Here is a 57,002-nt window from a genome sequence, read left to right on the forward strand (position 1 = left end):
GTGCCGTCTCACCCTCTCTCCTCTTTCTCCCCCCCCCCCCCCCCCCCCGGCTCCGTACGGCGAAGGCGCCTCAGAGCGGCAGCTTGAAGCCGACATGCGAGGCCGTGAAGCCCAGCCGCTCGTAGAAGCGGTGAGCGTCGGTGCGGGTGGCGTCCGAGGTCAGCTGGACCAACTGGCAGCCCTGGCGCCGTGATTCGTCGACTGCCCACTCGATGAGGAGGCTGCCGAGGCCACTGCCTCGTTCGTCGGCATGGACACGCACGCCTTCGATGGTCGAGCGGGTGGCTCCCTTGCGGGAGAGCCCGGGGATGACCGTGAGCTGGAGGGTGCCGATGACGTGGCCCTCGCGTACGGCGACCATCAGGTGCTGATTGGGGTCGGCGTTCAGACGCTCAAGCGCCGCCAGGTACGGGGTCAAGTCGTCCGGAGACTCGCGCTCGGCGCCCAGTGGATCGTCAGCGAGCATCGCGACGACGGCTGGGACGTCGTCTGCACCGGCCCGGCGTATCTCAAGATCTCCCATGGCGGCACCCTACGCGGGGACGTCGACCGGCGGCGGGGCCAGCGCCGCTACGTTCACCGATTCCACGACCCGGACCAGCGGGGCCAGCTCCGGGTTCCTCGCTGCCTCGTCGAGCGCCTCGCGCAGGGCGGTGTCGTTGGTGGGCCGGGCCTCTTCCAAGAGCTCGAGGCCTGTCTCGCTCACATTCGTGTAGATGCCGCGGCGGTCGGTCGGGCACAGGTAGCGCGAGAGGAGCCCACGGTCCTCGAGCCGTGTGACCAGGCGCGTGGTGGCGCTCTGGCTGAGGAGGACCGCGTCGGCGACCTGCTTCATCTGCAGATGACCGCCGTCACCGTCGTGCTGCCGGCTGAGCACGTCGAGCAGGGAGTACTCCCGCACGCTCAGGCCGTGCTTGGCCTGCAGGGCGCGCTCGATGTGCGCCTCGATCCTCCCGTGCAGCAGGGAGAGGGTGCACCACCCCTGAGCAAGGGCAGTGAGCGCGGGGTCCGTCGCTGTCATGGCGTTCTCCTCCGTCCCGTAGCGGCTGAAACCAGGATAGAGCACGGGTGCAATAGACCGCACTTGCATGTAACCCGCGTCTGCAACTATTGTGAACGCACGTAAAGAGCTCCTGCAATCTTCTGGGAAGGTGTCCCCACCCATGCCTCTCGCGCTTCTGGCCCTCGCGATCGGGGCCTTCGGAATCGGAACCACGGAATTCGTGATCATGGGCGTGCTGCCCCAGGTCGCCGGCGACTTCGGTGTCTCCATCCCCACGGCCGGGCTTCTCGTGACCGGCTATGCCCTGGGCGTGATGATCGGCGCTCCGATCATGACCGCGCTCGGTACGAAGGTGTCCCGCAAGCGGATGCTGATGCTGCTCATGGGGTTGTTCGTCCTCGGCAACCTCCTCTCCGCCGTCGCTCCGACCTTCGGGCTGATGCTGGTGGGCCGGGTGGTCGCCTCCCTCGCCCACGGAGCCTTCTTCGGCATCGGTTCGGTGGTCGCCGCCGAACTGGTCGCACCGGAGAAGAAGGCCGGCGCCATCGCCATGATGTTCAGCGGACTGACGATCGCCAACGTCGTCGGTGTCCCGCTGGGCACGATGATCGGGCAGTCCGCCGGCTGGCGCGTCACCTTCGCCGGAGTGGCCGCACTCGGGGTGATCGGATTCCTGGGCATCGCCAAGCTGGTGCCCGACATGCCGAAGCCCGAAGGCGTCCACCTCCGCCACGAGCTGGCCGCGTTCAAGAACATCCAGGTGCTGCTCGCCATGGCGATGACCGTTCTCGGCTTCGGCGGCGTCTTCGCGGCCATCACCTACATCGCGCCGATGATGACGCACGTCGCGGGATTCGCCGACGGCTCTGTGACCTGGCTGCTGGTCCTCTTCGGCCTCGGCATGGTGGGCGGGAACCTCATCGGCGGCAAGTTCGCCGACCGCGCACTGATGCCGATGCTGTACGTGTCCCTGGGCGGCCTGGCCGTCGTGCTGGCGCTCTTCACGGTGACCGCGCACAACAAGATCCTCGCGGCCGTCACGATCGCCCTGATCGGCGCCCTGGGCTTCGCGACCGTGCCTCCGCTGCAGAAGCGCGTCCTCGACCAGGCGCACGGCGCCCCCACGCTCGCGTCGGCCGTGAACATCGGCGCCTTCAACCTCGGCAACGCCCTTTCGGCCTGGCTCGGCGGAATGGTGATCGCCGCGGGCATGGGCTACACCGCCCCGAACTGGGTCGGCGCCGCTCTCGCCGCCGGAGCCCTGGTCCTGGCCGTGGTCTCGGCCGCCCTGGAGCGCCGCAGCAAGTCCGCCAGCACGGTCGCCACGGGTACCGCGCCCACCGAGCAGCCCGCTGCCGTCCAGTACTGATCCGGTCCGGATCGGGTGCAGGGCCATTTCCGTCCGGCACTGCCACCTCGTAATCCCCAGAGTCGAGCGCTCTCGGCACACCGCAGCGCTCAGTACCAACCCCCACAAGGAGAAATCCCCTCATGAGCACCACCACCGCCGTCGCGCCCCTCACCATCCAGGACGCAGAGCTCCTCGTCTCCGCGGCCAACCGTGCCGCCGAGGCCTCCGGAGTCACCGTCAGCGTCTCCGTTCTGGACGCGGGCGGGAACCTGCTCGCCTTCCGGCGTGACGACCGCGCCGTGCTGATCTCCGGCGAGACCAGCACCCGCAAGGCCTACACGGCGCTTCAGCTGAACTCCCCGACCGCCGATCTGGTCGAGGCGGTCCAGCCGGGTGGGCTCCTCCACACCCTGCCCACCGCGCTGGACCGGCCGCTGCTGTTCCTCGCGGGTGGAGTTCCGGTCCACCGTGACGGCCGGCTGATCGGCTCGATCGGTGTCGGGGGCGGAGCGCCGGACCAGGACCACGGGTTCGCCGTCGTCGCGGTGGAGTCCCTCGTCTGACCTCACCTAGTGCACCTGTGCACCTGTGTGGAAAGCGCCGGTCCCCGACAGTTGTGTCGGGGACCGGCGCTTTGCGTCAGGCGCTCAGCCCGCCGCCACCGTCAGCGGAGCGAAACGGCGCGTCCAGTCGCCCGGCAGCTCCGGGACTCCGTACGTCATGACCGCGTTGAAACCGACGGGCGCAAGGCCGCGCTCCTTCGCCCAGGCAAGGAGCTCGTCGTGCCGTACGTCGATGTCGGTGCGGAGCGGGCGGTCCGTGTGCGCGGCCAGCGAGGCGAGGAGGGCCTTGGCCGTCTCCGTGTCACGGGCGATGAGCGGACCCACCACATGGGTCTCCATGTTGGGCCAGGCGGCCGCGTAGCCGATGATGCGGCCGTTCTCCTCGGCGACGCGCAACTGGTCGGCGAAGGCGGGCAGGCGGGTGATCACATGGGTGCGATCGGAGCCGAAGACCTCTTCGTCCAGTCGGAGGATCGTGACGAGGTCCTCGGCGGTGGCCGGCCGGGTGGCGACCCCGGGTTGTGGCCCGCCCGGCCTGAAGTGGCCGCTCACCATCTCGGCCCGGCCGATGGCTTTGAAGCCCAGCTCCTCATAGAGCGGACGGCCGTACGGGGTGGCATGCAGCGTCAGCGGAGTCGTGCTCATCTCCGCGACGACATGCTGCATCAGCCGCCGCCCGACACCTTTGCGGGCATGACGCTCGGCGACCAGCACCATGCCGATCGCCGCCAGATCGGGGCGATCCTGCGGCCCGTACTCAGTGACGACGCAGGCGGTGACCAGGCCGCCCTGGGGGTCATCGATGCCGTAGCCGGTCCCTGCCGCGAGGAGCAGACCCCACTTGTGTTCTTCGCGGGGCCAGCCCCGGTTCTCGGAGAGGTCGGCGCAGGCCGTGACGTCGCGAAGCGTCAGGCGGCGGATGGGCAGAGCGGCGAGGGAAGGTGTTGGCACGCAGGTCAGGCTGTCTGACACGCCCCCATGGCGTCCACCGGTTTGCGTACAGACACACGCGCTTTTGGCCAACTCGTACACAACCGCACAGCGAGTGGACAGATGTTTCACGTGAAACAGGGCATGTGCAACGACTGGGACGTATGTGACGGCCGAAGCGGCGCCGCCGACGTGCAGATCGCGGACCGGCTCTGTGAAGAGTTCGGGTTGGGCTGTGCAGGCTGCGCCGCCCACGGCGGCTCACCGTCGGGTCGGCACCTCGCCGGTGCCCTGCCGATATCCGCCGCGGCAATAGCGGTCCGGCATCAGGCGGGCTCCGTCGGCCATCACTGAGGGGATCGGAGCCTATGGGACGCCTGTGAATTGGGCCGGCGCGCCCGGTAATTGAAGGAATTGGTGAGGAGGTCCCACCGATTCGCGGTGACGCAAGGGGGGACTTGTGTGTGAGCCGTCGGCCGGTATGGTCGACTCCGGTTTGCGCCGGGCGTGATGGACACACACTCCACGAGGGCACGAACGCAGGCCAAAGCAGCCTAACGGGACAGAGAGATCGAAGACCCGCATTCCCCGTTATGCGACCGGGGTGTTGACTCGGGGTGGGACGCTGCGGTGAGAGGAGTGCGGCCAATGTCACACTCTCGCCTTACTTGTCCGTACGGAGCCGGAATGCGGGTTGAATGTGCCCGCATTGGCCGATGGGACCGAACGGAGAAGTAACGCAAGCCGTCTGCGGGGGAAAGTACGCATTTTCCGACCGAGGAAGTGCGGGGACCGACCGAAAGATGTTCGAGGCGAGGCACACCATGGACGCTCCGACCACTACGCCGGCCGACAACGGCACTTCCGGCGGCAACGGCGGGGGCGGCTGGTTCGCGCCGCGCAAGCAGCCGGCGCCCGTCGGAGATGGTCACGAGGCGCCCGAGGGGACCCGCCTCGCAGCGCTGCGTCCCGTCGGCAGGCCAGTGACCGACGAGGACACCGCGGATCAGGAGCGAATACGCCAGGCGCCGGAGACGGCAGCGTCGGCCGCGCCCGGTGGAGAGGCCTCCGAGCCTTCGGCCGCGCCCGGCCGGCCCACCCCAAAGCATGCGTCCGCGCGCACCGACTCGACCCGGTCGAGCGAGTCTCCCTCGACCGAGGGCCGCCTCAAGAGCGGCTCTCCCCGGCCGGCCGGCGCCTCGCCGAGCCCGTCCACGCCGACCGGACCGGCCGCGGGAGCGTCACCCACGCCCGCCGCGCCGACCCTGGGGGCGTCAGCCCCGCCCACCGAACCGGCCCCGGCGCCTTCACCGTCGCCCGTCGCGCCGGCCTCGGCGCCGTCACCCACGCCCGCCGAACCGACCCCGCTGAACCCCGCCATGCCGGGTCCCGCCCACGCCCACCGGCCCGCGGCCACAGGCACTGAGCAGATACGGCGCGAGCCGGAGCCGACGCACGAGGCCGCTGCCGCAGGTGCCCGCTCGACGGTCGGGCATGCCGAGCCGGAGCCACACCGCGTCGACCCGGCGCCGGACGTGTCACCCCGGCCCGAACCGCACCCGAACGGTGCCCCGAGCCCAGCCCCGGAACCGCGGGTGCCGGCCCAGCGGCCCGCGTCGGCGGAGGACGCGTCCCCCGACGCCATCCTGATCCGCCGGACCATGGCCGAGGTCGGCCCGGTCGCCGACAAGGTCACCTCGTACTTCTACGCCCTGCTCTTCGTCCGCCACCCCGATCTGCGGTCGCTGTTTCCCGCCGCGATGGACACCCAACGGGACCGGCTGCTCAAGGCGCTGCTGACGGCGGCCGAGCACATCGACAACACCGACGTCCTCGTCGCGTATCTGCAGAACCTCGGCCGGGGCCACCGCAAGTACGGCACGCGGCCGGAGCACTACCCGGCCGTCGGTGAATGCCTCATCGGCTCGCTCAGCCACTACGCCGCCGCGATCTGGGACAAGGAGACCGAGGCCGCCTGGGTACGGGCGTACACGACGATCTCCCAGGTGATGATCGACGCGGCGGCGACCGACGAACTGCGGGCCCCTGCCTGGTGGTACGCGGAGGTCGTCGCGCACGATCTGCGGACCTCGGACATCGCGGTGCTCACGGTCCGTCCGGACCAGCCGTACCCCTTCCTCGCCGGGCAGTACGCCAGCCTGGAGACGCCCTGGTGGCCGCGGATCTGGCGGCACTACTCGTTCGCCTCGGCGCCGCGTTCCGACGGACTGCTGTCGTTCCATGTGAAGGCGGTCCCGGCCGGCTGGGTCTCCAACGCACTGGTGCACCGGGCCCGGCCCGGCGACATCATCAGGCTCGGGCCGCCGGCCGGCACGATGACCGTCGACCACACCACCGAGAGCGGACTGCTCTGCCTGGGCGGTGGCACGGGCATCGCCCCCATCAAGGCGCTGGTCGAGGATGTCGCCGAGCACGGCGAGCGGCGCCCGGTGGAGGTCTTCTACGGCGCGCGGACGGGACACGACCTGTACGACATCGACACGATGCTGCGGCTTCAGCAGAGCCATCCCTGGCTCTCGGTGCGGCCGGTCGTGGACCAGCAGGCGCACCTGCAGCTCCCGGACGCCGTCCGCGAGTACGGGCCGTGGAACGAGTACGACGCCTACCTCTCGGGGCCGCCCGGCATGATCCGCAGCGGTATGGACGCCCTGCGGGACGTCGGTATCCCGTCGGACCGCATCCGGCACGACTCGGTGGAGGAGCTCGTCGCGGCGGGGGACTGATCGCGGCCGCCGCCGGCAGCGGCGGACGGACGGTGCTCCGCTGGGCACGCCAGGGCCGAGCGCAGTGCTTGAGCACCTGCGTCGGCCGCAGAGCCTGGCCTGGATGCCTAGCCCGGCAGCACGGCCGTGCAGTGGCGCGCGGGATCAGCCCAGATCGGGCGCATGCATCGCCCGTACGCCCTCGATGTTGCCGTCGAGATAGTGCCGCAGGGACAGCGGCACGAGATGGACGGACGCGATGCCGACCCGGGTGAAGGGGATCCGGACGATCTCGTACTCGCCGCACGGCTCGTCCATCTCCGGACCGTGCCGTTGGGCGGTGTCCATGGATTCGAGGTGGCAGACGAAGAAGTGCTGCACCTTTACGCCGGTGGCGCCGCCGTCCTCCCCGATGTGCTCGACGGTGTCCACGAAGCAGGGCACCACGTCGATGATCTTGGCGCCGAGCTCCTCGTGCACCTCGCGGTGGAGCGCGTCGACGACGGTTGTGTCCTCCGGTTCGACCCCGCCGCCCGGGGTGAGCCAGTAGGGATCCATGCCGGGCTTGGTCCGCTTGATGAGGATCAGGTCGTTGCCATCGAGCAGGATGGCGCGAGCGGTGCGCTTGACCACGGGTCGGACGGTCATGGGAGGAATGTGGCCCGGCTGGTTCCACGTGAAACATCGCGAGGTCGGGAGACCCGTAGGAAGGGCCTCAGACCCACTCGGTCGCTGCGCGCAGCAGCCATTCGTGCGCCCGCGCGATATGCGGCATGGCCAGTGTGCCGGTGCGCACCACCAGGAAGTAGGTACGCAGCGGGGGCACCGCCGGATCGAGCAGCGCCACGACGTCGCCGGCCTCCAGGGCGGCGGAGCACAGATAACGCGGCAGCACCGCGAGACCCGCACCCGCGGCGGCACAGGCGAGGACGGCGCGCAGATCGGGTACGACGACCGTGCCCGAGCCGGCCGGGCGGGAGTCGAAGACGTAGGCCCAGTAGCGGGCGACGAGCGGCAGCGACTCGTGCACCTCGACGACGGGCAGGCCTTCCAGTGCGTGGGCGCCCCTGCGCCGGAGCTTTCCGGGGCCGATCTGGGCGGCCCAGCGTGGGGCCGCGACCAGGACGTGCTCCTCGTCGCAGAGAGCGCTGGCGGTGAGCAGGGCCCCTCGCGGGCGGGCCGTCGTAATGGCCAGATCGTGATGGCCGGCAGCGAGTCCCTCCAGCGCCTCCTCGGTGTTTCCGAAGGAGGCGCGCAGCGCGAAACCCTGTCCGTCGTCACCTATGAGCTCGGTGAGGGCGGGCAGTGCCCGTTCCGCGGTGAACTCCGGTGGGCCGGCCAGGTGCAGGGTGCGAACCGAGGAGTCCTCGTCGAGGCCGGTCTCGGTGATCTCCACCAGGGCGTCGAGATGGGGCGCGGCCTTGTGGGCGAGTTCGTCGCCGATCGTCGTCGGTGTCACCCCGCGGGCCTGGCGCAGGAAAAGAGGGCGCCCCAACTGGCGTTCCAGGGTGCGGATCTGGGCGGTCACGGCCGGCTGTGAAAGCCCGAGCAGCGCGGCGGCACGGGTGAAGGAACCGGCCCGGTGCACAGTGATGAACGTGCGCAGCAAGGCCAGGTCCATGGTGCCCCTCCCCTCCCGGCACCACCGGCCGAGCCCCAACTATAAATAAGTCGATAGGCCTCTGTCGCTACCGTGATTGGACACTGACACAGAGTCAACTAGCCTAGTGCGCGCGGTTCTTCGCGCGCAGAACCGCGGCGGTCCGAGCCACGAGGGGGGAGGCTCGGACCGCCGGTCTTCCGTGCGTCGACACGTGCAAACAGCGAGGCTGGACACCGCTGTGCTTCACTTCCCCAGAAAACCCCTAGATCTCCGCGCTGGGTGCCGTTCTCCGCCGTGTCAGAACGCCTGAAGGTAGACCCTCGCCTGATCGCCTTTGAGGGGCTGGACGTAGATCTCGATCCACTGAACTTTCCTGCGGCGGTCGTCGCTCACGCACGGTGGGCACACTCCTGCCCAGCGTGTTCCCTTCACGGTCTGTGGCTCGGCCAGCCCGAGGTGCTCGAATCGCTCTCCCTCCGGGGCGAAGTCCTTCTTCTTCGCCTTCAGTGGCTCCTCGGAGTGCAGGTCCTTCGCGATGTCTTCGGCGTTCTTCTCCCTGGTGACGAAGGAGAGGAGGTAGATGTCTTCCTGAGGGTTGATCTGGACAGCGCCTTTGACTCCTGTGGTGTCCTCGGGGACCGACACGTTCATGAACGCGGATGCCTCGGCTGCACCCGCCTCCTTGTCCCATTGCCAGTCACGTCCCTCAGCGACGCGGCGATCGCCGCCGTCCGAGCTGGAGCACGAGGCAAGGAGAAGGGCGGTTGCCAGTGCCGCGAAGAAGTGGGCACCACGTCGGATCATCACCGGTTCTCCTCGTCACCGCGGGACACGTCTCCACGGCTACCTTCACGGCCCTGGTCCGGCGGGGTCACAGCCGGGGGCGTGTCACTGTTCAGGTCGTACCTGTAGGCCGAGCTGCTGCCGCGCATGTCGAATTCCTGGGCGAGGCCCGTTTTGTGCAGACGGCCCATCTCGGAGTCCGGGATCTCCACGCCTCCGGGGAAGTTGGTGGACTTGCCGGCGTCCCAGTTGTAGCGGTCCCATACGTTGGCCTGGTAGTCGAGCGAGATCTTGGGTTTGCCGTTCTCCCCGGGGCTGACGGTGACCATCCCCGACACGTTCTGCTGGTGCGACCCAACCGCGTGGAACCACTCGTCACTCCCGAAGGTGCGACCGACCGCATGGCTCTCCACGGGCACGACGACTGTCTTGTTGCCGCCGGCCTTCTCGAACGCTTCGAGCCCCTGCTGACGCCACGTGTCCTGATTCTGGGCGATGTGGACCCCGACGTCGTCGCGAAATGTGGAGTCGTCCTGCAGGATACGGTCCACGTCCAGGTCCAGCGGTTCGCCGGTCTTGCCCAGGTAGTGCTCCATGTTGCGTGACGCCGCGTTTTCGCCGGTGAAGTCGCCGCCGGCCGCGATGGCCTGCGCTCGGGACAGGAACCACAGATCCTTGGCCGTGGGGTCCTCGGTGTCGAATGCTCCGGAGCCTGGGTCAGGCGAGTGCCACTTGTACAGCGGACTCATGACGCCTGCCTTGCGCAGTTCGTCCCCCTTCTCCTGGAGGAGGATTGCGCGGGTGACCGGATCAAGATCGTGCCACCACTCGCCGATCGCGCGCTTGCCCTTGGGGATGTGCTGCGCCTTCGCTGTCTCCTCCAGGGACGGGTACGGGTTCGCCCTCGCCTCCCGGTTGAAACCACCCACTGTGCCGTCCAGGAGATTCGAGTCCCGCGTCAGGGAGTCGAGGGCGAGCTTGAACCCCTCGTCGGCATTGTTCACTGCCTTCACGGCCGCGTCGATCTGTTCACCCCAGCTGCGCGCCGCCGTACGGGCACTCTCCTGGTACCTGGGGTCATGCACGTAGGCGACGTACGCACCGCGTTCGAGGTTGGAGGTATCGAAGGCGACGACACCGCGCTCCGACACCCGCATACCGGCCTTCACGGCATCGTCCCGGACGTCCTCGATCTCCTTCCGCAGCCTGGTGAACTCGGCGTGCGCGTCCCGAATCAGCTTGGCCACGACCTTCGCCTCGCTCCGCGCGCCCCGGTACTCCTTGAGCGTCACGTCGAAGCGTGCGGTACCCGCGTTCGCGCTCAGACCCACCCAGGTGCCCCCCAGGGAGACGCCGTGGACTTCCTTCTCGTAACTTCCCGCAAGCTTGTCGAAGTCCTTGGCCATGGCGTCCCAGTCATCGGCGGCCGTAGTCAGCTTCGACAAATCGGTGCCCATGATCTCGTAGTACGTTGCCACGGCTGAACTTCTTTCAGTGGACTCGTAGTTCGGAAGGTGAGGAGCTCAGGAGGCCAGGACAGTCAGAAAAAGTCCAGCGCGGAGGACTTCCGTACGCCCAGCCCCACCGTTGTGTCGGTGCCCTGCAAGAGGGTGTTCGTGGCCCGCAGCGCCGTCTTCTCCAACCCGAGGCGGTTCATCAGCGTCGTCAACGACTCGCCCCATGTCTTGCGTGCGGTCGTCAAAGCAGACCCAGTAAGCCAGCCCTCGCCGTCGTGCGCTCCGAACTCCTTGGCCGCGGCGCCGGTACTCTCGCGCGCCTGGGTCCCGGCCTTGTGGGTCTCCGGCTCCAGGTGTTTTTCGATCGCCTCGGCTGCCTTCTTCTTCCGCCCCGGAGTCGACACGAGGTCCTTGCCACCCGTCGTGCCCCCGCCACCGCCCCCATCGAGAGGGGCCACATGGTTCACGTGCATCTGAGTCTGCGTCGCCGTACCTGGCGACGTATCACCTTCGGTCACGATTCCTCCCCCGAGCGTGATCGCGATCCGGCAACCTTACGAGAAATTCGTCTGGGGCAGCAAAGGTTCGCTGCGACGGATGGGATCGCCGGTGGCTCAATAACACCCCGCCGCGACAACACACTTGGCTCGCTCCAGGGCGTCAACCTCAAGGTCACTCACCGCACCCTGGTCCGAGCCACGAGGGGGGAGGCTCGGACCGTCTGCTGTCTCTGCTTCGGGCCGATTCTTCGGGCAGGCGGATTGGCTGACTGGCCCGTTGCTCAGGAGTCGGTCAGTCGGTCGACTCGTCGAGGGCGCGTAGGACGTCCGGTACCAGGTCCTGGGGATCCTCGGCTCCGGCGGAGAGGCGGATGAAGCCCTCCGGCACCGCGTCGCCGCCCCAACGGCCGCGTCGCTCCGCGGTGGAGCGCACCCCGCCGAAGCTGGTCGCGTCGTCCACGAGGCGCAGCGCGTCGAGGAAACGTTCGGCACGCGCGCGCGTGGGCAGCGTGAAGGACACCACGCACCCGAAGCGGCGCATCTGCTGGGAGGCGATCTTGTGCGAGGGGTCGTCGGGCAGCCCGGGATAGCGCAGCCCGCTCACTTCCGGGCGGCCACGCAGCGCCTCGGCGATCGCGAGGGCATTGGCGTTCTGCCGCTCGGCACGCAGATGCAGCGTGGCGAGCGAGCGGTGTGCGAGCCACGCCTCCATGGGACCGGGGATCGCGCCCACGATCTTGCGCCAGCGCCGGACCGGCGCCATCAGATCGGCGTCGCGCGCGGTCACGTATCCGAGCAGGACGTCGCCGTGCCCGGTGAGCATCTTGGTGCCGCTGGCCACCGAGAAGTCGGCGCCCAGTTCCAGCGGACGCTGGCCGAGCGGGGTCGCCAGGGTGTTGTCGACGGCCACGAGGGTGCCCTGGGCGTGGGCCGCGGTGACGAGCCGCCGGACGTCGCACACGTCGAGACCGGGGTTGGACGGGGTCTCGATCCACAGCAGCTTCGCGCCGTCGAGTACGTCGAGTTGGGCGTCGCCACCGGTCGGCGCGGTGCGCACCTCGATGCCGTACGCGGTCAGCTGCTCGCGTACCAGAGGCAGGACCTGGTAGCCGTCGTTCGGCAGGACCACCACGTCGCCGGCGCGCAGCTGGGAGAAGAGGACCGCCGAGATGGCGGCCATACCGGAGGGGAAGGCCAACGTCAGGACGCCGTCCTGGCCGGGCGCCTCCAGCTCGCCGATCGCGCGTTCCAGCAGCGTCCAGGTCGGGTTCTCGTCGCGGCCGTAGGTGTACGGGCCCGTCGGGTCGCCCGGCAGATGGAAGTGCGCCGCGAAGACGGGACCCGGGAGGGTCGGCTCGTACTTGACCGGGTCCGGAAGTCCGGCCCGCACCGCGCGCGTGCCGTCGCCTGTCTCCGAACCGAACGCGGCGAAATCCCCGGATGTCATGCTGCCCGTCCCTCCACGTGCTCGAGTGTCGCGGCGAGCAGTCCGTCGCTCGCCGCCTCCACCATCTCAAGACACTCCTCGAAGCCGTCCATACGTCCGTAATACGGATCGGGAACGTCCAGGTCAGCGCCCGCGGCAGGGTCGTACGAGCGCAGCAGCCTGACCTTCTCCGCATCCGCCGGCGTGGGGGCGAGGCGGCGGAGGGCCCGCAGATGACCGGAGTCGAGAGCGATCACGAGGTCCAGCCGGGAGAACCAGGAGGCCTGGAACTGCCGGGCCGTGTGATCGCTCGTATAGCCGTTCGCCTCCAGGACGGCGATGGTGCGCGGGTCGGCGCCGTCGCCCTCGTGCCAGCCGCCGGTGCCCGCGCTGTCCACCTCGATCAGGCCGTCGAGTCCGGCCTCCCCGACGCGGGCCCGGAAGACGGACTCCGCCATCGGGGAGCGGCAGATGTTGCCCGTGCAGACGAAGCACACGCGATAGGGCATGCGGTCCTCAGTCCTTGCCGTCGGGCAGCACGACGTTCAGCGCCCAGGACACGACCGAGATGATCAGGCCGCCCAGTACGGCGGTCCAGAAGCCCTCCACGTGGAAGCTGAGGTCGAGCTTGTCGGACAGCCACGAGGTCAGCAGCAGCATCAGGGCGTTCACCACGAGGGTGATCAGGCCGAGCGTGAGAATGAACAGGGGGAAGGTCAGCACCTTCACGACCGGCTTGACCAGGAAGTTGACCAGTCCGAAGACCAGCGCGACCAGAATCAGCGTGCCGATCTTCTTGCCCGTGCTGTCACCGGTCAGAGTGATCTTGTCGAGCAGCCAGACCGCGACGGCCAGGGCCCCCGCGTTGGCGAGCGTCTTGACTACGAAATTCTTCATGTGTCTGATCGTGGCAGACGAGATCCATTCATGAGAACGGTCGTGATCACGGCCACCCGCGCACGAGAGCGAACGAGGGCGATGAAGGCATTCCGGCTGGACGAACTGGAGGCGGAACGCGCCGCCAACGACGGTGCCTACCTGCAGTTCCTGCGCGAGCGGAACATGTCGGCCGGCCTGTACGCGCTCGACGCGGGTGAGCAGGACCCCCAGAAGCCCCACCAGCAGGACGAGGTGTACTTCGTCGTCAGCGGCCGCGCCTCGATCACGGTCGGCCTGGAGACGACCCAGGTGGCGCGCGGCAGTGTCGTCTACGTGCCCGCGGGGGTCGGTCACAAGTTCCACCACATCACGGAGGACCTGCGGGTTCTGGTGGTGTTCTCTCCCCCCGAGAGCTGACCGCGGACTCAGGGTTCCCTAGGGGACCGGTCAGGGGAGGACAAGGGATGCGAGGCCCCCGTCGGCCCCCCTTCTCGCTCTAGCATCGAGTGCAGGACATCAGAGAACCCGGAAGAACCGCCCCGGCCTTGGGGCAACGGGCGGAGAGGTAAGGACAAGGGCGATGCGAGAGCTTTTCAACGGTATGCCGTGGTGGGTCAAGTGGGTCGCGGTGCCGGTCATCGCCCTGGTGGTGTTCGGCGGTCTGATAGCGAGCGTCGTCGGCTTCGTCATCGGCCTGCTCTTCAAGCTGCTGGTCTTCGTCGCCCTGGTCGGCGGACTCATCTACGTGGTGCGGAAGTTCACGTCGAGCTCCTCCTCGCGCAGCGACTGGTGACGTGCGAGCGGGTGAGCCGGTGAGGGAGCCGGGGTGAGCAACCGGTCGGGGGCCGACCGGTAACGGGCAGGTCGATCAGGGGAACCCGAGGTTCCCTCGGCCGGGGGAAGTTTTCCGGCAGGCCCGTCGGCGAGCGGTGAGGGGCGATTAAAGTCCGGACTTCGACGCGGGATTTCCCGCGGGCAGCGCACGCCCCCTCCCGTGTTCCCCCGCACGGGGGCCCTCCTCGCGCTCCGGGAGTGACCCTTGGCCACGGTTGACACCACACCCGCCGACCCCACACCCGCAAAGACACCCACCCTGCCCGTCCAGCCGCGTACGTCGCCGGAGGAAGCAGGCCTCTCGCGTACGTCGCCGGAACGAGCACGCCCTTCACGTGCGGCGCCCGGGGAGGCAAATCCCTCGCGTACGGCGTCCGAGGAAGCGAATTCCTTGCGTACGGCGCCGGAGGAAGCGCGCCGTCCGCGTACGGCGCCCGAGGAAGCACGCTGTCCGGATACGTCGGCCGGAGCGGCGCACACCTCGCCGCGGACCCGGCTCGCGGGGCCGCACGCGTCGCTCGCGGAACAGCCCCCCGCACCACCGGATCCGCACCCCACGACCCTCATCGGGTCCGTGCAGCGGGCGATGCGGCTGCTGGAGGCGGTCGCCGCACGCGAGGGCGGAGCACCCGCCAAGCAACTGGCGCGCGAGGCCGGGCTCGCGCTTCCCACGGCGTACCACCTGCTGCGCACCCTGACCCACGAGGGCTATCTCCACCGCGAGAAGGGGCTGTTCTTCCTCGGTGAGGCCGCTGAGCGGCTGAGCAGCAGCGGAGCACAGCAGAAACGTCGCAGCACGGTGAACGAGGCGCTCGCCAGATGGCGCGATTCGATCGGTGCCCCGGTGTACTACGCGGTCTACCGCGAGGGCGAGATCGAGGTCATGTCCGTCGCCGAGAGCCCGGGCAATCCGGCCGTGGAGGAGTGGGCGGACTTCCGGGAGACCGGTCACGCCCATGCGATCGGCCAGTGTCTGCTGTCCCAACTGGACGAGGACGCCCGGCGGGACCACCTCGACCGCTACCCGGTCCAGTCCCTCACGCCGTACACGGTGCGTGACGAGCGCACCCTGTTGCGGCGTCTGGAACGCATGGGGCGGATGGAACCAGTCGTGGAACGACAGGCATATGCGCTGGGAACCGTCTGCGCCGCGATCCCTCTCACCGCAGGGACAACGGCCGCGACCATGGCCATTTCCCTGCCCTTTCACCAGGCGGAGCGGCTGCTTCCCGCGGCACGGCAATTGCAGGCCGAGATCGGCAGGCTGCTAGGGACACTCACGATCTCTATCAGCATCTGAAAACTCACTCCTTGTAATCTGCCATGTACTTTCTGCAAGATGCCACCAGCGTCAGGGGGACGATTCCTGGCCAGTCGACGGCAAACTCCGGGGTAGGCGATGCGCGAGTCGGTGCAGGCAGAGGTCATGATGAGCTTTCTCGTGTCGGAGGAGCTCGCCTTCCGTATTCCGGTGGAGCTGCGATATGAGACTTGTGATCCTTTTGCCGTGCGGCTGACTTTTCATCTGCCCGGTGATGCTCCGGTGACCTGGACATTCGGGCGGGAGTTGCTGATCGACGGCGTGGGCCGGGCCTGCGGCGACGGGGATGTGCGGATCTCGCCGGCGGACCCGGAGGCATTCGGTGAGGTGCTGATCCGGCTTCAGGTGGGCGGCGACCACGCGCTGTTCCGGTCCGGCACGGCACCGCTCGTGGCATTCCTCGACCGCACGGACAAGCTGGTGCCGCTCGGGCAGGAGCGCTCTCTCGCCGACTTCGACACCCATCTCGACGAGGCGTTGGACCGCATCCTCGCGGAGGAGCAGAGCGCGGGCTGAGACGCGCCGCGCCCCTCAAGTGGCGTAACGCTTCCTCACCCAGAGGTGGCGTTCCAACGCTCGCGTTCAGAGGGGCCTGTGCCGCTCCCGCGAGGCGCTCCCGCGATGGGTCCTGTGCCGTTTCGGCGCGGGGGCCTGATCCGCTCCCGTCCAGGGGATCCGTACGGCTCCCGTTCAGGAGCCCGTGCACCCGGCGGCGTCAGTGCTTGCGGCGGCGGCCCTTGCCGCCGCGGGCCGGAGTCCGGGCACTCGCGGGCGCCGGAGCCCCCGTGCCGCTCGGGCGGTCCGCGGAGACCACCAGGGCCGCCAGCGCCGTGGTCACCGGTACGGACGCCACCAGGCCGATCGAGCCGACCAGCGTGCGCACGATCTCCTCGGCGACCAGCTCGCTGTTGGCGACCGTGCCGACGCTGCTCTGCGCGATCGAGAAGAGCAGCAGCAGGGGGAGGGCCGCACCCGCGTACGCCAGTACGAGGGTGTTGACGACGGAGGCGATGTGGTCGCGGCCGATCCGGATGCCCGCCCGGTACAGCCCGCGCCAGCCCATCGTCGGATTGGCCTCGTGCAGCTCCCAGACGGCCGACGTCTGCGTCACCGTCACATCGTCGAGCACACCGAGCGAGCCGATGATCACACCGGCGAGGAGCAGACCGCTCATGTCGATGGACGGATACAGGCCATGGATCAGGCCGGTGTTGTCGTCCACGTTGCCGGTCAGCGCGGCCCAGCCGATGAACGCGGAGCCCAGCAGGCCGATCAGCACCAGCGAGAGCAGCGTGCCGACCACCGCCACCGAGGTACGGGCCGACAGGCCGTGGCACATGTAGAGGGCGATCAGCATGATGGCGCTGGCGCCGATCACGGCCACCACCAGGGGGTTCGAGCCCTGCAGGATCGCCGGCAGGATGAAGAGCGTCAGGATCAGGAAGCTGACGGCGAGCGCGATCAGCGCCATGAGACCGCGCATCCGGCCCACCACCACGACGGCCAGCGCGAAGATCCCGGCGAGCACCGCCATGGGGATCTTGCGGTTCACATCGGTGACCGAGTACTGCAGGTTCTTGGGCGCGGAGGGCTCGTACGCGACCACGACCTTCTCGCTCTGGTGCAACTGGCGTGACTGGTCGGGCTGGACGATCTCCGTGAACGTACGGCCCTTGTCCTTGCCGGTGTCGATCCGGATCGTCGCCTTCTTGCAGTCGCCCGTCGCCTGTTGTTGTGCCGAGGAGCCCTCGGGCGTCGAGGTGTCACCGGTCGGGGTGTCCCCCGAGGCGTTCACGGACTTGCAGTCCACCTGGTCGACCCTGGTGACCGTGGCCTGCTGGGTCTGCCGGTCGAAACCGACGCCGGTGCGTTCGTGCGAGGGAGCGCCGCCCGGCCAGAACACGGCCAGGCCGACAACGACCGCGGCCGCGAAGGGGATCAGGACGGCGGCGATGACCTTGCGCAGGTGCTTGGAGACCGGGGCCGCGGGGCCATGGCTGTGCGAGTGGCCGTGTCCGTGACCGTCGCCGGGGCCGTGCGCGTCACCGGAGCCGGAGCCGGATCCGGGTCCGCCGCCGTTCCCGTGACCATTGTCACCGTCCGGCCCGTGCCCGTGCCCGTCGCCCGGACCCCGCCCGTGGCCGTCGCCCGGACCCCGTCCACGCGGCGGCTCGGACGGTGGGAACGGTGGCTGCTGCGTCGTGGTCACCGACCGATCATCGCAAGAACGGCAGGGGCCCTCTGTTCACCGCGCCAGATATGACGCTAGCGTGGAGGCACCTTTGCACACGCGGGAGCTCGGAGCACCGGGCTGAGAGGGCGCTGACCTTCGTCTCAGCGATGTTTCACATGAAACATCGGCAGACGGAACTCGCTGCGTCGACCGCCGAACCTGTTACCGGGTAATGCCGGCGTAGGGAGTAGGTCTCATGACCATCAAGGACGTACGCACGCCTGCCTCCAGCCAGACGGACGGAGCGAGTGCTCCGGCCGGCGACGGTGGGGCCCCCGCCTCCACCGAGAGCGGCGAGGCCGGGAAGTCCATCGGCTGGCACAAGGCATACGTCGAGGGCTCTCGCCCCGACCTGCGGGTGCCGGTCCGTCAGGTGCACCTCACCAACGGGCAGTCGGTCACGCTGTACGACACCTCGGGCCCGTACACCGATCCGACCGTCGACACCGACGTCCGCAGGGGGCTGGCACCGCTGCGCGAGAACTGGATCATCGCCCGCGGTGACACCGAGGAGTACGCGGGCCGTCCCGTGCGCCCCGAGGACGACGGAATCAAGCACACCTCACCGCGCGGGGGGCTCAGGAACCTCGACGCGGTCTTCCCGGGGCGGCCGCGGCAGCCGCGCCGGGGGCGTCCCGGGGAGGCCGTCACCCAGCTCGCGTACGCCCGCCGCGGGGAGATCACGCCCGAGATGGAGTTCGTGGCGGTCCGGGAGAACGTCGACCCCGAGGTCGTACGCGAGGAGATCGCCGCCGGCCGCGCGGTGCTGCCCGTGAACGTCAACCACCCGGAGATCGAGCCGATGATCATCGGCAAGCGCTTCCTGGTGAAGGTCAACGCCAACATCGGCAACTCGGCGGTCACCTCTTCCATCGAGGAGGAGGTGGACAAGATGACGTGGGCGACGAAGTGGGGCGCCGACACGGTCATGGACCTGTCCACCGGCCGCAACATCCACACCACCCGTGAGTGGGTGCTGCGCAACTCCCCCGTGCCCATCGGCACGGTGCCGCTCTACCAGGCGCTGGAGAAGGTCGACGGCCGTGCCGAGGAGCTGACCTGGGAGATCTACAAGGACACGGTCGTCGAGCAGGCCGAGCAGGGCGTGGACTACATGACGGTGCACGCGGGCGTGCGCCTTCCGTACGTGCCGCTCACCGCGAACCGCAAGACGGGCATCGTCTCGCGCGGCGGCTCGATCATGGCCGCGTGGTGCCTCGCGCACCACAAGGAGTCGTTCCTGTACGAGAACTTCGAGGAGCTCTGCGAGATCCTCGCCGCCTACGACGTCACGTACTCGCTCGGCGACGGGCTGCGGCCCGGGTCGATCGCGGACGCCAACGATGCCGCTCAGTTCGCGGAGTTGAGGACGCTCGGGGAACTCAACACGGTCGCGAAGCGTTTCAACGTACAGACCATGATCGAGGGCCCGGGCCATGTCCCGATGCACAAGATCAAGGAGAACATCGACCTTCAGCAGGAGATCTGCGAGGAGGCGCCGTTCTACACCCTCGGCCCGCTGACGACGGATGTCGCGCCGGCGTACGACCACATCACCTCCGGCATCGGCGCCGCGATGATCGCCTGGTGGGGCACGGCCATGCTCTGCTACGTCACGCCCAAGGAGCACCTGGGCCTGCCCAACCGTGACGACGTCAAGACCGGCGTCATCACATACAAGATCGCCGCACACGCGGCCGACCTCGCCAAGGGGCACCCCGGCGCTCAGGAATGGGACGACGCGCTGTCCGACGCCCGCTTCGAGTTCCGCTGGGAGGACCAGTTCAATCTGGCCCTCGACCCGGACACGGCACGGGAGTTCCACGACGAGACCCTCCCGGCCGAGCCCGCCAAGACGGCCCACTTCTGCTCGATGTGCGGGCCGAAGTTCTGCTCGATGAAGATCTCCCACGACATCCGCCGCGAACACGGCGGTTCCCAGGCGGAGATCGAGGAGGGCATGGCGCAGAAGTCCAAGGAGTTCGCGGCCGCGGGGAACCGGGTCTATCTGCCGCTGGCCGACTGACCGCTGGAACGGCGGTGTTCCTCGGGGTTGTCGACCGAGGAACACCGCCGCATTTCGGTGGCGCTGGGCATTCCTCAGGCGCTCGATCTGTTTTTTGAGCAGTTCGGTGGGGAAGAAGGCGGGACTGCCACCCACCTTCATCGTGTCGAACGTCGCGATGGTGGTACCGACTCGCACGACGACGTATCGATCGATCCGTGGGACTTTCCTGTCCGGCCCGCCCTTCTTGGACGGCGGGAGCGTGGCAGGGATGGTCACACGGAAGCGCACTGCTTCGTCGCCGATGTCCAAGGACTTCTCGGCAGCCATCTTCGCCTGGTACTTCCCGGTATAGCCCTCTCCGGTGAAGGACTTGCACGTCTTCAGCCCGTTGCGTACCTGATCGAAGGCCTGCTGAGCCCCCGTGCCCTCGTAAGCCGCAAGGGTGGAGCCCCTCGGATAGATATCGCCGTTCCAGTTGAAGACCTGGGTCACAAGGGAAGACGCGGCCGCCCAGCGCTTCGGCAGGCGGTTTCCGGTCTCGGTACGGCCTGTGACCGGTGCTGCTTCGGGGAGTGTCCCCGGCGTTCTCGGCCCGGCGCGCCACCCGATCCGAGAGGTCGGGAAGGTGTTCTTCGGCTCTCTCGGGTCGGCAGACTGGTGGGCATGACAGCCAGGTCGATGAGCAAGGGTGCCAACTTTCCCGTCCGTTCTGCCACGGTGCGTGCCGAGCTTTCCTGGTCCGCGGGACCCGGCGTGCCCGATGCCGATGCCTCGGCGCTGCTGCTGACCCCGGCCGGCCGCGTGCGTGACGACGGTGACTTCGTGTTCTACAACCAGCCCCACCATGCGTCCAACGCCGTAAGGCACCTCGGAAAGCGGACGGCTTCCGGAGTCACGACGGACACGATTGAGGTGGACCTGCGTTCAGTGGAGGCGGCCGTCGAGCGGGTCGTGCTGTGCGCGTCGGCCGACGGCGGGACGTTCGGTCAGATGTCCGGACTGACGATGCGCCTGCTCGACGCCGGGACGCAGGTCGAACTCGCGCGGTTCGACATGGCGGCCACGACGGAGACGGCGTTCATCGGCGGCGAGTTGTATCTGCGCGGCGACCAGTGGAAGTTCCGTGCCGTCGGGCAGGGGTACGCCTCCGGGCTCGCCGGACTGGCCACGGACTTCGGTATCAGCGTCGATGAGGATCAGCCCCAGACCTCGTCCGCCGTGCCGACGGCACCAGTGGGAGCACCTCTCCCGCCACCCCCGGCAGCACCTCCCGCTCGTCCCGTCGTGCCACCCGCCGCACCGCCCGTACCGCCTCCCGGTCCCCAGCGGGACACCGGCGAGGAGCGGCTGCCCGTGGACATGCGCAAGCGTCTGTCGCTGCGCAAGGAACAAGTGGCGGTCAGTCTGCGCAAGCACGGAGCGGTCGGCGTCACCGCGCGCGTCATCCTGGTCCTCGACGCTTCCGGCTCCATGTCCTTCCTGTACTCCAAGGGCGTCATGACCGACGTCGTGGAGCGCATGGCCGCCGTGGCGGCGCAGTTGGACGACGACGGAGAGATGCAGGCCTGGACCTTCGCCTCGCAGCCGGCCCGACTGCCTGATCTGCGGGTGGGCGAGCTCCCCGACTGGCTGGCTCTCCACGTCCGGGTCGGTGAACTGAGCCTCTTCCGCCGGAGCAAGAAGCCGAAGAAGGGTCTGCGACCGGGGCAGGTGGACATGCGGACGGTCGGCATCCAGAACGAGGAACAGAAGGTGATCGCCCAAGTCCGTGCGTACGTCGGTGAGAACCCGGCCGCCGCCCCCACGCTGGTGCTCTTCTTCTCCGACGGAGGCGTCTACCGCAACGCCGAGATCGAGCGCGAGCTCCGGGCAGCGGTGGACGAGCCGATCTTCTGGCAGTTCGTGGGCCTGGGGAGGTCCAACTACGGGGTGCTGGAGCGGTTCGACACCCTTCCGGGCCGCCGCGTCGACAACGTCGGGTTCTTCGCCGTGGACGACATCAGCACCGTCCCCGACCCGGAGCTGTACGACCGGCTGCTGTCCGAGTTCCCGGCCTGGATCACTGCCGCCCGTCAGGCGGGCATCTGGTGATGCGGCCGTGCTGGATGGCCCTTGTGTGACCTGAGTGATCTGTGTGCTGAGTGATCTGCGTAGGCCGTGAGCCAACTGGACGCTACGGCGGTGGCGGTGGCGGTGGCGGTGGTGGTGGCGGTGGTGGTGGCGGTGGCCCAAGCTGTCGGCCTGCGCTCCCCCGGGTGGGGGCGCAAGCCGAGACGCGACCCCGGTGACTCGACGGGCCGGCCGGGCGCGACCCCGGCCATCCGCCGGGCCGAGGCGCGACCCAGGCGACCCGCCGGCCCGAAGTGCGCCCCGGCGACCCGCCGGGTCGACGTACAAACCCGGCGATCCGCCGCGCCGAGCGCAACCCCGGCGCCTCGCCCGCGCCAGGTGCTACTCCGGCGCGTGCTCCGGCCCCCCGAAGTCCGGGCTGCTGAAGTCCGGGCTGCTGTAGCTCGGACGGGGGCCCGCCGCCGGGCCGCCGTCGGGGCTGCTGAAGCCCGGCCTGTTGTAGCCCAGGTGCGGCATGCGGCTGGGGGGCTCGGGCGCCTTGTGGGCCACCGCGGCCGTGCCCGGGTCCGCGAGCGCCTCCCGGAGGAACGGCAGGATGCCGCGCCCCAGCAGCGCGTCGTGCCAGATGTCTCTGGCCCGGGCCACCTCTTCGTACAGCTCGCCGCGGGCTTCGGCCTGGAGCGCCGAGCCGCCGTTGCGGAGCGCGGTCAGCAGCAGTCCGACCGCGGCGACCAGAATGGCGACGGCCGTGACCGCGCCGAAGACCCACCCGGTGGTCAGGAGGGTCGTGGCGAACGCCGGTTCGGGGTCGAGCATCTTGAGGATGTAGCCCACGAGCAGGAAGATCGCCGCCGCTGTCCCGGCGAGGACGGGAGCGAGCACCGCGACGACGGCGATGGCGCCGGCGCCTGCCGCCTCGGTGGCCTCCCCCATCGTGGTGGCGAGCCCCACCGCGGTCGCGCCCGGCTCGGCGGACCCGGCCTCCTCGGGGACGGGCAGGCTGGACGGTGCCGGCTGGCGCAGTTCCTCGCGGGCCTTCACATAGTGCTGATACTCGGTCGCCGCGGCCGCCGTGATGAGGGCCGTGGCGTTGAGCGCCATCGTGCGCAGTTGCTCGGGGTTGAGCCGCTTGCCGACAGCGGCGAGTTCCGGACGGTGAGGGGCGGAGCGCAGCGCCTCATCGAGGATCCGCTCGTAGTCCTGGCGGTCCTCGCTCAGCAGGTGCTGCGGAACGCTGTTCATGTGCATCCCCCGATGCTCCGTAGGGCGGGTAGCTCGCACGCTGACGAGCCGTCGGGCAGAAACGGAGGGGAGCCTGCTACGGATAAGCCGATGGTAGAGCCGGGACGGCACACGGTGACAGGGGGTTTCCAGAATTTGCCGCCTGCGCCGGGGCCGTCCTTCGGCGGGACGCCTGCCCGATGAACGCTCAGATACCCAAGGGAAGTTGCTGGACCAGTAGCTTTCCGGCCATGGTCACTCCGCCGTCCATGGCGATGGCGAGCCCGTCGGCGTAGACGTGCGGTCCCTCGACCACGGGGCCCGAGCTGTCCTCGCCGTCCTCCGAGCCGACCTCGCCCAGGAGGTACGGGATGGGGCTGTGACCGTGGACGATGCGCGTACCGCCGTAGACGTCGAGGAGGGAACGGACGGCCTCGGCGCCGCCGTCGTCACGGAAGGCGAAGCGCTTGGTGAACTTGCGGAAGAGGTCCCAGCACTCGTCGGCGTCATTGCGGGTGAGGGTCTCGCGGACCGTGTCGTTGACCGCTTCGATGGAGTCGCCGTAGTCCAGATAGGCGGTGGTGTCCGAGTGGACCAGGAGGTGGCCGTCGGCGATCTCCATGGCGTCCAGACGGGCCATCCACTGCAGGTGGTGGTCCTGAAGACGCTCCATGTCGGTCTTCTGGCCGCCGTTGAGCAGCCACGCGGCCTGGAAGGTGGCGGTGCCCGCGCCGGAGTTGACGGGGGTGTCGCCGAACCGTTTGGCGCCGAGCAGCAGCAGTTCGTGGTTGCCCATGAGGGCCTTGCAGTAGCCGCCGGCCGCGGCGGCCTCGGCGGACAGCCGCATCACGAGGTCGATGACGCCGATGCCGTCCGGGCCGCGGTCGGTGAAGTCGCCGAGGAACCACAACCGCGCGGTGCCCGCGGACCAGTTGGCCGCCGCGTCGAGGATGCCCTGCTCCTGGAGCGCGCCGACGAGCTGGTCGAGATAGCCGTGCACATCGCCGACGACGTACAGGGGGCCGGGGCCGCCCGTGGCCGACGGGTCGGGCACGGCCGACGGATCCACGGCGACCTGCAGCGTGTCGCCCCGGTTGATGACGGGCAGATCGCGCTGGGTCGGCGTGTAGTCCGCCGGTTCCGAGGCGGACGCCCCACCCTCTTCGGGGGGTGTGCTCTGCGCGTACGGACCGGTCTCGTGGACGTATGCGGGTACCCGGAAGTCGCGCAGCGTCGCCGTGCGCACCGCCTCGGGTCCCTGACCGGCCCCCTGAGTCATCGACCCCTCCACCATCGCGCCGCATCTGCACCGCATCGGACTGCCTGGTCGCAGCGGCCCGCGGTGTCGTCCGCCCATCATAGGAATGCGGATCGCGCCATGTGATGACCCAGGGGTGGTGAATCGGAGGAGGACCCCGGTTCACCGTGGTTTTCGCCCGAATTGGGCGGGGCTTTCCCCACCGGACACAGGCGCCGGCCGTCTGTGAATTACCCCTCTTCCGGTGACCGCGGTGGGCTGACGGTCGTGCGCGGCGGGCGTCGCTCGGACGAAGTGCGCACGATCAGCTCCGTCGGTATCACCTGCTCGACCGTCTGTTCCGACTCGACGCCCTCGATGGCGTCGATGAGGAGTTGCACCACGGCCGTGCCGATCCGGCGCGGTTTGAGGGAGAGCGTGGTGACGGGGGGCTCGGTGTTGGCGTAGACGGTCGACTCGCTGCAGCAGACGAGCAGGAGGTCGTCCGGTACGCGGAGGCCGTAGCGCCGGGCCGCCGCCAGCAGGTCGGTGCCGTTCGGGTCGAAGAGCCCGTAGACGGCGTCGGGGCGGTCGGGCCGGGCGAGCAGCCGGTCGGCGGCGACGGCTCCCGCGCACGGATCGTGCGCCGGGTAGGCCTCGTACACCGGATCCTGGCCGACCCGCTCGCACCAGCGCAGATACGCGGTGGTGGAGAGGTGGGTGTACGTGTCCGTGGTGGTGCCGGTGAGGAGGCCGATCCGGCGGGCGCCGGCGTCGGCCAGGTGTTCGAGGATGCCCAGGACCGCGGCCTCGTGGTCGTTGTCCACCCAGGCGGTCACCGGGAGCGAGCCGGCGGGGCGGCCGTCGGAGACGACCGGTAAGCCCTGGCGGACGAGCTCACTGACGACCGGGTCCTGGTCGGACGGATCGATGACCACGGTGCCGTCCAGGGCGACGTTCGACCACACGTCGTGGCGCGAGGTCGCGGGGAGGATGACCAGGGCGTAGCCCCGGGCGAGAGCGGCGGAGGTGGCGGCTCTGGCCATCTCCGCGAAGTAGGCGAACTCGGTGAAGGTGAAAGGTTCATCCCCGTACGTCGTCACTGTCAGGCCGATCAGCCCTGACTTGCCGGTACGGAGCGTTCGGGCCGCGGCGGACGGGCGGTAGCCCAGCCGGTCGGCGACCTCGCGGACATGGCGTCGGGTGGCGTCCGGGAGCCTGCCCTTGCCGTTGAGGGCGTCGGAGACGGTCGTGATGGAGACTCCGGCGGCGGCGGCGACGTCTCTGATGCCCGCTCGGCCCGGCCGACCGCCTCGGCGGGAGGTCTCCGCCCGGCTCACCTGGTGCTTCCCTGCTGCTGTCATGGCGAGCCGATAGTAGGGCTCTTCCGGTGGGGTAGTGCGGACGCATATTCACTCGTTGACAGGCACGTTTCTGCATGGTCGAAGACCGTCAACTGCCTTTGAAACGAAGTCAGTTGGGTATTTCGATGGCACTACGTGACTTGTCGACACGCATGAGCCTGCCAAGGCGGCCATGTTTCGAAGAGGTCTCAACTCACCTTCACGAGGGACGCGCGCTACGGCGTGAGCCACCGGCGCGCGCCAAAACGGACGGCGCGCCCCCCGTTTCGTACGCCTCGTGTGACTTCGTGCCGGGATGCCCCGTCGTATGCAGAGCGGCGGTCCACAGCCATTCGCAGCGGCGCCGAATCCTCATAAGGTAAGAAGCATTGGTAGCCGGTGGCTGAGATGAGCCGGTGGTGGTCACGAGGAGGACTGCGGTGAGCGAGATGAGCCCCAAGCTGCGAGCCGAGCTGGAGGGTATCCCCACCTACAAGCCCGGCAAGCCCGCCGCGGCCGAGGGTCCGGTGGCGTACAAGCTGTCCTCCAACGAGAACCCGTATCCGCCGCTGCCCGGCGTGATGGAGCGGGTGACCGCGGCCGCGGGGTACTTCAACCGCTACCCGGACATGGCCTGCACCGGCCTGATGAACGAGCTGGCGAACCGCTTCGGCGTGCCCGTCTCGCACCTGGCCACCGGCACCGGCTCGGTCGGGGTCGCGCAGCAGCTGGTGCAGTCCACCAGCGGTCCCGGTGACGAGATCATCTACGCCTGGCGTTCCTTCGAGGCGTACCCGATCATCTCGCAGGTCAGTGGGGCGACCTCGGTACAGGTGCCGCTGACGCCGGGCGATGTGCACGATCTCGACGCGATGGCGGACGCGATCACCGACCGGACCCGGCTGATCTTCGTGTGCAATCCCAACAACCCGACCGGCACCGTGGTGCGCCGGGCCGAGCTGGAGCGTTTCCTCGACCGGGTGCCGGGCGACGTGCTGGTGGTCCTCGACGAGGCCTACCGCGAGTTCATCCGCGACCCCGAGGTGCCGGACGGCGTCGAGATCTACCGCGAGCGGCCCAACGTCTGTGTGCTGCGCACCTTCTCGAAGGCGTACGGCCTCGCGGGCCTCAGGGTCGGCTTCGCGATCGCCCACGAGCCGGTGGCCGCGGCGCTGCGCAAGACGGCCGTCCCCTTCGGCGTCAGCCAGCTCGCGCAGGAAGCGGCGATCGCCTCGCTGCAAGCCGAGGACGAGCTGCTCGGCCGGGTCGGTTCGCTGGTGTGCGAGCGCCGGCGCGTGGTCGAGACGCTGCGCGACCAGGGCTGGACTGTGCCCGAGACGCAGGCCAACTTCGTATGGCTGCGGCTGGGGGAGCGCACGCTCGACTTCGCCGCGGCCTGTGAGCAGCACGGGGTCGTCGTACGGCCGTTCCCTGGCGAGGGCATGCGGGCGACGATCGGCGAGACGGAGGCGAACGACATCTTCCTGAAGGTGGCGGAGGGGTTCCGCAAGGAGCTCTGATCACCTGAGGGGCCCGGGTGTCCCCGGGCCGGTTCGGTCGCCGGCGGGAGGACACCCCGGCCCGGGAGTCCGCCACGGCTTCACCGTCTCGGCCACGGCTCCACCGTTTCCGCTCCGGTTCCACCGCTTCGGCTACGGCTCCAGCGCTTCGAGGCGTACGGGGTCGCCGTCGCGGACGGTTGCCAGGACACGCGGGTCGCCGTCCACGCGGCCCAGCACGTTGCAGGGGCTCGCGAGGCGGCACTCGTCGCCCTGCGAGACCGGTGTGGGTCCGTAGGGGAGGGCCAGGGCGTCGCCGTCGGTCCAGAAGGCCACCGTGCCCGGTTCCACGACCTGTTGGGCGCCGTCCTCGAGGGTGGCGGAGACGCCGGTGTCGAAGTAGACCTCCTCGCCCCAGGTGCGCGCCGTGGAGACGAGCGGCAGTGCCTTGGCGAGGATCCGGGCGGTCGGGGTGTCGTCGAGGGCCGCGGTGAGATGACCCGCGGGCCAGGAGATCCGTATCTGCATGCGGCGGATTCAACAAGATGTTGAAGTCCTTGCCAAGGGGGTCGACCGGCCACTTCGGGCCAGAAGCGGCCGGTTTCCGCTTAAGTACCCCCCACCCCGCACGGCTCGAACGGGCATGCGTCATAATTGCTTGTGAATGTGAACGCGTTCACAAGCGTGTCCCGTTTGCTCCCGTAATGGGTGTGACATATGGGACAAGCTGCCGCTGTAACCACGGCGATGTAAGGAGACTGACGACGTGGAGATGGCTCTGGCGCCGGAGACCTTGGCGCGCTGGCAGTTCGGAATCACCACCGTCTACCACTTCCTCTTCGTTCCCCTGACGATCTCGCTCGCCGCGCTCACCGCCGGCCTGCAGACGGCCTGGGTGCGTACGGAGAACGAGAAGTTCCTCAGGGCCACCAAGTTCTGGGGCAAGCTCTTCCTGATCAACATCGCGATGGGTGTCGTCACCGGAATCGTGCAGGAGTTCCAGTTCGGTATGAACTGGTCCGACTACTCGCGCTTCGTCGGTGACATCTTCGGGGCTCCGCTGGCCTTCGAGGCCCTGATCGCGTTCTTCTTCGAGTCGACCTTCATCGGGCTGTGGATCTTCGGCTGGGACAAGCTGCCGAAGAAGATCCACCTCGCCTGTATGTGGATGGTCTCGATCGGCACGATCCTGTCGGCGTACTTCATCCTCGCCGCCAACTCCTGGATGCAGCACCCTGTCGGCTACAAGATCAACAAGGCGAAGGGGCGGGCCGAGCTCACCGACTTCTGGCATGTGCTGACGCAGAACACCGCGCTCGCCCAGGCCTTCCACACGCTCACCGCGTCGTTCCTGACCGGCGGCGCCTTCATGGTCGGCATCGCGGCCTTCCATCTGGTCCGCAAGAACCACGTCCCCGTGATGAAGACCTCGCTGCGACTGGGGCTGGTCACCGTCACCATCGCCGGTCTGCTCACCGCGGTCAGCGGTGACACCCTCGGCAAGGTCATGTTCAAGCAGCAGCCGATGAAGATGGCCTCGGCCGAGGCGCTGTGGAACGGACAGGACTCCGCACCGTTCTCGGTCTTCGCCTACGGGGACGTGAGCAAGGGCCACAACTCCGTCGAGCTGTCGATCCCGGGGATACTGTCGTTCCTCGCCGACGACGACTTCAGTTCGTACGTTCCCGGCATCAACGACACCAACAAGGCCGAGCAGGCGAAGTACGGTCCTGGCGACTACCGGCCCATCATCCCCGTCACCTTCTGGGCGTTCCGCTGGATGATCGGCTTCGGCATGGCGTCCTTCGCCATCGGCCTGGTCGGACTCTGGCTGACCCGCAAGAAGTTCATGCTGCCGCAGCACCTGCGGGTCGGCGACGACGAAGTGCCGCATCTGGTCCTCTTCAAGAACAAGGCCCTCGGCCCGACGCTCACCAAGTGGTACTGGCTCATCGCGATCTGGACCCTGGCGTTCCCGCTGATCGCCAACTCCTGGGGCTGGATCTTCACGGAGATGGGCCGCCAGCCATGGGTCGTCTACGGCGTACTGCAGACCCGGGACGCGGTCTCCCCCACGGTCTCGCAGGGTGAGGTCCTCACCTCGATGCTCGTCTTCACGTCCCTCTACGCGATTCTCGCCGTCGTGGAGGTCAGGCTGCTCGCGAAGTACGTCAAGGCCGGACCGCCCGAGCTCACGGACTCCGACCTCAACCCGCCCACCAGGATCGGCGGCGACTCCCGTGACGCCGACAAGCCGATGGCCTTCTCCTACTAGGCCCAGGGAGCTGCTGAGTCATGGAACTTCACGACGTCTGGTTCGTACTCATCGCGGTCCTCTGGATCGGCTACTTCTTCCTGGAGGGCTTCGACTTCGGGGTCGGTGTGCTCACCAAGCTGCTGGCCCGCAACCGCATCGAGAAGCGGGTGCTGATCAACACGATCGGTCCCGTCTGGGACGGCAACGAGGTGTGGCTGCTCACCGCGGGCGGCGCCACCTTCGCCGCCTTCCCCGAGTGGTACGCCACGCTCTTCTCCGGCTTCTACCTGCCGCTGCTGATCATCCTGGTCTGCCTGATCGTGCGCGGGGTCGCCTTCGAGTACCGGGCGAAGCGGGACGAGGAGAACTGGCAGCGCAACTGGGAGAACGCGATCTTCTGGGCCTCGCTGATCCCGGCAGTCCTGTGGGGTGTGGCCTTCGGCAACATCGTGCGCGGGGTGAAGATCGACGAGAACTTCAACTACGTGGGCAACTTCTGGGACCTGCTCAACCCGTACGCGATTCTGGGCGGGCTGGTCACGCTGACCCTGTTCACCTTCCACGGGGCGGTCTTCGTCGGGTTGAAGACCGTCGGGGACATCCGGGTGCGGTCGGGGAAGCTGGCGCTCCAAGTCGGTCTGGCAGCCGCCGTGTTGGCGCTGCTCTTCCTGCTCTGGACGCAGGTGGAGAACGGTGACGGCGAGTCTCTGGTGGCGCTGGTGGTGGCCGTGGTCGCGCTGGTCGCGGCTCTGGTGGCGGTCAAGGCCGGCCGTGAGGGCTGGGCGTTCGCGCTCTCGGGGCTCACCATCGTGGCGGCTGTGGCGATGCTCTTCCTGTCGCTCTTCCCGAACGTCATGCCGTCCTCGCTCAATGGCGACTGGAACCTCACGGTCACCAACGCCTCGTCGAGCCCCTACACCCTGAAGATCATGACCTGGTGCGCAGGGATCGCCACGCCGATCGTCCTGCTCTACCAGTCGTGGACCTACTGGGTGTTCCGCAAGCGGATCGGTACGCAGCACATCGCGGAAGCCGTGCACTGAGTCCGTCGCATCGAGGGGCATGTTTCACGTGAAACATGCCCCATGACCGAAGGGTGCGTTTCCTCCGGATCGCGCCCATGGAATCGAGGGTGTGTTTCACGTGAAACCGATCGACCCGCGCCTGCTCCGGTACGCCCGCGCCACCCGCCTCTTCCTCGCGGTGGTCGTCGGCCTGGGGGTTGTCGGAGCGGCGCTGGTCATCGCGCAGGCGATGCTCATCGCCGAGGTGGTGGTGGGCGCGTTCCAGCACGGCCTGTCGGTCGGTGAACTGCGCACCCCTCTCGTGTTGTTGGCGGTCGTCGCCGTAGGGCGGGCGGTGGTCGCGTGGCTCACCGAGCTGGCCGCTCATCGGGCAAGCGCCGCCGTGAAGTCGGAGTTGCGGGGGCGCCTGCTGGAGCGCGCGGCGCAGCTCGGTCCGGGGTGGCTGAGTGGGCAGCGGACGGGTTCGCTGGTCGCCCTTGCCACTCGGGGCGTCGACGCCCTCGATGACTACTTCTCGCGCTATCTGCCCCAGTTGGGGCTCGCGGTGGTCGTGCCCGTGGCGGTGCTCGCGCGGATCGTCACCGAGGACTGGGTGTCGGCGGCGATCATCGTCGGCACCCTGCCGCTGATCCCGCTCTTCATGGTCCTGATCGGCTGGGTCACGCGGTCCCAGATGGACCGTCAGTGGCAGCTGCTCTCCCGGCTCTCGGGACACTTTCTCGATGTGGTCGCAGGGCTGCCGACGCTGAAGGTGTTCGGCCGGGCCAAGGTGCAGGCCGAGTCGATCCGGCGCATCACCGGTGAGTACCGCCAGGCGACCATGCGGACGCTGCGGATCGCCTTTCTGTCGTCCTTCGCGCTGGAGCTGCTCGCCACGATCTCGGTCGCGCTGGTCGCGGTGACCATCGGCATGCGGCTCGTGCACGGCGAGATGGATCTGTACGTGGGGCTGGTCATCCTCGTCCTCGCCCCCGAGGCATATCTGCCGCTGCGGCAGGTGGGGGCGCAGTACCACGCCGCCGCGGAGGGACTCGCCGCCGCCGAGGAGATCTTCACGGTGCTGGAGACTCCCATGCCGGTGTCCGGCTCACTCGCCCTGCCGGAGGGACGGATCAGCGTCGAGGAGGTGACCGTGCGGTACGACGGGCGGTCCTCGGACGCGGTGGCGGACGTGTCCTTCACGGTCGGGCGGGGCGAGACGGTGGCCCTGGTCGGCCCGAGCGGCGTGGGCAAGTCGACGCTCCTGAACGTCCTGCTCGGGTTCGTGGAGCCGACCGCGGGCCGGGTGCGGATCGGGGGAGTGGATCTCGCCGCGGCCGACCTGGTGCAGTGGCGCTCACGGATCGCCTGGGTGCCGCAGCGGCCCCATCTGTACGCCGGATCGATCGCCGAGAACGTACGACTGGCGCGGCCCGACGCGGACGACGCGGCGGTACGGAGGGCGCTCGCCGACGCTGGGGCGCTGGAGTTCGTCGATGCACTGCCCGACGGTGTCGGCACGGTTCTCGGCGAGGACGGGGCCGGGCTCTCGGCCGGTCAGCGGCAACGGCTCGCCCTGGCCCGGGCGTTCCTCGCGGACCGGCCGGTCCTGCTCCTCGACGAGCCGACAGCCGCGCTGGACGGTGCGACGGAGGCCGAGGTCGTGGACGCGGTCCGGCGGCTCGCGGTGGGGCGGACGGTGCTCCTGGTCGTCCACCGGCCCGCGTTGCTGGACGTGGCCGACCGGGTGGTGCGCCTTGAGCCCGGAGTGCCCGTCGTGGGCGCCTCTTCTGTCGCTTCCGCGGCCGGACACGTGCAGCGGCTCGAAGAAGTGGCGGACGAACCGGCGGCCCGGCGAGGGGAGCCGGCGCGGTCCGGGCAGGGGCGCGGGGGTGTGCTCGCGCGGGTCCGGGCCATGGGCCGGGCCTGGCGTGGCCGTCTCGCGATGGCGCTGCTCCTCGGGAGCCTCGCGCTCGGCTGCGCCGTCGGGCTGATGGCGACCTCCGGATGGCTGATCTCGCGAGCCTCGCAGCAGCCGCCGGTGCTGTATCTGATGGTCGCCGTGACGGCCACGCGGACGTTCGGGATCGGACGGGCCGTCTTCCGGTACGCGGAGCGGCTCGTGTCGCACGACGCCGTACTGCGCATGCTGGCCGACACCCGGGTCGCCGTGTACCGGCGTCTGGAGCGGCTGGCGCCCGCGGGGCTGCGCACGACCCGGCGCGGTGACCTCCTGTCGCGGCTCGTCGCCGACGTGGACGCGTTGCAGGACTACTGGCTGCGGTGGCTGCTGCCCGCCGGTGCCGCGCTCGTCGTGTCCGCCGTCTCCGTCGGCTTCACGGCGTGGCTGCTGCCCGAGGCCGGTGCCGTGCTGGCCGTCGGACTGCTCGCCGCCGGGGTGGGCGTCCCCCTCGTGACCGGCGCCGTGGCGCGTCGCGCGGAACGCAGGCTGGCTCCCGCACGCGGTGTGCTGGCGACGCGGGTGGCCGATCTGCTCACCGGGACGGCCGAGTCGACGGTCGCGGGGGCGCTGCCCGACCGTATCTCCGAGACGCGCCGCGCCGACACCGTCCTCACGCGCATCGCCTCGCGCGCCGCCACCGCCACCGCGCTCGGCGACGGGCTGACCGCGCTCGTGTCCGGGCTGACCGTCACCGCCACCGCACTCGTGGGAGCCCAGGCGGTCGCCGGCGGGCGGCTGGGCGGCGTGACGATGGCCGTCGTCGTCCTCACCCCGCTGGCCGCCTTCGAGGCCGTTCTGGGACTGCCGCTCGCCGTCCAGTACCGGCAGCGGGTGCGCAGGAGCGCGGAGCGCGTGTACGAGGTGCTGGACGCCCCCGAGCCCGTACGGGAACCGGAGCGGCCGCAGCCGGCGCCCGCGTCGCCGTTCCCGGTGCGGGTGGCCGGGCTCTCCGCCCGCCACACCGGGCAGCACCGGGACGCGCTCGCCGGGCTCGAACTGACCCTGGAACAGGGCCGCAGGGTGGCCGTGGTCGGGCCCTCCGGATCCGGCAAGACGACGCTGGCGCAGGTGCTGCTGCGGTTCCTGGACGCGGACGCCGGCACGTACACGCTGGGCGGCGTGGACGCGTACGCGATGGACGGTGACGACGTACGGCGGTTCGTCGGGCTGTGCGCCCAGGACGCGCACCTCTTCGACAGTTCCGTGCGCGAGAACCTGCTGCTGGCCCGGAAGGACGCCACGGAGGCCGAGCTGCGTGACGCGCTCGCGCGGGCCCGGCTGCTCGACTGGGCTGACGGGTTGCCCGACGGGCTCGATACGTTGATCGGCGAACACGGCGCGCGGCTGTCCGGCGGTCAGCGGCAGCGGCTCGCCCTCGCCCGTGCTCTGCTCGCCGACTTCCCCGTCCTCGTGCTGGACGAGCCCGCGGAGCATCTCGACCTGCCGACCGCCGACGCGCTCACCTCCGACCTGCTCACCGCCACCGCCGGCCGTACGACGCTGCTGATCACGCACCGCCTCGCCGGGCTGGACGCGGTGGACGAGGTGATCGTCCTGGCGGACGGGCGGGTGGTGCAGCGGGGCCCGTACGCGGAGCTGGTCGCCGTCGACGGCCCGCTGCGGGAGATGCGGGAACGCGAGGCCGAGGGGGAGGCGCTCGTGGGGGCGGTAGGAGCGGTGCCGGCGACGCGAGCGGTGGAGGTGGTGGGGCGCTAGGGGACTGCCGTCTGGGTGACCGGGCAGCTGAGCCGGTTCCGTCCGTTGGCGGAGGCCGAGATGGCGGGGCAGGGGTCCGAGGGGCGAGATCGACTTTCCGTAACAAAAGGGACTAACTACGCTCTAGGCATGTCAGCACCCCCCGCCTCCCCCGGGCCCGACCGCGCTCCGAACGCGACGGCACGGGTGCACCGGAGTCCCGGCCCGGGGATGTCCGCGGAACTGACCGCGCGGGTGCCGCAGTTGCTGGAGGCGGTGCGGTCCGTTGGATCCGGCCTGGAACTGCACTCCACGCTGGACCGGATCTGCGAGACCGCGGCCGAGCTGGCGGAGGCGCGCTACGCGGCGATCGGCGTCGTCGCCGCGGACGGTGAGGGGCTCGCCGACTTCGTCTACCAGGGGGTGGGCGGGCGGACAGCGGGGCTGATCGGCCGGCTGCCGGACGGGCACAAGGGGCTGCTCGGCGCCCTCATCCACGACCCGGTGGCCCTGCGGCTCGCAAATCTCGCGGACGACCCGCGCTCCTGCGGCTTCCCCGACCACCACCCCCCGATGCGCAGTTTCCTCGGCGTTCCGATTCGCGTGCAGGGGGAGATCTTCGGGAATCTGTACGTGACCGAGAAGCGGGGCGGCGGCACGTTCAGCGACTACGACCTCAACATGCTCCGAGTGCTCGCCATGGAGGCGGGCATCGCCGTCGGCAACGCCCGTCTGTACGAGGCCGCCAAGCAGCGTGAGCACTGGATCGACGGCTCGGTGGCCGTCACCACCGCGCTCCTCTCGGGCGGCGATGCCGAGGACGCCCTCCAAGTGGTGGCCGAACAGGCCCGGCGCCTCGCGGGGTCGGCGGCCGGGATCGTGCTGTTGCCCGCCGACGAGGGTGGCCTGGAGATCGTCGCCGTGGCCTCGCCGCAGCCGTCCCGGGCGCTCGGCGTCGTCATCCCGCCGGAGAGCGAGCTCATCGGTGAACTCCTGGACGGCGGAGCGGTGTTCGTCGAGGAGGCGGCCACCGACCCGCGCATGCTCACCGACCTCGCCCGCGCCTACGGGCCCGTCATGATGCTGCCCCTGCAGAGCGGCGGCCGGGTCCTCGGCGCGCTCGTCACGCCCCGCGAGCGCGGGGCCCGGCCGTTCACGGAGTCCGAGCGCACCCTGGCCACCCAGTTCGCCTCACAGGCCGCGCTGGCACTGATGATGGCCGAGGCGCAGCGCGACCGGGAGCGGCTCGCCGTCTATGAGGACCGTGACCGGATCGCCCGTGACCTGCACGATCTCGTCATCCAGCGGCTGTTCGCGACCGGGATGATGCTGGAGAGCGCCCAGCGGCGGTCGCTCGCGCCGGAAGTGCAGCAGGGCGTCGGCAAGGCGGTCGACGAACTCGACGTCACCATCCAGGAGATCCGTACCGCCATCTTCGCCCTGCAACAGGGGCCGTCCGAGGTGCCGTCCGGGCTGCGCACCCGCGTCCTGCGTGAGATCAACATGGCCGCCGTACCGCTCGGGTTCAAGCCCGCGCACGACTTCGTCGGACCCGTGGACACGGCGGTCGGCGAGCTGACCGGCAAGAACCTGATCGCCGCCCTGCGCGAGGCCCTCTCGAACGCCTTCCGTCACGCCGGGGCCTGCCGCATCGAGGTCGTCGTCGACGCGACGGTCGTCCTGTCGGACGGCAGCGAGGGCGTACGGCTCACCGTCGCGGACGACGGTGTGGGCATCCCCGACGGCGGCCGGCGCAGCGGACTGAAGAACCTCAAGCGGCGTGCCGAGTCACTGGGCGGCGACAGTTGGTACGGGCCGGGCATCGGCGAGGACGGCGGCGGTACGACGGTGGTGTGGCAGGCGCCCTGCTGATCGGACGCGGGCCCCGCGCGGCGACGCGGCCTCGTGCGCTGACGTGACTTCGTGCGCTGACGTGACCTCGTGTGCCCCACCCGACCTCGGGCGGGCGCTCGGCCGGCCTGACGTGCCCGGCACGACCTCCAAGTTGGCCCGCTCGTGAACGTCGCACATAGCAGGCACCTGCGGATCCGCGGTCAACACGCCCGGAGCAGGCCCCTGTTCGGCCGAGCCGGGTGGTCCATTCGTGGCGACCGATCCCCCAGGCGTACGACCAGAACAGGACCGCGGGCACCGGGGCGGGACACGATCGCAGGCATGCGCCCACTTCGCCGCCGTCCCCTGCTCGTGTCGGCGCCGCTGTGCGCACTCGCGGTCCTCGCGGCCGGGCCCACGACCGCCGACGGCGAATCCGGGGACGTACCCGGCATCAGCGCACAGGTGGCGCGGCTGTACGAGGACGTCTCCGTGGCGACGCGACAGTACGAGGACGGCCGGCGGGAGGCCGTCGCCCAGCGCGCCCGGGCCCAGCGGGCCGAGGAGCTCCTCGCCCGGGAACGGCAGGAGATCGGGGTGCTGCACGGGGACCTCGGCCGGATCGCGCGGGCCCAGTACCGCCAGGGAGGCGGGCTCCCGTACACCGCACAGATGCTGCTCGCGGACAGTCCCGAGGAGCTGATGCGGGGCCAACGTGCCGTCTGGCAGGCGGATCTCGCGGTCAACAACGCCGTGTCCAAGAGCCGGCGTGCGGAGGCCAGGCTCGCCGCGGACGAGGCCAAGGCCGCGGCGGAGTGGCAGGCGCTGGAGAAGCGCAACGGGGAACTCGCCGAGGTGAAACAGACGATCGAGGCGAAACTCGACGAGGCGCGGTCCACGCTCCAGGGGCAGGCCGATGCCTCGGTGGCGGCGGGATCCTGCCGCGGCGCCGTGCAGCTCGACCAGCCCGGAACGCGCTCCACGCGGGCATGGGTCGCCCCGGTGGAGTCGTACGAGCTCTCCGCGAGCTTCGGCAGCGGCGGCGAACGCTGGGCGAACCGGCACACGGGGCAGGACTTCGCGGTGCCCATCGGGACGCCGGTGCGGTCGGTCGCGGCGGGGCGTGTGGTGCGGGTGTCGTGCGGCGGACCGTTCGGCATCGAGATCGTGGTCAAGCACGTGAACGGCTACTGCACGCAGTACGCGCATCTCGCGGCGGTCACCGTCGATCAGGGGGAGCAGGTCTCGCCCGGGCAGTGGATCGGGCAGTCGGGCACGAGCGGCAACTCGACGGGCCCGCACCTGCACTTCGAGGTGCGGGTCACGCCGGACATGGGCACGGCTGTCGACCCGGTGCCGTGGCTGGCCGAGCACGGGGTCGAGCTGTGACTCCGGCACGACGGCGCTGACCGCTGCGACGACTACGACCGCTGGGACGGCCTGGGCCTGCTGGAACCCCCGGTTCGGCCGGACCCGCTAGAAGGGCTAGAACCGCTCCGCCAGGATCCGTTCGATCACGACCGCCACCCCGTCCTCGTTGTTGGCGACCGTTCGGCCGGAGGCCGCGGCGATCACGGCGGGGTGGGCGTTGCCCATGGCGTACGACTGGCCCGCCCAGGTGAGCATCTCGACGTCGTTCGGCATGTCCCCGAAGGCGACGACCTCCTCGTGGGAGATGCCGCGCTCGGCGCAGCACAGCGCGAGTGTGCTCGCCTTGGAGACGCCGGGGCCGCTGATCTCCAGCAGGGCGCTCGGGCTGGACCGGGTGACGTTGGCCCGGTCGCCGATGGCCTGCCGGGCCACGGTGAGGAAGTCGTCCGGGGCGAGCTCGTGGTGGTACGCGAGCACCTTGAGCACCGGCTGGTCGGCGTCGAGGCCGTCCTCCGCGAGCAGGTCCTCGGCCGGCGCGACGATCTCCGGGGGCTCCATGTGCAGCGACGGGTAGCCCGGTTCGAGGTGGAGGCCGTAGGTGCGCTCGACGGCGCAGACGGTGCCGGGGGCGGCGGACCGCAGCAGCTGGATGACGTCGAGCGCGGTCCGGGGCTCCAGTTCGCGGATCTTGACGAAGCGGTGGGCGCCGGGGCCGCCGTGCAGGTCGACCACGGCGGCTCCGTTGCCGCAGATCGCCAGGCCGTGACCGTGGACGTGGTCGCTGACCACATCCATCCAGCGGGCCGGGCGACCGGTGACGAAGAAGACTTCGATGCCCGCCTGCTCGGCGGCGGCGAGAGCGGCGATCGTGCGCTTCGACACCGTCTTGTCGTCGCGCAGCAGAGTGCCGTCGAGATCCGTGGCGATCAGCCGGGTAGGAACGGTGGAGGCCGGGGTCTCGGGCCGTCGAGTCGCTGAGGTCACGTCGGCCATTCTCCCGCATATGCGCGCACGTGTGTGCGGCGGTCCGCACGGGTGAGTGATTACCGTCCCCACCAGCGCCGTTACGCCTCGCTGTCGGCGGCTGCCGGCCGGCTCACGCCAACTGGGCCGGCGCCTCCATGGCGATCTGCTCGAAGATCTTCTCGTCGGTCGCGAAGTCCGAGTCCGGGATGGGCCAGTGGATCACGATATCGGTGATCCCCAGGGCCGCGTGCCGGCCGGCGAAGTCGACGAAGGCGTCGAGGGACTCCAGCGGACGGGCACGGTCCGGGGTGAACCCGGTGAGCAGGATCTTGTCCAGGTCGGCCACGTCCCGGCCGGCCTCCGCACAGGCCGTGCCCAGCTTCTCGAGCTGTCCGCGAATGGCTTGAACCGACTGTTCAGAAGTGCCGTTCTCGTACAGCTTCGGGTCGCCGGTCGTCACCCACGCCTGGCCGTGGCGGGCGGCGAGCTTCAGCCCGCGCGGACCGGTCGCTGCCACGGCGAAGGGCAGCCGGGGCCGCTGCACGCAGCCGGGGATGTTGCGGGCCTCGTGCGCCGAGTAGAAGGAGCCGTCGTACGTGACGCCCTCCGTGCCGTCCTCGGTGAGGAGGCGGTCGAGCAGCGGAACGAACTCGCCGAAGCGGTCGGCCCGCTCGCGCGGCGTCCACGGCTCCTGGCCCAGCGCCGTGGCGTCGAAGCCGGTGCCGCCCGCGCCGATGCCGAGCGTGATCCGGCCGTTCGAGATGTCGTCGAGGGAGATCAGTTCCTTGGCGAGGGTCACCGGGTGCCGGAAGTTCGGCGAGGTCACCAGTGTGCCGAGACGGAGGCGGTCGGTGACGGCGGCCGCGGCGGTCAGCGTCGGTACGGCGCCGAACCACGGGCCGTCCCGGAAGGTCCGCCACGACAGGTGGTCGTACGTGAACGCGGTGTGGAACCCGAGCTGCTCTGCGCGCTGCCAGGCGGAACGGCCACCCTCGTGCCAGCGGCGGTACGGCAGGATCACGGTGCTCAGACGCAAACTCATGCCATCGAGCCTAAACGCAGGACGGAACGGTCGGCGCACGCGGCCGCGCAGCCATGGGCTGCGGAATGGTCGGCGCACGTAGCTGCTCAGCGCCGGGCTGGAACGGTCGGCGCACGCGGTTGCCCAGCCACGGGCTGGAACGGTCGGCGCACGCGCCCGCCCAGCCACGGGCAACGGAACCGTCAGCGCACGCGCCCGCTCAGCCATGGGCTGAGGAGGATCATCGGGACGTACTCCTTGTGCGTCCGGTCGCCGGGCAGCGGAACGACCAGGCGGTAGCCGGGCGGGAAGCGGCGCGCCTTCACATACGCGAGGCCGCCGAAGACGGACCGCAGAAAGGCGGGGACGTCGTCGCGGGGGATGTCGGGGCACTCGATGCCCTCGACGGTGATCAGCGCGTCGTCGTCCGGGTAGAGCCGCACGCTGACCCGGGGCAGTCCACCGAACTCCGCGAAGGCCTCGTGCGGCAGCGAGCCGTCCGGGTCGGTGGTCACGCCCACCCCCGCCGCGCTGCGACGGGACGTCTGGTCGGCGCCGACGTCGTGGCTGACCTCGATCTCGAGGGCGTACTCGTCGGCTATCGCGCGGAGGGCGGTGACGGCGGCCTCGGTGCTGGGCAGGTGCTCCATGACGTTGATCATGCACCGGGCGGGATCCGCCGGGCACCCCCGCCCCCGCGCACGCGGCCACACGCGGCCCCGTCGCACGCGGCCACACGCGGTCCCCTCGCACGCGGTCAATGCGGACCGGGAAACCGCGGGCGCCCAGTCAGTGCGGGCCAGGAAACCGCAGATACCCAGGGGGTACGGCGGCCGTGAGCCACACCCCGTTCGCGCTGACGCGGAAGACGTGGCCGTCGCGGTGCATGGCGGCCGCGTCGACGGAGAGGACGACCGGGCGGCCGCGGCGGGCGCCCACGCGGGTGGCGGTCTCGCGGTCGGCCGAGAGGTGCACGTCGTGCCGGTTCATGGCACGGAGGCCTTCGGCGCGGATCGCGTCCAGGCTGTGGGACACGGTGCCGTGGTACAGGTACGCGGGCGGGGTCGCCGGGGGCAGTCCGAGGTCGACGTCGACCGAGTGGCCCTGGCTGGCGCGGATCCGGGTGCCCTCGATCGCGAAGCGCCGTTTGTCGTTGGTGGCGACCACGTGGTCCAGTTCGGCGCGGCTGAACCGGAAGCCGTGCGCGGCGGCTGCGGCGATCAGCGTGTCGATCTCGACCCAGCCGCCCTCCCCGAGCGTGAGCCCGATCCGCTCCGGCTGATGCCGCAGATGTTTCGAGAGGTACTTCGACACCTTCACGGTGCGTCTTTCATCGATCGGTTCTTCCATCCCGCCAGGGTGCCTGGCGAGACGCTGATCACGCATTTGATTTTGGTCCGGAGGTTTGATCCACAACCAAGTCCGGTTATCCACAGGGGAATTGGCGATTCTGTGGACAAGTGGCGTACGATTTAGGTGGTTTCGTCAAGTTCGGCTGTCTCGCGGTGATTTACTGCCAGTTGATCCAACGTCCTTTTCTGTACCTCCCGTTCGGCGGCGGCAGCGATGAAGGCGGCCGCCTGGTCGGTGCCAACCAGCCCTTCCACGGCCCGCAGTGTGGCTGCCGGAATCGTCACATCGAACGACTCCCACGGGTGCTCCGGCGACTGCTCCGCCCCCAGGTGCTGACGCAGGTGCCGGGTGGCGAACAGGCGCATCGCACGGGCCAGTTCGGCGTCCACCGTCTGCTGTGCGAGCGGGCGCAGCCGGCGTACGAGTGAGGCCGCTTCAGCCGCGTCCGCGTCGGTCGGCGGGTGCTCGCCCAGATAGCGCGCGAAGACGTGCTCGGTCGTGAACTCCAGGAAGCGCGAGGCGATGTGCTCCACCTGCCCCCTCAACTCCCGCAGATGCGAGGAGATCGCGGACAGCGGAACCCCGGCGCCGTGCAACTCCACTGCCACAGCCAGCTCTTGGGGGCTCGGCACGACGTACAGGTCGTCCTGGCCCGGGACGCGCTCGAGTACCCCCAGCTCGACGGCGTCGGCCACCGCCGCGTCGTCCGGGCCGCCGCCGAACCGCTCGGCCAGCTCCGCCCGCGAGATCCGCGTGGCCTCCTCGTCCGTCCAGGGCCCGTCGACCTCGGCGACCAGCCCGAGCACACCGCCGAGACCCCGACCCGCGTCCCAGGCCTCCAGGAGCTCCTTGATCGACGCCAGGGTGTAGCCGCGGTCCAGCAGGCCGGCGATCCGGCGCAGCCGGGCCAGATGTGTGTCCGAGTACACGTTCGCCCGGCCCTGCCGCTCCGGGCGGGGGAGCAGCCCGCGGTCCTGATAGGCGCGGATCGTCCGGACCGTGGCACCGCTGTGGTGCGCCAGGTCCTCGATCCGGTACGCGATACCGGCCGGCTCGCCGTCCACTTTCCCTGCCCTCCGCTGTCGTTCGCTCGCCTGCTCTTCCCACCGCCCTACGCGATGGCCGCCCGCCCGATCGCCCCGGCCGCCGACCGCGCGGCGGGCGACCGTGCCAGATACTCCACGGCCGCGCGCAGCGACCCTTCTCGCGAGGGGTGGTACGACCGGCGCAGATAGCGGGGTATCGCCGACCCGAGCTCCCGCCAGCTGGGCAACAGGCCGCTGCGCACCGCTCTGTTGTGGGCGGCGAGCGAGTAGCGCGGCCGGCCCGGGAGCTGGGGGTCGTGGCGGATGAGGTAGGCCGCGCCCCAGGCCCACAGATAGAGCATCACCGGTGCCGTGACCGCCATGCCGGCCACCCGGCGCGCGTACCGGGGCAGGCCCTCGCCGCCGCAGTGCTGGTACATGTCGAAGGCGACCGCGCGGTGCTCGACCTCCTCCGCGCCGTGCCAGCGCAGCAGGTCGAGCATGACCTCGTCGGCCCCGGCGCGGTCCAGGCCCTCGGCAGCCAGCACCCAGTTGCCGAGCACCGCCGTGAACTGCTCGATCGCCGCCACCACCGACAGCCGGAAGCGCAGCCACTCCGCCCGCGGGACCGGCGCCCCAAGCGGCGGCTGCTCACCGAGCAGCTTCTCGAAGAGGAAGTCGACGTATTTGGTGAAGCCGGCGGTGTCGAGGTGCTGGGCCGCCAGATGGTCCAGCACGTACGCGTGCTGCACGCTGTGTGTGGCCTCCTGGCCCATGAACCCCTTGACGTCCTTGAGGAGTTCGGGGTCGTCGACCAGCCGGAGGCCCTCCCTGAAGACCTTCACGAACCACCGCTCCCCCGCCGGCAGCAGCAGATGCAGCACATTGATGACATGGGTCGCGGTGGGCTCGTCCGGAATCCAGTGCAGCGGGGTGCGCTCCCAGTCGAAGGCCACCCGGCGCGGACTGATCGCGTAGTGCTCCTGGGAGCCCGCGGGCTGCTGGTCGCTCACAGCGGCGGCTCCAGTCGGGCGATCGCGCGCAGCGCCTTCGGTGTGAAGCGGGACATGAGGTGGGCGCCGCGTGCCTCGGGTGTCACGGGGACGACGGCCTGGTTGCGGACCACCGCGCGCAGGATCGCGTCGGCGACCTTCTCCGGCGGATAGTTGCGCAGCCCGTACAGACGCGCCGACTTCTTCTGGCGCCGCTTCTCCTCGGTCGCGTCGACCCCCGCGAAGCGCGCGGTGGCGGTGATGTTCGTGTTGACGAAGCCGGGGCAGATCGCCGAGACACCGATGCCCTGTCCGGCGAGCTCCGCGCGCAGGCACTCGCTGAGCATCAGCACCGCGGCCTTGGATGTGCTGTAGGCGGGCAGCGCCTTCGAGGGCTGGTACGCGGCGGCCGACGCGGTGTTGACGATGTGGCCGCCCTGTCCGCGTTCGGCCATCTGCTTCCCGAAGAGCCGGCAGCCGTGGATCACGCCCCACAGATTGACGTCGAGGACCTTCTTCCAGTCCTCCGCCGTCGTGTCGAAGAAGGAGCCCGACAGGCCGATCCCCGCGTTGTTCACCAACACGTCCACCACCCCGTACTCGGTGGCGACCTTCTCGGCGAGCTTCTCCATGGCCTGCTCGTCGGAGACGTCGACCGTCTCCGCCCAGGCCTCGGGGGAGCCGATCAGCCGGGACATCTCCGCCGTACGGGCGGCACCCTCCGCGTCCCGGTCGACGGCCACCACGCGCGCGCCGGCCTCGGCGAACGCGAAGGCGGTGGCCCGTCCGATGCCGCTGCCCGCGCCGGTGACGAGCACGAGCTGCCCGCCGAACCGGTCGGCGTACTTGCCGGTGGCCCCCGTGCCGAGCGCGGGCACGCCGCCTCCGCGGCCCTCGTTCGCCGTCACGAACTCGGTGATCCAGGAGGCCAGTTGGTCAGGGCGCGTGCGCGGGATCCAGTGCTTGGCCGGGAGCGTGCGGCGCACCAGCTGCGGCGCCCACGTCTCCAGCCCGTCGTACAGCCGCTCGGAGAGAAACGCGTCCCCCAGCGGCGTGATGAGCTGCACGGGCGCGTGTGCGTACGCGTCGGCGCGGGGCCTGCTCAGCCGCGCCCGCACGTTGTCCCGGTACAGCCAGGCGCCGTGCGCCGCGTCCGAGGGCAGCGACGGGGTCGGATAGCCGTCCGCCGGCACCTTCTCGACGCGCTGCAGGATCTTCGGCCAGCGCTTGCCGAGCGGTCCGCGCCAGGCGAGCTCGGGCAGGACGGGGGTATGCAGCAGGTACACGTACCAGGACTTGGCGCCCTGGCCGAGTAGCTGGCCCACCCTGCGCGGGGTGGGCCGCTTCACGCGCTGCTTGATCCAGTGCCCGAAGTGGTCAAGCGACGGCCCCGACATCGACGTGAAGGACGCGATGCGGCCCTCCGTGCGCTCGACCGTGACGAACTCCCAGGACTGCACCGAACCCCAGTCGTGTCCCACCAGGTGCACCGGCTCGTCGGGGCTGACCGCTTCCACGACGGCCAGGAAGTCGTCCGTCAGCTTCTCCAGCGTGAACCCGCCACGCAGCGGCTGCGGCGCCGACGACCTGCCGTGTCCGCGCACGTCGTAGAGCACCACGTGGAAGCGCTCGGCGAGCCGCACCGCGACCTCGGACCACACCTCCTTGGAGTCCGGATAGCCGTGCACGAGCACCACCGTGGGCCGGCTCTCGTCGCCCAGCTCGGCGACGCACAGCTCGACCCCGCCCGTCCGCACCCAGCGCTCCCGCGCCCCTGCCAGCCCCGCCATCACACGCCCTCCGCCCAGCGCCGCACATGCGGCAGATCGTCGTCCAGCCAGAACGCGCTCTGTTCGGGGTCCTTGGAGTCGGTGACGACCAGGATCTCCTCGAACTTCGCGCCCGTGCCCCGGAACCCGAGGTGCGGCTCGACCGCCCACAGCCCCGGCCGGGGCGGGTGGTCGGAGAATTTGTACGGCGACCACAGCGGCGACCAGCCGTCGCGGTGCCCGTGGAGCGCATCGCTCGCCAGCCCCTTCAGGGACTGCGTGCCGAACCCGAACAGATGCGGCGACCAAGGGCGTTCCTTCACCCGGCCCACCTTGTGGGCGATCACACCGAACGGGTAAGCGCGATGCCGGTTCGCGTAGCCCTGGCGGACCATGAGGCGGTCCACGTCCTCGTAGATCTCGCGCAGCGGGCGGCGCTCACGCACCTCGCGCAGGATCAGCTCGCGGTGCGCCTCCAGGTCGGCGAGCAGCTTGTCCTGGAGAGGATTCAGGCCCAGGGAGCCCGAGTAGCCGATGTCCGCGGTGAAGCCCTTGTAGACCGGGGCCATGTCGAGGATGAACGGCATGCCCGCTTCCAGGCGCCGGTTGGTGGGGAAGAACTGCAGCGGTATCCGGAAGTTCACGAACGCCGTGCGGTCGCCGAACCAGGCGAAGGGCAGATGGAACCAGTCCCGCACCCCGCGCTCGCCCAGCCACTCGCGCTGCATGCGCGCCGCCTCGCGCTCGGTCACGCCCGGCTTCAGCTGCGCCGCGACCGCCTCCGCACACTCGTACGCGAGGCGCTGCACCTCCCTGAAGCCCCGCAACTCCGCGGAGAGTCCGGCCGCCCCCGGTGAGTCCACTGATGAGGCCACTGCTGAGCTCATGCCACCGTCCGTCCCACGCCGATCGCCGTACGCGCTCGTAACTTGACACTGATGAATGTGACAATTGTTAGAGGCTGCGTCAATAGGCGGGCGGGAAGCCTGTGGACAAGGTGCGGCCTGTGGACAACCGGTGGCGGGGGGGGGGGGGGGGGGGTTGGGGGGGGGGGGGGGGGGGGGGCGCGGGGAGGGGGTTGGGGGGTGGGGGGGGGGTGAAGGGGGGTTGGGGGGGGTGCTGGCGGGAGGGGGGGAGGGGGGCGGGGGGGAGGGGCGGGGTCTAGAAAAGCTTTCTGTCTCCCCCCCCCCCCCCCCCCCGCCACCGTGAGTGCGCCGACCGCCGCCTGGTTGTTCGACTTCAGGGGGACCCCTACGGGCCCGTACGACTGGAGTCTGAGGCCGATACACCTCCACGGGCTGACGACCCGTGTGGCGTGCGCCACTACCTTCGAGAACGTGACTGTGATCGCGACCGAAAGCCTGAGCAAGCGGTTCCCACGGGTGACCGCGCTTGACCGGCTCTCCGTGGACGTCGGGCCCGGTGTGACCGGACTCGTCGGAGCCAATGGAGCCGGCAAGTCCACACTGATCAAGATCCTGCTGGGTCTGTCCCCCGCCACCGAGGGCCGTGCCGAAGTGCTCGGACTCGACGTCGCCACCAAGGGCGGCGAGATCCGCGAGCGGGTCGGATACATGCCCGAGCACGACTGCCTGCCGCCCGACGTCTCGGCCACCGAGTTCGTCGTCCACATGGCGCGCATGTCCGGCCTGCCGCCCACCGCGGCCCGCGAGCGCACCGCGGACACGCTGCGCCACGTCGGGCTGTACGAGGAGCGCTACCGCCCCATCGGCGGCTACTCGACCGGCATGAAGCAGCGCGTGAAGCTCGCGCAGGCCCTTGTCCACGACCCCCAGCTGGTCTTCCTGGACGAGCCGACCAACGGCCTCGACCCGGTCGGCCGTGACGAGATGCTGGGCCTGATCCGCCGTATCCACACCGACTTCGGGATCTCGGTGCTCGTCACCTCGCACCTCCTGGGCGAGCTGGAGCGCACCTGTGACCACGTCGTGGTCGTCGACGGCGGCAAGCTGCTGCGCTCCAGCTCCACCACCGACTTCACCCAGACCACCACGACCCTCGCCATCGAGGTCACCGACACCGAAGAGCACCCGGACGGCACCCGCGCGGTCCGCGAGGTGCTGCACGCGCGCGGGGTCGAGACCCACGACGGCAGTGGACTGCCCGGCGCGGGACACGTCCTGCTGCTGACCGCCGAGGGCGAGGAGACGTACGACGTCGTACGCGACATCGTCGCCGACCTCGGCCTGGGCCTGGTCCGCATGGAGCAGCGCAGGCACCACATCGCCGAGGTCTTCCACGACGAACCGACGCACGCGCAGCCGGACCCGCACACCCAGAGCGCACGGAAGGAGGCGATCGGCCATGGCCATTGAGCAGTCCCTCACCCAGCGCGGTGAGCAGACCCGGATCCACAACATCGGCTACCGCAACTACGACGGCCCCCGCCTCGGCCGCGCCTACGCCCGCCGCTCGCTGTACTCGCAGTCCCTGCGCGGCGCCTACGGCCTCGGGCGCTCGGTGAAGTCCAAGGTGCTGCCGATGCTGCTCTTCGTGGTGATGTGCGTGCCCGCGGCCATCATGGTCGCGGTCGCCGTCGCCACCAAGGCGAAGGACCTGCCCCTCGACTACACGCGCTACGCGATCGTCATGCAGGCCGTCATCGGTCTCTACGTCGCCTCCCAGGCGCCGCAGTCCGTCTCGCGCGACCTGCGCTTCAAGACCGTACCGCTGTACTTCTCGCGCCCCATCGAGACCACCGACTACGTCCGCGCCAAGTACGCGGCCCTCGCCTCGGCGATGTTCGTCCTGACGGCCGCGCCACTGCTGGTGCTCTACGTGGGCGCCCTGCTCGCCAAGCTCGACTTCTCCGACCAGACGAAGGGATTCGCCCAGGGGCTGGTATCCGTGGCACTGCTCTCCCTGCTCTTCGCCGGCATCGGCCTGGTCATCTCGGCGGTCACACCGCGGCGCGGCTTCGGCATCGCAGCCGTCATCGCCGTCCTGACCATCTCCTACGGCGCCGTCTCCACCCTCCAGGCCATCGCGGACTCGCAGTCCAGCACCTCGGCCGTCCCCTGGCTCGGGCTCTTCTCGCCCGTGACGCTCATCGACGGCGTACAGACCGCCTTCCTCGGCGCGAGTTCCTCCTTCCCCGCAGGGGAAGGACCCACGTCCGCGCAGGGCGTCGTCTACCTCGTCGTCGTCCTGGGCCTCATCGCCGGCTGCTACGGCCTGCTGATCCGCCGCTACCGAAAGGTCGGGCTGTGACCACGCTGAACATCGACCACGTCTCACGCTGGTTCGGCAACGTGGTGGCGGTCAACGACATCACCATGACGATCGGCCCGGGCGTCACCGGCCTGCTCGGCCCGAACGGCGCGGGGAAGTCCACCCTCATCAACATGATGGGCGGCTTCCTCGCCCCCTCCACCGGCACCGTCACCCTCGACGGCCAGCAGGTCTGGCGCAACGAACAGATCTACCGGCACATCGGCATCGTCCCCGAGCGCGAGGCGATGTACGACTTCCTCACCGGCCGCGAATTCGTCGTCGCCAACGCCGAGTTGCACGGTCTGGGCAAGAAGGCCGCCCAGAAGGCACTCGCCACGGTCGAGATGGAGTACGCGCAGGACCGGAAGATCTCCACGTACTCCAAGGGCATGCGGCAGCGCGTGAAGATGGCGTCCGCGCTCGTCCACGAGCCGTCGCTGCTGCTGCTCGACGAGCCCTTCAACGGCATGGACCCGCGCCAGCGCATGCAGCTCATGGACCTGCTGCGGCGCATGGGCGACGAGGGCCGCACGGTGCTCTTCTCGTCCCACATCCTCGAAGAGGTCGAGCAACTCGCCGCGCACATCGAGGTGATCGTCGCCGGCCGGCACGCGGCGAGCGGCGACTTCCGGCGCATCCGGCGGCTGATGACCGACCGCCCGCACCGCTATCTCGTCCGCTCCAGCGACGACCGCGTGCTGGCGGCCGCACTGATCGCCGACCCGTCGACAGCCGGCATCGAGGTGGACCTGGCGGAGGGCGCACTGCGCATCCAGGCGGTCGACTTCGGCCGGTTCACCGCCCTGCTGCCGCGGGTCGCCCGCGACCACGGCATCCGGCTGCTCACGGTCTCGCCGTCGGACGAGTCCCTCGAGTCCGTCTTCTCGTATCTCGTCGCGGCGTAGGAGGCCCAAGATGTACGACCCCACAGTCGCCCGGCTCACCTATCGAGCCCTGCTCGGCCGCCGCCGGGCCCTCATCCTGGGCGCCCTGCCCCTGCTGCTGATCGTGATCGCCGGCGTCGTGCGCGCCCTGACCGGCGCCGACGACCAGGTCGCGGCCGACGTGCTCGGCGGCTTCGCGCTCGCCACGATGGTGCCGATCATCGGCGTGATCGCCGGCACCGGAGCCATCGGGCCCGAGATCGACGACGGTTCCGTGGTCTATCTGCTCGCCAAGCCGCTGAAGCGGCCGACGATCATCTTCACCAAGCTGATCGTCGCCGTCGCCGTCACCATGGCGTTCTCCGCGATCCCGACCTTCATCGCGGGCCTGATCCTCAACGGCAACGGCCAGCAGATCGCCGTCGCCTACACCGTGGCCGCCCTGGTCGCCTCGATCGCGTACGCGGCACTCTTCCTGCTCCTGGGGACGGTGACCCGGCACGCGGTGGTCCTCGGCCTCGTCTACGCCCTCGTCTGGGAGGCCCTCTTCGGGTCCCTCGTCGCCGGGGCGCGCACGCTCAGCGTCCAGCAGTGGTCGCTCGCCGTGGCCCACAAGGTCACCGGCGGGGACCTCGTCACCTCGGACGTGGGACTGACCACCGCGACGGTGCTGCTGGTCACGGTCACCGTGCTCGCCACCTGGTACGCGGGACAGAAGCTCCGGACGCTGAAGCTGGCCGGCGAGGAGTGAGCGGGGCCTCCACGCGCGCGTGCCACCGTCACCGTGCACGCACGCGTGGAGCCCCTTTTTTCTTGACATCGGCTTCACCTGTGTCGGAGCACACTGGCAAAGGGGCTGCACGGCCGGGAGGAACGGGGATGGCAGTCGAGGAACCGCACAACGACGGTCGCGAGGGATCCGGGGACGTCTGGGACGACCTCGTCCTGGACGAGGACTTCATACGGTCCGCCGATCAGGAGGAGCCGTCCGCCCGCGCCCGGATGCTCGCCGCCCGCTGGCGCGACGGCGGACCCGATCCGCAGCCCTGGCGCTCGGACGAGCCGCCCGCCGGCTGGTTCTTCAGCAAGGCCCGTCGACGCAGGTGGCGCCGCCGGTAGGCAGCTCTGCCCGTGGCTGTGCCCGATCGTTTAATCAGTGGCGTCCAAGTCGGCCCGTGGGCACAGTGGTTGTGTACACACCGCCGGTTCGAGTCGGCGCCAGATTCCGGGAGAGGAGCGCGACGATGCCCTTCAGTAGCAGTCCGTCGAGTTCCCGGCAGGGCAGCCCGCGGCGGTTTCCGGAGTAGTCACCCCTCCGTGAAGCCCGCCCGTACGGGGAGTTGCCCGGGGCGGCCGCTTCGAGCGCGCGTTCTTCGCGCGGGCCGCCCACCCGGAGGATTGGCCGAGAGGCAAGGCACCGGCTTGCTAAGCCGTGGTCGGGGTCAGCCCCGCGCGCGTTCGATCCGCGCATCCTCCGCAAGAACCAGGACGACGTACCACCGCTTCGACCGCATGCCCCGGTGACGGGAACGCGCCTTCACGGCACACACCATTCACCACACGCGCTGTCAGCGCAGGAAACCGCCAGCCCAGCCCCGCGACCACGCGCCTTCACGGCAAGGCGCCTTCACGGCACGCGCCTCCACGGCATACGCCGTCACCGCACGCGACCGACGACCCAGCAACCGCCGGCCCAGCCCCGCGACCGCTAGCCCAGCAACCGCTCCAGGACCACCGCGATCCCGTCCTCCTCGTTGGAGGTCGTCACCTCGTCGGACACGGCCTTGAGGTCGGGGTGGGCGTTGGCCATGGCCACGCCGTGGGCGGCCCAGGCGAACATGGGGACGTCGTTCGGCATGTCGCCGAAGGCGATCGTGTCGGCGGCCTTCATACCCAGACGGCGGGCCGCCAGGGACAGTCCCGTGGCCTTCGACAGGCCGAGGGGGAGGAGCTCCACGATGCCCGCGCCCGCCATCGTGACGCCGACCAGACCGCCCGCGGCCTGCGCCGCCACCTGGGCGAGCTCGTCGTCGGAGAGGGTCGGGTGCTGGACGTACACCTTGTTCAGCGGAGCCGACCAGAGATCGTCGGCGTCCTTGATCGGGAGATAGGGGAGCGGGCCCTCGTGCACCCGGTAACCGGGGCCGACCAGCACCTCGCCGTCCAGACCGTCGCGGCTCGCCGCCAGGAGCAGCGGACCGACCTCGGCCTCGATCTTGGCGAGCGCCAGACCCGCCAGCTGCCGGTCCAGGGTCACCGAGGTGAGCAGCCGGTGCTCCCCCGCGTCGTACACCTGCGCGCCCTGTCCGCACACCGCGAGCCCGTCGTATCCGAGGTCATCGAGTATGTGCCGGGTCCAGGGCACCGCCCGTCCGGTGACGACGATGTGTGCGGCGCCCGCCGCGGTGACCGCGGCGAGCGCCTCACGGGTGCGCTGCGAGACCGTGTCGTCGGGACGCAGCAGCGTCCCGTCGAGATCGGTCGCGACGAGCTTGTAGGGGAACGAGCCGGTCGACCCAGGAGCGCCGGTCACTTGGCGACCGGCTCCAGGACCTCGCGGCCGCCCAGGTACGGCCGCAGCATCTCGGGCACCCGCACGGATCCGTCGGCCAGCTGGTGGTTCTCCAGGATCGCGACGATCGTGCGCGGTACGGCGCACAGCGTGCCGTTAAGCGTCGCGAGCGGCTGGACCTTCTTGCCGTCGCGCATGCGGACCGACAGTCGGCGGGCCTGGAAACCCTCGCAGTTGGAGGCGGACGTCAGCTCGCGGTACTTGCCCTGGGTCGGGATCCACGCCTCGCAGTCGAACTTGCGGGTCGCGGAGGCGCCGAGGTCGCCCGAGGCCACGTCGATCACCTGGAAGGGCAGCTCAAGACCGGTCAGCCACTGCTTCTCCCAGTCCAGGAGCCGCCGGTGCTCGTTCTCCGCGTCCTCGGGAGCGACGTACGAGAACATCTCGACCTTGTCGAACTGGTGCACGCGGAAGATGCCGCGGGTGTCCTTGCCGTACGTGCCGGCCTCGCGGCGGAAGCACGGCGAGAAGCCGGCGTACCGCAGCGGGAGCTTGTCCGCGTCGATGATCTCGTCCATGTGGTACGCCGCGAGGGCGACCTCGGAGGTGCCGACCAGGTAGTAGTCGTCCTTCTCCAGGTGGTACACGTTCTCCGCGGCCTGGCCGAGGAAGCCGGTGCCCTCCATGGCGCGCGGGCGGACCAGCGCCGGCGTGAGCATGGGGATGAAACCGGCCTCGGTGGCCTGGGCGATCGCCGCGTTGACGAGGGCGAGCTCCAGCAGGGCGCCGACGCCCGTCAGGTAGTAGAAGCGCGAGCCGGACACCTTGGCGCCCCGCTCGACGTCGATCGCGCCGAGCGCCTCGCCGAGCTCCAGGTGGTCCTTGGGCTCGAAGCCCTCGGCGCCGAAGTCGCGGATCGTGCCGTGCGTCTCCAGGACGACGAAGTCCTCCTCGCCGCCGACGGGCACGTCGGGGTGCACGAGGTTGCCGAGCTGGAGCAGCAGCCGCTTGGTCTCCTCGTCCGCCTCGTGCTGCTCGGCGTCGGCCGTCTTGACGTCGGCGGCCAGCTGACCCGCCTCCTTCAGCAGCTCGGCCTTCTCGTCGCCGGAGGCCTTGGGGATGAGCTTGCCGAGCGCCTTCTGCTCGGAACGCAGCTCGTCGAAGCGGACGCCGGACGACCTGCGCCGTTCGTCGGCAGAGAGGAGGGCGTCGACGAGCGCGACGTCCTCTCCACGGGCGCGCTGAGACGCGCGCACACGGTCGGGGTCCTCACGGAGCAGGCGAAGGTCAATCACCCCTCAAGGCTACCGGTGCCCGCTCAGGCCTCACGACTCGATATTCCGGCCCGCTCCATATGTTCTGATATGGGCGAAATGACGGAATGAATGACCGTCGGTTTCAAGGTCTTGCCCCGTGATCGCTATTGATCACCAATAGACCGTCAATGATCGTCAATAAAAGGGGCGGTACTCGCTGAAAGGGGGCAGGGTGGCGCTGTGGCGTTGACTGGAATCCCTTGCGGGGAGCGGGACTTGGGGAGGTGGTTGTCCACAGGGATCCGCCTCTCCGGAAAGTTATCCACAGGCTGTGTGGAAGATCTGTGGATGCCGGAAGTGATCGTTCCGAAAGCCGCATGACGGACGAAGAATTCCCGTGGCAAACCATCCCTACACCCACTTTCGAGTGGAAATGGTTCGCTCCAAAGGATTGATCAAGGGAAAAGGGTGGACGAGGGGTGACCTGCGGGGCTGTGGACGAAGTTGGGGCCTGTAGGGCGATTTGTCGATGATGTAGTGCTTCGTTGTCGACTTGTCCCCAGGTCGAGAAGCTGCCCTGTGGATAACTCTGTGGACGACGCAAATCTGCTGGTAGGACCGGCCGCGATGAGTCGCACCCGAGCGCCCGTGGACGGCGGGATCGGTGGCGCCCGAGCGCCCGCTGAGGCCCGGATCCGTGGCGCCGACCGCACGCGGAATCCTGGGTCGTTGTGGTGGCCGCGTTTGGCCGCGTTCGTCGGGCCGGTCGGGCGGTCGTGCCGGTCGGGCCGGTCGGGCTCGACCGCGGACGGGAGCCTAGAAACGGCCGTCCTGGCAGCGGGCCAGCCAGTCGGACGCCGCGGAGAACTCGCCGTCGGACGTGCCGGCCCGGGGCGGGCGTACGTCCTGGAGGTCGACTTCCGCGCGCGGGTACGAACCGAGGAAGCGCACCTGGGGGCAGACCCGCTTCAGCCCCATGAGCGCCTCGCCGACTCGGCGGTCCGAGATGTGGCCCTCGGCGTCGATGGCGAAGCAGTAGTTGCCGATGCCCTCACCGGTGGGCCGGGACTGGAGCAGCATCAGGTTGACGCCGCGCACCGCGAACTCCTGGAGCAGTTCCAGCAGGGCGCCGGGGTGGTCGTCGCCCTGCCAGATCACGACGGACGTCTTGTCCGCGCCCGTGGGCGCCGCGGGGCGGGCCGGCCTGCCCACCAGGACGAAGCGGGTCTGCGCGTTCTCCGCGTCGTGGATCCCCGTCTCCAGCGGCACCAGACCGTACGTGGCCGCCGCGAACTCGCCCGCGAAGGCGGCGTCGTACCGGCCCTCCTGGACGAGTCGCGCACCGTCCGCGTTCGAGGCCGCGGACTCCCAGAGCACGTCCTCAGCGAGGTTCGCCTTCATCCAGTTGCGCACCTGCGGCTGGGCGGCGGGGTGCGCGGTCACGGTCTTGATCTCCGACAGCTTCGTGCCCGGCCTGACCAGCAGCGCGAAGGTGATCGAGAGCAGTACCTCGCGGTAGATCATCAGCGGGGTGCCCGCGACCAGCTCGTCGAGGGTGGTGGTGATGCCGCCCTCCACCGAGTTCTCGATCGGGACGAACGCGGCCTCGGCCTCGCCGTTGCGGACGGCGTCGAGCGCGGCGGGCACCGACACCATCGGGACGAGCTCCCGCGTGGCAGCCTCCGGAAGCGTGCGCAGGGCGACTTCGGTGAAGGTGCCTTCGGGACCGAGATACGCGTAACTGGCTGGCATGACCTCACCCTAATGGGCCTTGCGCGACCCGGCTCCCACCGCCGGAAAGGGCCGCCCCAAAGGGGGATGCGTCCAGCTTCGGCAGGGCGTGGTGGTTCCGGGAGCGGGTGGGCGCGGTCCTACGGTCCGTCGGCGGGGCGGCCCGTTCCGGTCGCGTACCGCCGTCGGGCTCGGCCCGGGGCGGGCCTACCCCTCCAGCAGCCGCTGCCCCACGTACTCACCCTCCGCCGCCCCGCCGGGCACGGCGAACAGGCCGCTCGACTCGTGCCGGATGAACGACGACAGCGCATCGCCCCGGTCGAGCTTGCGCTGGACGGGGACGAAGCCGCGCAGCGGGTCGGCCTGCCAGCAGACGAAGAGCAGGCCGGCGTCGGGCGCCCCGTCCGCGGCGAAGCCGTCGTGGAAGGAGAACGGCCGGCGCAGCATCGCCGCGCCCCCGTTCTGGTCGGGTCGGGTGATCCGGGCGTGCGCGTTGATGGGGACGACCAGCTTGCCGTCGGGGCCGGTCCGGTCCAGGTTCATCGCGGTCGTCTCCGTGCCGCCGGTCAGCGGCGCCCCGTTCGACTTCCGGCGCCCGATGACGTCCTCCTGGTCCTTGGCCGGGAGCTTCTCCCAGTCGTCGAGGAGCATGCGGATACGGCGTACGACGGCGTACGAGCCGTTGGCCATCCAGGGCGGGTCGCCGGCGGCGGGCACGAAGATCCGCTGGTCGAAGTCGGGTTCGGCGGGCTTGGGATTACGGGTTCCGTCGATCTGGCCCATCAGATTGCGTGCTGTCAGGCCCTGCTGGGCGGTCGCACCGGGCGAGCGGTTGAAGCCGTTCATCTGCCAGCGCACGCGGGCCGCGCCGCCCGTGTCCTTCTGGATGGCCCGCAGGGCGTGGAAGGCGACCAGCGCGTCGTCGGCGCCGATCTGCACCCATAGATCGCCGTTGCTGCGCTGCTTGTCGAGCTGGTCGGAGGAGAAGTCGGGCAGCGGGTCCAGAGCGACCGGGCGATGTTTCTCCAGGCCTGTACGTGCGAAGAAGCTGTGGCCGAAGCCGAAGGTGACCGTGAGGGACGAGGGGCCGGCGTCGCGGGCGACGTCCGTGTCGTCGTGCGCGGCCGCCTCGCCCGCCATCAGGCGCTGCGCTGTCGCCGACCAGCGGCGCAGCAGTGCGGCGGCCTCCTTGCGGCCCGCACCCGCGGTCAGGTCGAAGGCGACGAGGTGGCCGCGCGCCTGGAGGGCGTTGGTGATGCCCGGCTGATGTTTCCCGTGAAACATCACGGCGTGCGCGCCGAGTGAGCTCAGCGGGGTGGCCTTCTCGCTCGCAGGCGCCGCCGCGTATCCGGCGGCGCCGCCTGCCGCGCCCAGGGCGAGACCGGTGGCACCGGCGGTACCGAGCAGCCGCCGCCGCGAGAAGGCCCCATGGGGAGGGGTGTTTTCGGAAGCGGCCTTCCCGGGGGTGCCCTTTCCGGGGGTGCCCTGCGCGGAAGAGGTCCCCTCGGTGGAGGCGCCGGCAGGCAGGGCCTTCCCGCCGCGGGCGTCCCCGGAGGTGGCCTCCCCGGGTGTGCCGTTTCCGGAAATGGCCTCCCCGGGTGTGCCGTTTTCCGAAGTGGCCCTCCCGGGGGAGGCGTTTTCGGAAGTGGCCTCCGGAGTGGACTGGTCAGCCATGGTGAGGTCAGCCGATCTTCGCGTTCTTGTTCACGGTCGCTTGGTCGATGTCGGAGGTCCGCACGGTCACCGAGATCTTCCAGTCGCCCGCCATGGGGATCTGCACACCGGTCGCCGTCCAGTGTCCGGTGGCGATGCGGTCGGGGACCACCGGCAGCGGGCCGATGTCCTTCGCTTCGAGGTCGAAGGCGACCTTCACCTCGGGCACGTCGAACGCCTTGCCGTTCGGCCGGTCCACAAAGACGTGCATGTCGTTGCCGCCGACGCGCGCCGGGTCGAGGGTCAGCCGCACGGTGCCCCGGCCGTCCTGGCCACCGGTGTTGAACGGGATCGTCAAGGACAGCGGACCGGACCGCTGCGAGGCGGACGCGGTGGCCGCCTGCGCCTCCTCCGCCGTACGACCGGGTTCGGTGGACGTCAGCACGGTGGTGACCGCGAGCAGGACGACGGCGATGCCCGCCTCGGCGAGCACCGAGCGGCGCAGCCCCGAGCGGAGCGGGTCGGCGTCCCGGATGCGCTTCTCGCGCGCGGTGGCCACGGCGGCCCGCTGCCGGGCCAGTTGGGTCGCGCGCCGGGTGTCTCCGGAAGCGGCCTCCCCTGAACCCGACGCCTGCGCAGCGGCGGCGGAGGCGGGCACGGTGGCGTGCTGCTTCTCCGCCGCGCGCTGCTCCACCACGGTGGCCGCGGTGGTCTCCGCGCTCGGCAGCTCCGACAGCTGTGCGGTCCAGCGCCGGGAGATCCACGCGATGCCGACGAGGACCGCGACCAGGCCGACCTTGACGAGGAGCAGTTGGCCGTACGAGGTGTCGGTGAGTGCGGACCAGGAGCCGACCTGGCGCCACGACTGGTAGAGCCCGGTCGCGGCCAGGGTGACGACACTGACGAACGCGACGCGCGAGAAGCGGCGGACGGATGCCGTGTCGATCTGCTGGTCGGCGGGGGCCCGGTACAGCGCCACGAGCAGTGCGGAGAGGCCGCCCAGCCAGGTGGCGACGGCCAGCAGGTGCAGGACGTCGACGGGCATCGCGATCCCCGGCTGGATTCCGGTCGAGGCGTGCTCGGACATCGCCCAGGACGCGGCCAGGCCCGCCGCGACGACGGTGCCGCCGATCGCCAGCCCGAAGGTGAGGTCCTTCTTCGCGGCGGCGAGATCGTCCGCCGGACCGGCCGCCGGATCGTCGGCAGACTCGTCGTCGCCCGGGCCGGTGTCCTGCGCGGTGTCCCGCGGACCGCTCTGTTCGCCGTCCTGCGTGGGGTCTTGTTCGGTCGTGACGGACCCGTCGGACCCGTCGGACCCGTCGGACCCGTCGGACCCGTCGGAGCCGTCGGAGCCGTCGGAGCCGACGGTGGAGTCGGAGCCGACGGTGGAGTCGGTCCCGGCCGTTTCGTCCGCGTTCCCGGACCTGTCCGACGCCCTGACGGAGCCGTCACCCGTTTCGACGGCCTCGTCGGCCCCGTCGCGCACATACGCCCCGAAC

General features: G+C 70.0%; 50 protein-coding genes, 1 tRNA gene and 1 riboswitch (1 of these 52 running past the window's edge). Of the genes, 21 read left to right on the plus strand and 30 right to left on the minus strand.

The window, feature by feature from the left end; translation table 11 throughout:
* Positions 1 to 70: 70 nt before the first annotated feature.
* Positions 71 to 523: a GNAT family N-acetyltransferase gene (locus ACFWM2_RS33525; protein WP_383287800.1), complete on the minus strand. Its 453-nt coding sequence runs from the start codon at positions 521 to 523 to the stop codon at positions 71 to 73.
* A gap of 9 nt (positions 524 to 532) precedes the next feature.
* Positions 533 to 1,021 carry a MarR family winged helix-turn-helix transcriptional regulator gene (locus tag ACFWM2_RS33530; RefSeq protein WP_383287802.1) on the minus strand — a complete coding sequence of 163 codons (489 nt, stop codon included), beginning with the start codon at positions 1,019 to 1,021 and terminating at the stop codon, positions 533 to 535.
* A 142-nt stretch (positions 1,022 to 1,163) separates the two neighbouring features.
* Between ACFWM2_RS33530 and ACFWM2_RS33535 the strand changes: the two genes are divergently transcribed.
* Together ACFWM2_RS33535 and ACFWM2_RS33540 are read left to right on the plus strand one after the other, a co-directional pair.
* Positions 1,164 to 2,372 carry an MFS transporter gene (locus tag ACFWM2_RS33535; RefSeq protein WP_383287804.1) on the plus strand — a complete coding sequence of 403 codons (1,209 nt, stop codon included), beginning with the start codon at positions 1,164 to 1,166 and terminating at the stop codon, positions 2,370 to 2,372.
* A gap of 122 nt (positions 2,373 to 2,494) precedes the next feature.
* On the plus strand, positions 2,495 to 2,917 hold the full coding sequence (locus ACFWM2_RS33540; protein ID WP_383287806.1) for a heme-binding protein: 423 nt from the start codon (positions 2,495 to 2,497) through the stop codon (positions 2,915 to 2,917).
* A gap of 84 nt (positions 2,918 to 3,001) precedes the next feature.
* Here the strand turns inward: ACFWM2_RS33540 and ACFWM2_RS33545 are convergent, their stop codons facing one another.
* Positions 3,002 to 3,868, minus strand: coding sequence for a GNAT family N-acetyltransferase (locus tag ACFWM2_RS33545; RefSeq protein WP_383287808.1), 867 nt, complete (start codon positions 3,866 to 3,868; stop codon positions 3,002 to 3,004).
* A 985-nt stretch (positions 3,869 to 4,853) separates the two neighbouring features.
* Complete coding sequence (locus tag ACFWM2_RS33550; protein ID WP_383288185.1) at positions 4,854 to 5,228, minus strand: hypothetical protein; 375 nt, start codon at positions 5,226 to 5,228, stop codon at positions 4,854 to 4,856.
* Here ACFWM2_RS33550 and ACFWM2_RS33555 point away from each other — a divergent pair.
* Positions 5,113 to 6,591 (plus strand): globin domain-containing protein, encoded by a 1,479-nt coding sequence (locus ACFWM2_RS33555; protein ID WP_383288145.1) that lies wholly within the window; start codon positions 5,113 to 5,115, stop codon positions 6,589 to 6,591. The two genes, ACFWM2_RS33550 and ACFWM2_RS33555, sit on opposite strands and share 116 nt — an antisense overlap.
* A 144-nt stretch (positions 6,592 to 6,735) precedes the next feature.
* Here the strand turns inward: ACFWM2_RS33555 and ACFWM2_RS33560 are convergent, their stop codons facing one another.
* The 8 genes from ACFWM2_RS33560 to ACFWM2_RS33595 all read right to left on the minus strand — a co-directional run bounded on the left by ACFWM2_RS33560 (position 6,736) and on the right by ACFWM2_RS33595 (position 13,236).
* Positions 6,736 to 7,218: an NUDIX domain-containing protein gene (locus ACFWM2_RS33560; protein ID WP_383287810.1), complete on the minus strand. Its 483-nt coding sequence runs from the start codon at positions 7,216 to 7,218 to the stop codon at positions 6,736 to 6,738.
* 67 nt (positions 7,219 to 7,285) lie between these two features.
* Entirely contained in the window at positions 7,286 to 8,191 is a 906-nt protein-coding gene (locus tag ACFWM2_RS33565) for a LysR family transcriptional regulator (RefSeq protein WP_383287812.1), read from the minus strand.
* A gap of 279 nt (positions 8,192 to 8,470) precedes the next feature.
* Complete coding sequence (locus ACFWM2_RS33570; RefSeq protein WP_383288148.1) at positions 8,471 to 8,977, minus strand: hypothetical protein; 507 nt, start codon at positions 8,975 to 8,977, stop codon at positions 8,471 to 8,473.
* Positions 8,977 to 10,434, minus strand: a complete 1,458-nt coding sequence (locus tag ACFWM2_RS33575; protein WP_383287814.1) for a hypothetical protein — start codon at positions 10,432 to 10,434, stop codon at positions 8,977 to 8,979. The genes ACFWM2_RS33570 and ACFWM2_RS33575 overlap by 1 nt, the downstream gene beginning before the upstream one ends.
* 62 nt (positions 10,435 to 10,496) lie before the next feature.
* Positions 10,497 to 10,931 (minus strand): hypothetical protein, encoded by a 435-nt coding sequence (locus ACFWM2_RS33580; protein ID WP_383287816.1) that lies wholly within the window; start codon positions 10,929 to 10,931, stop codon positions 10,497 to 10,499.
* A 274-nt stretch (positions 10,932 to 11,205) separates the two neighbouring features.
* Positions 11,206 to 12,360, minus strand: a complete 1,155-nt coding sequence (locus ACFWM2_RS33585; RefSeq protein ID WP_383287818.1) for a cystathionine gamma-lyase — start codon at positions 12,358 to 12,360, stop codon at positions 11,206 to 11,208.
* Positions 12,357 to 12,848 (minus strand): low molecular weight protein-tyrosine-phosphatase, encoded by a 492-nt coding sequence (locus ACFWM2_RS33590; RefSeq protein WP_383287820.1) that lies wholly within the window; start codon positions 12,846 to 12,848, stop codon positions 12,357 to 12,359. The genes ACFWM2_RS33585 and ACFWM2_RS33590 overlap by 4 nt, the downstream gene beginning before the upstream one ends.
* A gap of 7 nt (positions 12,849 to 12,855) precedes the next feature.
* A complete protein-coding gene (locus ACFWM2_RS33595) occupies positions 12,856 to 13,236 on the minus strand; it encodes a phage holin family protein (RefSeq protein ID WP_383287822.1) in 381 nt (126 codons plus the stop codon).
* Between the two features lie 81 nt (positions 13,237 to 13,317).
* Here ACFWM2_RS33595 and ACFWM2_RS33600 point away from each other — a divergent pair, with 81 nt between their 5' ends.
* The 4 genes from ACFWM2_RS33600 to ACFWM2_RS33615 all read left to right on the plus strand — a co-directional run bounded on the left by ACFWM2_RS33600 (position 13,318) and on the right by ACFWM2_RS33615 (position 15,889).
* On the plus strand, positions 13,318 to 13,635 hold the full coding sequence (locus tag ACFWM2_RS33600; RefSeq protein WP_383287824.1) for a cupin domain-containing protein: 318 nt from the start codon (positions 13,318 to 13,320) through the stop codon (positions 13,633 to 13,635).
* A 163-nt stretch (positions 13,636 to 13,798) separates the two neighbouring features.
* Complete coding sequence (locus ACFWM2_RS33605) at positions 13,799 to 14,011, plus strand: DUF5326 family protein (protein WP_383287826.1); 213 nt, start codon at positions 13,799 to 13,801, stop codon at positions 14,009 to 14,011.
* A 606-nt stretch (positions 14,012 to 14,617) separates the two neighbouring features.
* Positions 14,618 to 15,352, plus strand: coding sequence for an IclR family transcriptional regulator (locus ACFWM2_RS33610; protein ID WP_383288151.1), 735 nt, complete (start codon positions 14,618 to 14,620; stop codon positions 15,350 to 15,352).
* Between the two features lie 99 nt (positions 15,353 to 15,451).
* Positions 15,452 to 15,889: an SsgA family sporulation/cell division regulator gene (locus tag ACFWM2_RS33615; protein ID WP_383287828.1), complete on the plus strand. Its 438-nt coding sequence runs from the start codon at positions 15,452 to 15,454 to the stop codon at positions 15,887 to 15,889.
* Positions 15,890 to 16,088: 199 nt separating this feature from the next.
* Here the strand turns inward: ACFWM2_RS33615 and ACFWM2_RS33620 are convergent, their stop codons facing one another.
* Complete coding sequence (locus ACFWM2_RS33620; RefSeq protein ID WP_383287830.1) at positions 16,089 to 17,582, minus strand: YibE/F family protein; 1,494 nt, start codon at positions 17,580 to 17,582, stop codon at positions 16,089 to 16,091.
* Positions 17,583 to 17,653: 71 nt separating this feature from the next.
* Positions 17,654 to 17,810: riboswitch (TPP riboswitch) on the plus strand.
* Between ACFWM2_RS33620 and thiC the strand changes: the two genes are divergently transcribed.
* Positions 17,803 to 19,632 (plus strand): phosphomethylpyrimidine synthase ThiC, encoded by a 1,830-nt coding sequence (gene thiC, locus ACFWM2_RS33625; protein ID WP_383287832.1) that lies wholly within the window; start codon positions 17,803 to 17,805, stop codon positions 19,630 to 19,632. It overlaps the preceding riboswitch by 8 nt.
* 645 nt (positions 19,633 to 20,277) lie before the next feature.
* Complete coding sequence (locus ACFWM2_RS33630; protein ID WP_383287834.1) at positions 20,278 to 21,705, plus strand: VWA domain-containing protein; 1,428 nt, start codon at positions 20,278 to 20,280, stop codon at positions 21,703 to 21,705.
* A 360-nt stretch (positions 21,706 to 22,065) separates the two neighbouring features.
* On the opposite strand, the gene ACFWM2_RS33635 is transcribed toward ACFWM2_RS33630, so the two are convergent.
* The 3 genes from ACFWM2_RS33635 to ACFWM2_RS33645 form a co-directional block, all read right to left on the minus strand.
* Positions 22,066 to 22,932 (minus strand): hypothetical protein, encoded by an 867-nt coding sequence (locus tag ACFWM2_RS33635; RefSeq protein WP_383287836.1) that lies wholly within the window; start codon positions 22,930 to 22,932, stop codon positions 22,066 to 22,068.
* Positions 22,933 to 23,113: 181 nt separating this feature from the next.
* Entirely contained in the window at positions 23,114 to 24,184 is a 1,071-nt protein-coding gene (locus ACFWM2_RS33640) for a metallophosphoesterase (RefSeq protein ID WP_383287838.1), read from the minus strand.
* Between the two features lie 209 nt (positions 24,185 to 24,393).
* On the minus strand, positions 24,394 to 25,506 hold the full coding sequence (locus ACFWM2_RS33645; protein WP_383287840.1) for a LacI family DNA-binding transcriptional regulator: 1,113 nt from the start codon (positions 25,504 to 25,506) through the stop codon (positions 24,394 to 24,396).
* Between the two features lie 419 nt (positions 25,507 to 25,925).
* On the opposite strand from ACFWM2_RS33645, the gene hisC reads away from it, so the two are divergent.
* Positions 25,926 to 27,005 carry a histidinol-phosphate transaminase gene (gene hisC, locus ACFWM2_RS33650; protein WP_383287842.1) on the plus strand — a complete coding sequence of 360 codons (1,080 nt, stop codon included), beginning with the start codon at positions 25,926 to 25,928 and terminating at the stop codon, positions 27,003 to 27,005.
* A gap of 132 nt (positions 27,006 to 27,137) precedes the next feature.
* Here the strand turns inward: hisC and ACFWM2_RS33655 are convergent, their stop codons facing one another.
* A complete protein-coding gene (locus tag ACFWM2_RS33655; protein WP_383287844.1) occupies positions 27,138 to 27,512 on the minus strand; it encodes a cyclophilin-like fold protein in 375 nt (124 codons plus the stop codon).
* A 238-nt stretch (positions 27,513 to 27,750) separates the two neighbouring features.
* Between ACFWM2_RS33655 and ACFWM2_RS33660 the strand changes: the two genes are divergently transcribed.
* The 5 genes from ACFWM2_RS33660 (at position 27,751) to ACFWM2_RS33680 (ending at position 37,125) form a co-directional block, all read left to right on the plus strand.
* Entirely contained in the window at positions 27,751 to 29,259 is a 1,509-nt protein-coding gene (locus ACFWM2_RS33660; RefSeq protein WP_383287846.1) for a cytochrome ubiquinol oxidase subunit I, read from the plus strand.
* 20 nt (positions 29,260 to 29,279) lie between these two features.
* Positions 29,280 to 30,284: a cytochrome d ubiquinol oxidase subunit II gene (gene cydB / locus ACFWM2_RS33665; RefSeq protein ID WP_383287848.1), complete on the plus strand. Its 1,005-nt coding sequence runs from the start codon at positions 29,280 to 29,282 to the stop codon at positions 30,282 to 30,284.
* 91 nt (positions 30,285 to 30,375) lie between these two features.
* Positions 30,376 to 33,924, plus strand: coding sequence for a thiol reductant ABC exporter subunit CydD (gene cydD / locus ACFWM2_RS33670; protein WP_383287850.1), 3,549 nt, complete (start codon positions 30,376 to 30,378; stop codon positions 33,922 to 33,924).
* Positions 33,925 to 34,053: 129 nt separating this feature from the next.
* Positions 34,054 to 35,775: a GAF domain-containing sensor histidine kinase gene (locus ACFWM2_RS33675; RefSeq protein ID WP_383287852.1), complete on the plus strand. Its 1,722-nt coding sequence runs from the start codon at positions 34,054 to 34,056 to the stop codon at positions 35,773 to 35,775.
* A 303-nt stretch (positions 35,776 to 36,078) separates the two neighbouring features.
* Positions 36,079 to 37,125, plus strand: coding sequence for a M23 family metallopeptidase (locus ACFWM2_RS33680; protein WP_383287854.1), 1,047 nt, complete (start codon positions 36,079 to 36,081; stop codon positions 37,123 to 37,125).
* 96 nt (positions 37,126 to 37,221) lie between these two features.
* On the opposite strand, the gene ACFWM2_RS33685 is transcribed toward ACFWM2_RS33680, so the two are convergent.
* The 8 genes from ACFWM2_RS33685 to ACFWM2_RS33720 form a co-directional block, all read right to left on the minus strand.
* Positions 37,222 to 38,091: a Cof-type HAD-IIB family hydrolase gene (locus tag ACFWM2_RS33685; RefSeq protein WP_383287856.1), complete on the minus strand. Its 870-nt coding sequence runs from the start codon at positions 38,089 to 38,091 to the stop codon at positions 37,222 to 37,224.
* Between the two features lie 112 nt (positions 38,092 to 38,203).
* Positions 38,204 to 39,115, minus strand: coding sequence for an LLM class flavin-dependent oxidoreductase (locus ACFWM2_RS33690; RefSeq protein ID WP_383287858.1), 912 nt, complete (start codon positions 39,113 to 39,115; stop codon positions 38,204 to 38,206).
* A 182-nt stretch (positions 39,116 to 39,297) separates the two neighbouring features.
* Complete coding sequence (locus ACFWM2_RS33695; protein ID WP_383287859.1) at positions 39,298 to 39,756, minus strand: hypothetical protein; 459 nt, start codon at positions 39,754 to 39,756, stop codon at positions 39,298 to 39,300.
* Positions 39,757 to 39,883: 127 nt separating this feature from the next.
* Entirely contained in the window at positions 39,884 to 40,444 is a 561-nt protein-coding gene (locus ACFWM2_RS33700) for an RNA 2'-phosphotransferase (RefSeq protein WP_383287861.1), read from the minus strand.
* Between the two features lie 122 nt (positions 40,445 to 40,566).
* A complete protein-coding gene (locus ACFWM2_RS33705) occupies positions 40,567 to 41,511 on the minus strand; it encodes a MerR family transcriptional regulator (RefSeq protein ID WP_383287863.1) in 945 nt (314 codons plus the stop codon).
* Between the two features lie 47 nt (positions 41,512 to 41,558).
* Positions 41,559 to 42,485 (minus strand): metal-dependent hydrolase, encoded by a 927-nt coding sequence (locus ACFWM2_RS33710; protein ID WP_383287865.1) that lies wholly within the window; start codon positions 42,483 to 42,485, stop codon positions 41,559 to 41,561.
* Entirely contained in the window at positions 42,482 to 44,254 is a 1,773-nt protein-coding gene (locus tag ACFWM2_RS33715) for an SDR family oxidoreductase (protein WP_383287867.1), read from the minus strand. The genes ACFWM2_RS33710 and ACFWM2_RS33715 overlap by 4 nt, the downstream gene beginning before the upstream one ends.
* On the minus strand, positions 44,254 to 45,120 hold the full coding sequence (locus tag ACFWM2_RS33720; RefSeq protein WP_383287869.1) for a M24 family metallopeptidase: 867 nt from the start codon (positions 45,118 to 45,120) through the stop codon (positions 44,254 to 44,256). The genes ACFWM2_RS33715 and ACFWM2_RS33720 overlap by 1 nt, the downstream gene beginning before the upstream one ends.
* A 456-nt stretch (positions 45,121 to 45,576) precedes the next feature.
* Between ACFWM2_RS33720 and ACFWM2_RS33725 the strand changes: the two genes are divergently transcribed.
* The 6 genes from ACFWM2_RS33725 (at position 45,577) to ACFWM2_RS33750 (ending at position 49,828) form a co-directional block, all read left to right on the plus strand.
* The gene (locus tag ACFWM2_RS33725) at positions 45,577 to 46,569 is read left to right on the plus strand and encodes an ABC transporter ATP-binding protein (protein WP_383288154.1); all 993 of its coding nucleotides are present in this window, start codon (positions 45,577 to 45,579) and stop codon (positions 46,567 to 46,569) included.
* A complete protein-coding gene (locus ACFWM2_RS33730) occupies positions 46,559 to 47,464 on the plus strand; it encodes an ABC transporter permease (RefSeq protein ID WP_383287871.1) in 906 nt (301 codons plus the stop codon). Before ACFWM2_RS33725 ends, ACFWM2_RS33730 begins: the two co-directional genes overlap by 11 nt.
* Positions 47,461 to 48,372, plus strand: coding sequence for an ABC transporter ATP-binding protein (locus tag ACFWM2_RS33735; RefSeq protein WP_383287873.1), 912 nt, complete (start codon positions 47,461 to 47,463; stop codon positions 48,370 to 48,372). The genes ACFWM2_RS33730 and ACFWM2_RS33735 overlap by 4 nt, the downstream gene beginning before the upstream one ends.
* 10 nt (positions 48,373 to 48,382) lie before the next feature.
* A complete protein-coding gene (locus tag ACFWM2_RS33740) occupies positions 48,383 to 49,102 on the plus strand; it encodes an ABC transporter permease subunit (protein WP_383287875.1) in 720 nt (239 codons plus the stop codon).
* A gap of 128 nt (positions 49,103 to 49,230) precedes the next feature.
* Complete coding sequence (locus tag ACFWM2_RS33745; protein WP_383287877.1) at positions 49,231 to 49,470, plus strand: hypothetical protein; 240 nt, start codon at positions 49,231 to 49,233, stop codon at positions 49,468 to 49,470.
* A 273-nt stretch (positions 49,471 to 49,743) separates the two neighbouring features.
* Positions 49,744 to 49,828, plus strand: a tRNA-Ser gene (locus ACFWM2_RS33750).
* A gap of 231 nt (positions 49,829 to 50,059) precedes the next feature.
* On the opposite strand, the gene ACFWM2_RS33755 is transcribed toward ACFWM2_RS33750, so the two are convergent.
* The 5 genes from ACFWM2_RS33755 to ACFWM2_RS33775 form a co-directional block, all read right to left on the minus strand.
* Positions 50,060 to 50,884: an HAD family hydrolase gene (locus ACFWM2_RS33755; protein ID WP_383287879.1), complete on the minus strand. Its 825-nt coding sequence runs from the start codon at positions 50,882 to 50,884 to the stop codon at positions 50,060 to 50,062.
* Entirely contained in the window at positions 50,881 to 52,158 is a 1,278-nt protein-coding gene (gene serS / locus ACFWM2_RS33760; RefSeq protein WP_383287881.1) for a serine--tRNA ligase, read from the minus strand. The genes ACFWM2_RS33755 and serS overlap by 4 nt, the downstream gene beginning before the upstream one ends.
* Positions 52,159 to 52,935: 777 nt before the next feature.
* Positions 52,936 to 53,871 carry a prephenate dehydratase gene (gene pheA, locus ACFWM2_RS33765; RefSeq protein ID WP_383287883.1) on the minus strand — a complete coding sequence of 312 codons (936 nt, stop codon included), beginning with the start codon at positions 53,869 to 53,871 and terminating at the stop codon, positions 52,936 to 52,938.
* 186 nt (positions 53,872 to 54,057) lie between these two features.
* On the minus strand, positions 54,058 to 55,524 hold the full coding sequence (gene efeB / locus ACFWM2_RS33770) for an iron uptake transporter deferrochelatase/peroxidase subunit (protein WP_383287885.1): 1,467 nt from the start codon (positions 55,522 to 55,524) through the stop codon (positions 54,058 to 54,060).
* A 7-nt stretch (positions 55,525 to 55,531) separates the two neighbouring features.
* On the minus strand, positions 55,532 to 57,002 hold the 3' portion of the coding sequence (locus tag ACFWM2_RS33775) for a copper resistance CopC/CopD family protein (RefSeq protein WP_383288157.1). 728 nt of this gene lie beyond the right edge of the window; the window shows 1,471 of its 2,199 coding nt (coding positions 729-2,199); its start codon lies beyond the right edge, outside the window; its stop codon occupies positions 55,532 to 55,534.

Origin of the sequence: Streptomyces sp. NPDC058371 (assembly GCF_042723265.1) — a bacterium.
In the GTDB taxonomy this organism is placed as follows: Bacteria; Actinomycetota; Actinomycetes; order Streptomycetales; family Streptomycetaceae; genus Streptomyces.

Excerpts from the sequence above, each read along its gene's own strand:
- ACFWM2_RS33525 (WP_383287800.1), bottom strand. The coding sequence starts at position 523 with ATGGGAGATCTTGAGATACGCCGGGCCGGTGCAGACGACGTCCCAGCC.
- ACFWM2_RS33530 (WP_383287802.1), bottom strand. The coding sequence starts at position 1,021 with ATGACAGCGACGGACCCCGCGCTCACTGCCCTTGCTCAGGGGTGGTGC.
- ACFWM2_RS33535 (WP_383287804.1), top strand. The coding sequence starts at position 1,164 with ATGCCTCTCGCGCTTCTGGCCCTCGCGATCGGGGCCTTCGGAATCGGA.
- ACFWM2_RS33540 (WP_383287806.1), top strand. The coding sequence starts at position 2,495 with ATGAGCACCACCACCGCCGTCGCGCCCCTCACCATCCAGGACGCAGAG.
- ACFWM2_RS33550 (WP_383288185.1), bottom strand. The coding sequence starts at position 5,228 with ATGGCGGGGTTCAGCGGGGTCGGTTCGGCGGGCGTGGGTGACGGCGCC.
- ACFWM2_RS33560 (WP_383287810.1), bottom strand. The coding sequence starts at position 7,218 with ATGACCGTCCGACCCGTGGTCAAGCGCACCGCTCGCGCCATCCTGCTC.
- ACFWM2_RS33565 (WP_383287812.1), bottom strand. The coding sequence starts at position 8,191 with ATGGACCTGGCCTTGCTGCGCACGTTCATCACTGTGCACCGGGCCGGT.
- ACFWM2_RS33570 (WP_383288148.1), bottom strand. The coding sequence starts at position 8,977 with ATGATCCGACGTGGTGCCCACTTCTTCGCGGCACTGGCAACCGCCCTT.
- ACFWM2_RS33585 (WP_383287818.1), bottom strand. The coding sequence starts at position 12,360 with ATGACATCCGGGGATTTCGCCGCGTTCGGTTCGGAGACAGGCGACGGC.
- ACFWM2_RS33590 (WP_383287820.1), bottom strand. The coding sequence starts at position 12,848 with ATGCCCTATCGCGTGTGCTTCGTCTGCACGGGCAACATCTGCCGCTCC.
- ACFWM2_RS33595 (WP_383287822.1), bottom strand. The coding sequence starts at position 13,236 with ATGAAGAATTTCGTAGTCAAGACGCTCGCCAACGCGGGGGCCCTGGCC.
- ACFWM2_RS33600 (WP_383287824.1), top strand. The coding sequence starts at position 13,318 with ATGAAGGCATTCCGGCTGGACGAACTGGAGGCGGAACGCGCCGCCAAC.
- ACFWM2_RS33605 (WP_383287826.1), top strand. The coding sequence starts at position 13,799 with ATGCGAGAGCTTTTCAACGGTATGCCGTGGTGGGTCAAGTGGGTCGCG.
- ACFWM2_RS33615 (WP_383287828.1), top strand. The coding sequence starts at position 15,452 with ATGCGCGAGTCGGTGCAGGCAGAGGTCATGATGAGCTTTCTCGTGTCG.
- thiC (WP_383287832.1), top strand. The coding sequence starts at position 17,803 with ATGACCATCAAGGACGTACGCACGCCTGCCTCCAGCCAGACGGACGGA.
- ACFWM2_RS33630 (WP_383287834.1), top strand. The coding sequence starts at position 20,278 with ATGACAGCCAGGTCGATGAGCAAGGGTGCCAACTTTCCCGTCCGTTCT.
- ACFWM2_RS33635 (WP_383287836.1), bottom strand. The coding sequence starts at position 22,932 with ATGCACATGAACAGCGTTCCGCAGCACCTGCTGAGCGAGGACCGCCAG.
- ACFWM2_RS33640 (WP_383287838.1), bottom strand. The coding sequence starts at position 24,184 with ATGACTCAGGGGGCCGGTCAGGGACCCGAGGCGGTGCGCACGGCGACG.
- ACFWM2_RS33645 (WP_383287840.1), bottom strand. The coding sequence starts at position 25,506 with ATGACAGCAGCAGGGAAGCACCAGGTGAGCCGGGCGGAGACCTCCCGC.
- ACFWM2_RS33655 (WP_383287844.1), bottom strand. The coding sequence starts at position 27,512 with ATGCAGATACGGATCTCCTGGCCCGCGGGTCATCTCACCGCGGCCCTC.
- cydB (WP_383287848.1), top strand. The coding sequence starts at position 29,280 with ATGGAACTTCACGACGTCTGGTTCGTACTCATCGCGGTCCTCTGGATC.
- ACFWM2_RS33675 (WP_383287852.1), top strand. The coding sequence starts at position 34,054 with ATGTCAGCACCCCCCGCCTCCCCCGGGCCCGACCGCGCTCCGAACGCG.
- ACFWM2_RS33680 (WP_383287854.1), top strand. The coding sequence starts at position 36,079 with ATGCGCCCACTTCGCCGCCGTCCCCTGCTCGTGTCGGCGCCGCTGTGC.
- ACFWM2_RS33690 (WP_383287858.1), bottom strand. The coding sequence starts at position 39,115 with ATGAGTTTGCGTCTGAGCACCGTGATCCTGCCGTACCGCCGCTGGCAC.
- ACFWM2_RS33695 (WP_383287859.1), bottom strand. The coding sequence starts at position 39,756 with ATGATCAACGTCATGGAGCACCTGCCCAGCACCGAGGCCGCCGTCACC.
- ACFWM2_RS33700 (WP_383287861.1), bottom strand. The coding sequence starts at position 40,444 with ATGGAAGAACCGATCGATGAAAGACGCACCGTGAAGGTGTCGAAGTAC.
- ACFWM2_RS33715 (WP_383287867.1), bottom strand. The coding sequence starts at position 44,254 with ATGGCGGGGCTGGCAGGGGCGCGGGAGCGCTGGGTGCGGACGGGCGGG.
- ACFWM2_RS33720 (WP_383287869.1), bottom strand. The coding sequence starts at position 45,120 with ATGAGCTCAGCAGTGGCCTCATCAGTGGACTCACCGGGGGCGGCCGGA.
- ACFWM2_RS33730 (WP_383287871.1), top strand. The coding sequence starts at position 46,559 with ATGGCCATTGAGCAGTCCCTCACCCAGCGCGGTGAGCAGACCCGGATC.
- ACFWM2_RS33740 (WP_383287875.1), top strand. The coding sequence starts at position 48,383 with ATGTACGACCCCACAGTCGCCCGGCTCACCTATCGAGCCCTGCTCGGC.
- ACFWM2_RS33745 (WP_383287877.1), top strand. The coding sequence starts at position 49,231 with ATGGCAGTCGAGGAACCGCACAACGACGGTCGCGAGGGATCCGGGGAC.
- pheA (WP_383287883.1), bottom strand. The coding sequence starts at position 53,871 with ATGCCAGCCAGTTACGCGTATCTCGGTCCCGAAGGCACCTTCACCGAA.
- efeB (WP_383287885.1), bottom strand. The coding sequence starts at position 55,524 with ATGGCTGACCAGTCCACTCCGGAGGCCACTTCCGAAAACGCCTCCCCC.